Raw genomic sequence first — 43,011 nt, forward strand, 5'->3', positions numbered from 1 at the left:
CCCTGGCCGAGGCCGGCCGGCCGCTGGGGCGCGCGGCGGTGATCGGCGAGCCGACCGGCCTCAAGCCCATCCGCCTGCACAAAGGCGTGATGATGGAGCGGCTGGACATCACCGGCCAGAGCGGCCACAGCTCCGATCCCAGCCTTGGCCACAGCGCACTGGAGGCCATGCACGCGGCCATCGGCGAGCTGCTGGCACTGCGTGCCGAGTGGCAGCGCGACTTCCACAACCCGCTGTTCCGGGTCGCAGTGCCGACGCTCAACCTGGGTTGCATCCACGGCGGCGACAACCCCAATCGCATCTGCGGTCGCTGCGCACTGGAATTCGACCTGCGGCCCCTGCCGGGCATGCACGCCGACAGTCTGCGCGCAGCGATCCGCGAGCGGCTGCGGCCAGTGGCCGAGCGGCACCAGGTGCGCATGGACTTCGCGCCGCTGTTTCCGGAGGTGCCGCCCTTCGAGGAGTCCGCGGACAGCGAGCTGGTGCGCCTGGCCGAGCGACTCACCGGGCATGCGGCCGAGGCGGTGGCGTTCGGCACCGAGGCGCCGTATCTTCAGCAGCTCGGTTGTCAGACCCTGGTGCTCGGCCCCGGCGATATCGCCTGCGCCCACCAGCCGGACGAATACCTGGCCCTGGAGCGCATCGAGCCGACCGTGCACCTGCTGCGCCGGCTGATCGAGCACTATTGCCTGCAACCGTCCACCTGATCACGCCCCATTCGACAGGTCCCATCCTTCATGCACGACTACGTCAGCTGGCTCCGCAATTCCTCGCCCTACATCAACGCGCACCGTGAACGCACCTTCGTGGTCATGCTGCCGGGCGATGCCGTCGAGCACGCCAACTTCGGCAACATCGTCCACGACCTGGTGCTGCTGCACAGCCTTGGTGTGCGCCTGGTGCTGGTGCACGGCTCGCGGCCGCAGATCGAGGCGCGCCTGGCGCAGCGCGGGCTGACGCCGCGTTTCCACAAGGATCTGCGCATCACTGACCAGCCCACCCTGGAGTGCGTGATCGACGCGGTCGGCCAACTGCGCATCGCCATCGAGGCGCGGCTGTCCATGGACATGGCCGCTTCGCCCATGCAGGGCGCCCGCCTGCGGGTGACCGGCGGCAACTTCGTCACCGCGCGACCGATCGGCGTGCTGGACGGCGTCGACTACCAGCACACCGGTGAGGTACGCCGCATCGACCGCAAGGGCGTCGGTCGCCAACTGGACGAGCGCAGCATCGTGCTGCTGTCCTCGCTCGGTTACTCGCCTACCGGTGAAATCTTCAACCTGGCCTGCGAGGACGTGGCCACCCGGGCCGCCGTGGAGCTGGGCGCCGACAAGCTGCTGCTGTTCGGCGCCGAACAGGGACTGCTGGATGACAGTGGCCGCCTGATTCGCGAGCTGCGTCCCCAGCAGGTGCCGCAGCATCTGCTGCGCCTCGGCGCCAGCGACCAGGCCAGCCTGCTCAAGGCCGCCGCGAGCGCCTGTCGGGGCGGGGTGAAGCGCTGCCACATGGTCAGCTACGCCCAGGACGGCGCGTTGCTTAACGAGCTGTTCACCCGCGACGGCAGCGGCACGCTGATCGACCAGGAACAGTTCGAGTCGCTGCGCGAGGCGACCATCGCGGATGTTGGCGGCCTGCTGGAGCTGATCCGCCCGCTGGAGGAGCAGGGCATTCTGGTGCGGCGTTCGCGGGAAGTGCTGGAGCGCGAGATCGGCCAGTTCAGCGTGGTGGAGCGCGACGGATTGATCATCGCCTGCGCCGCGCTGTATCCGGTGCCGGACTCCGACTGGGGCGAGCTGGCCTGCCTGGCCGTGCATCCCGACTACCGCCATGGTCATCGCGGCGATGCGCTGCTCGAGCGCATCGAGGACCGCGCCCGTGCCCTGGGGCTCAAAACCCTGTTCGTGCTCACCACCCGCACCGCGCACTGGTTCCAGGAACGCGGCTTCAAGGCCAGCGGCGTGGAACGCCTACCGGCCGCGCGCGCCTCGCTGTACAACTACCAGCGCCAGTCGAAGGTGTTCGAAAAGCCGTTGAATCCGTAGCCGGAACCTAGGGTGGTCAACGCTATGCGTTGGCCACCGTGGCGGCCAGAACAGCGCTGACCGCCCACACGCCCGGCACGGCCACGCACGTCAGTGGGCGATATTCAGCAGGCTCGCCTGATAGGCCGCGACGAAGCTGTCGAAATCGCCTTCGTCCGCTGCCTCGATGCGTTGCTGGGCCAGCAGCGACTCGCGCGCCAGGCTTTCGAAGCGTGCCTGCTCGTCCGTCGCCAGGGGCGCGGCGAGCAGCGTTTGCGCATGCGCATGGCTCTGCCGGCGGGCGAACGCGGTGTGGCTTTCGCCACGCTCGCGCAAGGTCGCCAGAACCCGCGCCGATGGCGTGCGCTCGGCATCCTCCACCTTGGCCTGTTGGGCCTGCAGGGCGTTGACGTGGCCCTGGCCGCCGCGTGCGTGGTCGAGCAGCTCGGCGACCGGACGCATGTCCTGCAGCAGCTCAGTCGCCCACTGGCGCAGCTCCACGGACTGCTTGCCGTTCTGCAGCTGCAGACCGGGACGGCGTCCTTCGGTGGCGGTCTTCAGGAAGTTGGCGGTGCAGCGGCCGCACTCGCCATCCATCAGCAGCGGGCTGTCCTGCAGCGCGCAATAGAGCAGGAAGGTGTCGAGGAACAGGGCCTCGGTCAGATCGATGCCCAGCGGCAGGAACGGGTCGATGTCCAGGCAGCGCACCTCCACGTACTGCACGCCGCGCGCCAGCAGGGCCTGCAGCGGGCGTTCGCCGGGAGCGGTGACGCGCTTGGGGCGGATGCTGGAGTAGTACTCGTTTTCGATCTGCAGCAGGTTGGTGTTCAGTTGCAGCCATTCGCCGTCACGCCGGGTGCCGATCGCCGCATACGCCGGGTAGGGCGTGGACACGGCGTTCAGCAGGCTCTCGGTGTAGCTGGCCAGGTCGTTGTAGCAGGGCGTCATGCCGGCCTGGGCGCTGTTCTGGTAGCCCAGGTCGCTCATGCGCAGGCTGGTGGCCCAGGGCAGGTACAGGGTGTCGGCGTCCAGCTGCTGCAACTGGTGGTTGCGCCCGCGCAGGAAGTTGGCATCCAGCGCCGGCGAGGCGCCGAACAGGTACATCAGCAGCCAGCTGTAGCGGCGGAAATTGCGGATCAGGCCGATGTAACGTGCCGACTGGTAGTCGCGGGCGTCGCGGCTGTCGTTCTCGGCGGTCCGCAGCAGGGTCCACAGCGCCTCGGGCAGCGAGTAGTTGTAGTGGATACCGGCGATGCACTGCATGGTCTTGCCGTAGCGCAGCGCCAGGCCCTTGCGGTAGACGTACTTCAGGCGACCCGTGTGCGAGCTCCCGTAGCGGGCGATCGGGATGTCTTCCTCGGCCGGCAGCGGGCCGGGCATGGAGGCGCTCCACAGGTACTCACCGTCCAGCTTGCCGCAGGTGAAGCGATGGATGCGTTCCAGCTCGTCGAGGGTCTGCGCCGGATCGGTGCTGGTGCCGGTGATGAATTCCAGCAGCGCTTCGGAATAGTCGGTGGTGATCCGGTCGTGGGTCAGGGCCGAGCCCAGTGCCGCCGGGTGCGGCGTGAGCGCCAGCTGGCCCTGTTCATCGACCCGCAGGGTCTCGCGTTCGATGCCGTGCAGCGCCTGGCCGAGCAGGGGCAGATGCGCCGGCTCGCCCAGCAGGGCCAGGCGACGGGTGAGTAGATCGCTCAATGTTCTGAATTCCTACGCGCGAAGATCGACCCAATATGAGGTTGGACCTTCGCGACTACAAGAGCGCGGCGGCCCGCGCAAACAGGCCGCCGAACGGGAAAAGGTTACAGGCAGGCGAAGGTGGCCTGCGCCTTGGCCACCAGCTTGTCGTTCTGGTGCACGTCCGCTTCGATGACCTGGGTGCGCCGACCGGCATGCACCACCCAGGCGCGGCAGACCAGCTCGCCGTCGCTCACGCTGCGGATGTAATTCACCTTGCACTCCAGGGTGACCGTGTTCGGTACCCCGTCGTTCAGGCTGTGGCTGGCCTGGCCCATGGTGGTGTCGATCAGCGAGAACAGCGCGCCGCCGTGCAGCTTGCCGTGCAGGTTGCGCAGCCCGTCGTGCATGTTCAGGCGCAGCAGCGCCTCGCCCTTCTCCACCGTGATGATTTCCAGGCCCAGCAGGCGCCCGAAGGCGCTGCTCTTGCCGATGGCTTCGTCTTGCAGGCTCACGTTACTTCCTCAGCTGCTTGGCGTTGGCGAACAGCGCGGCCATGGCGGCATTGGCCGGGGCCGGCTTGTCCTGTGTGGCGTGGCGCTCGCTGCGCGGCTGGCCGCCGCGGCTGCCACTGCGGGATTGTCCGCCCCGCGGCCCGTCGACCTTTTCGCCGGGGGTGTCGGACATGCGCATGGACAGGCCGACGCGCTGGCGCGGGATGTCCACCTCCATGACCTTGACCTTGACGATGTCGCCGGCCTTGACCACTTCGTAGGGGTCCTTGACGAACTTCTCGGACAACGCCGAGACGTGCACCAGGCCGTCCTGGTGCACGCCGATGTCAACGAAGGCGCCGAAGTTGGTCACGTTGGTGACCACGCCTTCCAGCACCATGCCGGGCACCAGGTCCTTGAGGGTTTCCACGCCTTCCTGGAACTCGGCGGTCTTGAATTCCGGGCGCGGGTCGCGGCCGGGCTTGTCGAGTTCCTTGAGGATGTCGGTGACGGTGGGCAGGCCAAAACGTTCGTCAGTGAACGTGGCCGGATCAAGGCGCTTGAGGAACGCGGAGTCACCGATCAGCGAGCGGATGTCGCGGCCGGTGTCGGCGGCGATGCGCTGCACCAGCGGGTAGGTTTCCGGGTGCACGGCCGAGGCGTCCAGCGGGTTGTCGCCGCTCATCACGCGCAGGAAGCCGGCGGCCTGTTCGAAGGTCTTGTCACCCAGGCGGGGCACCTTCTTCAGGTCGGCGCGGGATTTGAACGCGCCATTGGCATCGCGGAACTGCACGATGTTCTGCGCCAGGGTGGCGTTGAGGCCGGAAATGCGCGCCAGCAGCGCGGCGGAAGCGGTGTTCACGTCCACGCCGACGGCGTTCACGCAGTCCTCGACCACCGCGTCCAGCGAGCGCGCCAGCTTGAGCTGCGACACGTCGTGCTGGTACTGGCCGACGCCGATGGCCTTGGGCTCGATCTTCACCAGCTCGGCCAGCGGGTCCTGCAGGCGGCGGGCGATGGACACCGCGCCGCGCAGCGACACGTCCAGCTCGGGGAACTCGCGGGCGGCCAGTTCGGAGGCCGAATACACCGAGGCGCCGGCCTCGCTGACCATGATCTTGGTGAGCTTCAGGCCCGGCACCTTCTTGATCAGCTCGCCGGCCAGCTTGTCGGTCTCGCGGCTGGCAGTGCCGTTGCCAATGGCGATCAGGTCCACGCCGTGCTTGGCGCACAGCTTGGCCAGCACCGCGAGGGTGCCGTCCCAGTCGTTGCGCGGCGCGTGCGGGTAGACGGTGGCGGTGTCCAGCAGCTTGCCGGTGGCATCCACCACGGCCACCTTGCAGCCGGTGCGCAGGCCCGGGTCCAGGCCCAGGGTGGCGCGCGGGCCGGCCGGCGCGGCCAGCAGCAGGTCGTGCAGGTTGCGGGCGAACACGGAAATGGCTTCGTCCTCGGCCTGCTCGCGCAGCTCGCCGAGCAGGTCGGTTTCCAGGTGGGTGTAGAGCTTGACCTTCCAGGTCCAGCGCACCACCTCGGACAGCCACTTGTCGGCGGCGCGGCCCTGGTTGCTGATGCCGAAATGCTCGCCGATCATCAGTTCGCCCGGATGCATGGTGCCGGGCGCTTCGTCGCCCACCTTCAGGGCGATGCTCAGCACGCCCTCGTTGCGGCCGCGGAAGATCGCCAGGGCTCGGTGCGACGGTACGCCCTTGAGGCGTTCATCATGCTCGAAGTAGTCGCTGAACTTGGCGCCTTCGGTTTCCTTGCCGGGGACCAGGCGGGCGCTGAGGGTGGCTTCGTTCTTCAGGAAGGTACGCAGCCGGTCGAGCAGCGTGGCGTCCTCGGCGAAGCGCTCCATGAGGATGTACTTGGCGCCTTCCAGCACCGCCTTCACATCGGCGAAGCCCTTCTCGGCGTCGATGAAGCGCTCGGCTTCCTGTTCCGGATTCAGTTCCGGATCGCCGAACAGCGCGTCGGCCAGCTCGCCCAGGCCGGCTTCGAGGGCGATCTGGCCCTTGGTGCGGCGCTTCTGCTTGTAGGGCAGGTAGAGATCTTCCAGGCGGGTCTTGGTGTCGGCCTGCAGGATCTCGCGTTTCAGTTCGGCGGTCAGCTTGCCCTGTTCCTCGATGCTCGCCAGGATCGCGCCGCGGCGCTCCTCCAGTTCACGCAGGTAGCGCAGGCGCTCTTCCAGATGGCGCAGTTGGGTATCGTCGAGACTGCCGGTGACTTCCTTGCGGTAGCGGGCAATGAAGGGCACGGTCGAGCCCTCGTCGAGCAGGGCCACGGCGGCGGCCACCTGCTGCGGGCGTACAGCCAGTTCTTCGGCGATGCGGGAATTGATGTCCATGTAGGTACCTTGCGTCGAACAAAGCCTGCAGGTCGGGCCTGCGCGAAAGGGCGGGAGTATAAAGCAGCCGCGTGTCCCGCGCGGCAAACGCAGCGGCAAGGCCAACAGAGGAAAAATCTGTTAACAATGGCCAGACTTGGCGCCGATGGGGCTGCGCCATAATGCGCCGCACATTATTTCGGGAGTTCCGATGAGCAGCACGGCAACCGCCAGCGATGGCGAAAAGATCCTGGTAGTCGATGACGACGCGCGCCTGCGCCGTCTGCTGGAACGTTTCCTCGACGAACAGGGCTACCGGGTCCGCACCGTGGAAAACGTCGAGCAGATGGACCGTCTGCTGGCCCGCGAACTGTTCCATCTGGTGGTCCTGGACCTCATGCTGCCCGGCGAGGATGGCCTGTCGGCCTGTCGCCGGCTGCGCGAGAAGAACAACCAGATCCCGATCATCATGCTCACCGCCAAGGGCGACGAGGCCAGCCGCATCCAGGGCCTGGAAGGCGGCGCCGACGATTACCTGGCCAAGCCGTTCAACCCGCGCGAGCTGCTGGCGCGCATCAAGGCCGTGCTGCGCCGCCAGGCGCCGCTGGTGCCCGGTGCGCCGGCCAGCGAGGACGAGGTGGTCAGCTTCGGCGACTACCAGCTGTCCTTGGCGACCCGCGAGCTGAAGAAGGGCGACCAGGTGCAGATGCTCACCACCGGCGAGTTCGCCGTGCTCAAGACCCTGGTGCAGCACGCACGCGAACCGCTGACCCGCGACAAGCTGATGAACCTGGCGCGCGGCCGCGAATGGGACGCCCTGGAGCGCTCCATCGATGTGCAGATCTCGCGCCTGCGCCGACTGATCGAGCCGGACCCGTCCAAGCCGCGCTACATCCAGACGGTGTGGGGCGTGGGCTACGTGTTCGTGCCGGACGGCAACAAGTGAGCCGAGCCTCTCCGGCATGAACGCGCCGTTCTGGTTTCCGCAGAGCTTCTTCTCGCGCACCCTGTGGATGGTGCTGATCGTCGTGCTGTTCTCCAAGGTACTCACGCTGGTGTACCTGATGATGAACGAGGACGTGCTGTTCGATCGCCAGTACAGCCACGGCGCGGCGCTGACCGTGCGCGCCTACTGGGCGGCGCCGGAGGCGGATCGGCCGAAGATCGCCGAGGCGGCCGGCCTGCGCATCGCGCCGCGCGCCCAGGTGCCGGACGGCGAGCATCACTGGCCGTACAGCGATATCTTCGCCCGGCAGATGCAGGATGAACTGGGCCCCGAGACCCAGGTGCGCCTGCGCGCCCTCGGCTCGCCGGCGCTCTGGGTGCATGCACCGAGCCTGGGGCCGGACTGGCTGCGGGTGCCCATGTACCCCTCCCCGCTGCGTGGCCAGCGCATCTGGAACGTGCTCGGCTGGTTCCTGGCCATCGGCCTGCTGTCCACCGCGGCGGCCTGGATCTTCGTGCGCATGCTCAACGCGCCGCTCAAGCGCCTGGTGTTCGCCGCCCGCCAGGTGGGCCGCGGGCGCAGCGTGCGCCTGCCGATCAGCGACACGCCCAGCGAGCTCACCGAGGTGTACCGGGCGTTCAACCAGATGGCGGCGGACGTGGAGAAGGCCGCCAGCGAGCGCGAACTGATGCTGGCCGGCGTGTCCCACGATCTGCGCACGCCGCTGACCCGTCTGCGCCTGTCGCTGGAGCTGTTGGGCACCGACTCGGAACTGACCGAGGACATGGTGCGCGACATCGAGGACATGGACGCCATCCTCGATCAGTTCCTGGCCTTCATCCGCGACGGGCGCGACGAGCCGGTGGAGGATCTGGACCTGGCTGAGCTGGTGCGCGAGACCGTGGCCCCCTACAACCAGCAGCGCGAGCAGGTGCAGCTGGCGGTGCAGGCCGGCATCCCTCCCGTGCCGCTGCGCCGTATCTCCATCAAGCGCCTGCTCACCAACCTGATCGAGAACGCTCTGCGCTACGGCGGCCAGGAGGTGCGCGTCGAGGCGCGGCTGGCCGGCGATCCGGGCGCGCCCTTCGTGCTGCTGAGCGTGCAGGACCGTGGCCCCGGCCTGGCGGAGCACGAGCTGAGCGACATCTTCAATCCCTTCATCCGTGGCGACCGCGCCCGGGGCGGCACCGGCACCGGGCTGGGCCTGGCGATCGTCAAGCGCATCGCCGCATTGCACGGCGGCCACGTGGAACTGCGCAACCGCGAAGGCGGCGGACTCGAAGCGCGGGTGTGCCTGCCGCTGGGGCTGCTGCTGCCGCGCGAGGCGGGCTGAGCCGAGAGAGCCGGGGGGCGGACTGGCCCGCGAGCTTTTCTTGTCGACCCCACCCAAAAGCTCGCGACTGACGTCGCTCCAACAGGTTGCTCCCGCAGGTTCCGCAGCGTCCTTCAATCAGCCCTTGCCGCGCGTGCGGGTAGCCCCGGGGCAGGCGTTCTTTTCCAGGTACTCGATGACCAGGCCGGCGATGTCCTTGCCGGTGGTGGATTCGATGCCTTCCAGGCCGGGCGAGGAATTCACCTCCATCACCAGCGGGCCATGATTGGAGCGCAGGATGTCCACTCCGGCGACGTTCAGGCCCATCACCCGCGCCGCGCGAATGGCGGTGGAACGCTCCTCCGGGGTGATCTTGATCAGGCTGGCGCTGCCGCCGCGGTGCAGATTGGAGCGGAATTCGCCGGGCTTGGCCTGGCGCTTCATGGCGGCGATCACCTTGTCACCGACCACGAAGCAGCGGATGTCGGCGCCGCCGGCCTCCTGGATGTACTCCTGCACCATGATGTCCTGCTTGAGGCCCATGAAGGCCTCGATCACCGATTCGGCGGCCTTCTCGGTTTCGCACAGCACTACGCCGATGCCCTGGGTGCCTTCCAGCACCTTGATCACCAGCGGCGCGCCACCGACCATGCGGATCAGGTCCGGTACGTCGTCCGGCGAGTGGGCGAAACCGGTCACCGGCAGGCCGATACCTTTGCGCGACAACAGCTGCAGCGAGCGCAGCTTGTCCCGCGATCGGCTGATGGCCACCGACTCGTTGAGCGGAAACACGCCCATCATTTCGAACTGGCGCAGCACCGCGCAGCCGTAAAAGGTCACCGAGGCGCCGATGCGCGGAATCACCGCGTCGAAACCTTCCAGCGCCCGGCCGCGGTAGTGGATCTGCGGCTTGTGGCTGGCGATGTTCATGTAGGCGCGCAGGGTGTCGATCACCTGCACCTCGTGGCCGCGTTGCACTCCGGCTTCCACCAGACGGCGCGTCGAATACAGGTTGGGGTTGCGTGACAGGATGGCGATCTTCATTGCGCACCGGAGAGATTGGGGAGCTGGGGCTTGTCCTGGACATAGGCAAGGGCGGGGTTGACCACCAGTTGGCCGTCGATCAGCGCCTTGGCGCCGAGCAGTACACGAAAGCGCATGTTGCGGCGGCAGGTCAGGGTGAAGTGCACCGGCCAGGTGCGGTCGCCCAGGGTCAGGCGGGTGCGGATCATATAGCGCAACTGGGTCTGGCCGTTGGAGCTTTTGATCTTCTTGACGGCCACCAGCGGCGCTTCGCAGCGATGCCGGCGCTGCACCAGGGTGCCGATATGCGCGGTGAAGCGTACCCAGTCCTCGCCGCCATGGGTGAAGGGCTGGATATCGGTGGCATGCAGCGCCGAGGTGCCGGCACCGGTGTCGATCTTGGCGCGCAGGCCCAGCAGACCCAGGTCCGGCAGGCCGATCCATTCGTGCAATCCGATGACGCTGAGGTGGTCGAACGTCTTCATGGCGGCCTCCCCGGTAAATTTCCGGCATTCTAGTGGCCCGCTGCGGGCCGCACACCTGTTGTACAGGGACGGCGTTCATCCGCGAACGAGCCTGGAGAGAGCATGAACGATCGTGATGACAAGGTCCGCCTGGACAAATGGCTGTGGGCGGCCCGCTTCTTCAAGACCCGCGCTCTGGCCAAGGCGGCCATCGAGGGCGGCAAGGTGCAGCACCGGGGCGAGCGCTGCAAGCCGGGCAAGGAGCCGAAGATCGGTGACGAGTACCTGATCCGCACCGGGTTCGACGAGCGCACGGTGCGCGTGCTGGCGCTCTCTGAAGTACGCCGGGGCGCGCCGGAGGCGCAGCTGCTGTATCAGGAGACCGAGGAAAGCATCGCGCGCCGCGAGGAGGCTGCGCGCCAGCGCAAGGCCGGTGCCCTGGGTATCGAGACCGAAGGGCGCCCGACCAAGAAACAGCGCCGGCAGATTCACCGTTTCCTCGACGACTACTGAGCCAGTGCGCTGTAGGCGATGCGCGGCACGCCCTCCAGGCGCCGGGCCAGCACCTCGCCCAGCGACTGGCCCTCCGCCAGGTAGGCATCGCCGAAGCCCTGTTGCAGGGGATAGGGATGGGCAATGACCTCCAGCACACCGTTGCCGGGGAGCAGGCCATGGTGCAGGTCCAACGGTGTGCAGACGTGGTCCGCGCTGGCATGGCCCAGGCGGCGCAGTCGCTGGTTGAGCAGCGCCTTGAACAGGCGCTTGGGCAGCGTGAGGTTGCGTCCCAGGTTGCGGGCCAGACGCACCGGCACGCCCTGGTGGGCGGCGAAGCGGGCCACCACCTCGCCGACCGGCAGGATGTTGTGCACATGCTGGTGCGAGTCGATATGACTGGGGCGGACGCCGTGCTCGAGGCAGCGCTGCCATTGCGCCTGCAGTTCCGCCTCGATGGCCTGGCGAGTGCGCCGCGGCAGCCAGAGCCGATGACGCGGCAGGTTGAGGTCGAACTCCCCGGCGGCGTTGCACAGGCGCGGCTGGGCGCGGATGGCCGTGCTCAGCGGACGCCCATAGGTGAGGTTGAAGTGCAGACCGACGCGCCCCTGCAGGCCGTGCTCGCGGGTCAGCGCGCACGCCTCGACGAAGGCCGGCATGTTGGCCATGAGGGTGGCCGAGCTGATCAGTCCCTGCTGGAAGGCAGCGATGATGGTGCGGTTTTCGTCGTGGCTGAGACCGAAGTCATCGGCATTGATGATGACGCGCTGGATCATTGGCCGGCTCCCTGCAGCAGGTCGCCGCCCAGGGGCTCCCCGCTGCGCCGCTGCTTGCGCCATTCCCAGGCGCGGTGTGCCAGGCCCATGAGAATCCCGGAAGGCCGCCAGGAGTAAAAGCTCCAGCGCAGGTGTTCGACCTGGCCGTTCATGCGTTCGTGCAACTGGTGGGTGGAGCCGCTGCGGCTGATCCGTGAGGCGTCGACCCAGCGCCAGCCCTCTTCCAGGCCCCACTGGATCCATTCGTCCAGCAGCAGGCGGCCGCCGCTCAGCTCGGCGTACTCCGGCAGAAACGCCAGGTTGTAATCGTACAGCCGGCCGTTGTGCAGCAGGCCCAGGCGATAGCTGATGCAGCGTCCCTCATGCTCGAGCATGACCACCCGCACCAGATCGACGGCGGCAAGGGCGGTGAAGGCTTCGCGCATCCAGCCGCGTCGGGGTTCGCAGAAGATGCCCACTTCCTCCTGGCCTTTCCAGCTGCGTTCTTCCACTGCGGCCAGGCTATCCAGCAGAGCGCCAATGCTGGCGGCATCCGGCGCTACCCGGCGCACCGTGGCGCCGATCTCATCACTGCGCTTGCGTGCCTTGCGCAGTTTGTAGCGCACGTTGCGGTGCGGTTCCTGGCGGTCCTGCGGGGAAATGAGGTGGTAGGGAGCACGACAGCTCAGGTGGCAGTGGTGGCTTGAACTCAGGTGAGCCCAGTGCTGCATGCAGCGCTGGGTGTTGGCGTCGGTGGTGAGTTCGTTCAGCTGCAACAGGGTATGCGGCAGCCGGCGGCGTATTTCTTCCAGCGCCTGGGTCAGGCCGCTGTCGTCGAGCTGGCAAAGCAGGGCGAGTCGATCACTCATCGGATAACCGAGGTGGCGCAGGGTGCGCCAGCGCAGTCCGAAACGCGATTCGCGGAACGCCACCAGCGGCAGGCACAGGGACAACTGATCGCCCTTCCACGCCAGCAGGACATGCAGCGGCTGGTCCGGCTCCAGGTTGTGCTCAGCGGCGAGCAGCCAGGTCAGGTGATTGAACGGGGTGCTGTGGGACAGGCGCTCGCAAAGTTGCGCATAAGCCTGGACGGGGAAGTCGGGTGCGGACAGCGAATCACACCATTGGAAGCGGTAATCCATGACCGATCGCTCTGGCTGTTTGGAAAGTGAGCTATGCAAACGAGCCCGTGCGACGTCCTGCTGCATGGGCAGCACCTGTTATAGCAGTGTTTCGACCGGCAGGCGCCTCGAAAGGATGGGTTACACATTGCGCTTTACGAAAAACTGACATTTGTCGGCGGCTCGCACGGGCCTGCCAGAGCTTGGCTAGAGTTCGCGCAATCCCTGGCGTGGGCTGTCTTTCACGGGGATGAGAACGCCTCTATTTCTGCAAGGACGCATGAAATGACAGACCTTTCCGCACTGGCTGCCGATCTTCCCGTGTCGACGGAACCTGTGCACCGGATCGTCGTGGTCGCCGAGCCCAACGAGCTGGCCCACCATCTGCAAGCCTGGGAACAGTTGGTCGAACAGGCCGCCGAGCCCAATGCCTTCTATGAGCCCTGGGCGCTGTTGCCGGCGTTGCGCCATCTACGCGGAGGGCAGGCGGTCCGCGTGCTGCTGTTCTTTCGGGACAGTGAGCGGACAGTGCTCGATGGCATCCTGCCCCTGTTCGGCAGGAGCTACGGCAGGCTGCTCGCCTGCCTGCACACGTACCGGCATCGCTACTGCTTCTCCGCCGAACCCCTGCTGCGCCGCGGCCGGGAAAGCGAGGTGGCGCACAGCTTTGTCGCCTGGTTGCGGCAGTTTCGCTACCCACTGCTGAGCCTGCGGGGACTGGATGCCGAGGGTGCCTGGCTGCGCGAGCTCCGCCCCGCCCTGCAGCGCTGCGGGTTGCGCTTTCTGCCAGCCGCCCCGGTGCAGCGCGCGCTGCTACCCCTTGAGGGTGGTCTCGAGGCGTTCCTGGAGCGTACGCCGGCCAAGAAGCGCAAGGAGTATCGACGCCTGCGGGAGCGTCTGGCTGGGCTGGGCGATCTGCAGGTCGATGTTTTGCGGCCGGGCGCGCGGGATCTGCAGTCCTGGCTGGACGCCTTTGTCGCGCTGGAGCTCAAGGGCTGGAAAGGGCGCGAAGGCACTGCCCTGGGCAGCCGGCCCGAGTGCCGGCGCTTCTTCGAGGAAACCGCGCGCAGCGCCCACGAAAGAGGCCTGCTGGTGATGATGCGTATGAGCCTGGACGGCAAGCCGCTGGCCATGCTCTGCGACCTGCTGGCGCCGCCGGGGCGTTATGCCTTCAAGACCGCCTACGATGAGGACTACTCGCGTTTTGCGCCGGGCGTCCTGCTGGAAATCGAAAACGCCACCCTCAGCTTCCAGGACCCGCGTGGCGTGGAATGGCTGGATTCCTGCGCGGCACCGGATAACGCGCTCCTCAACCGACTCTACCCGGGCCGCCGCAGCCTGAGCGACCTGACCATCTGCCCCCAGGGTCTGGCGTGGGCAGGCCTGATGGCGTCGAGTGGCCTGAAGCGTCTGCGTCAACGCTGGCGCCTGGAAGAAGCGGGTCGTACGGCCTGAGCGGTTGCCCCGGGTCCGAGACCCGGGTGCGCGCCTTGAGTCTCACCACCAGCCGCTGGATTTGCCGCTGGGCAGCAGGCCCGGTCGTTCGACCGGGATGGGTGACTGGGGACGGGCGGGCTGTACGGTGAAGCGCAGGCCGCCGAAGAAGGTGTGGGCATGCACCTTGCGGCCGTCCTCACGGAAGCCCAGGCGCTCCATGAGCCGCAGCATGATGCGGTTGCGACAGTCCACCACGGCGACCGCGCGCTTGTAGCCGCGACTGCCCAGCAGTTGCCAGAGATAGTCCTGTCCGCCCAGGAACAGGGCGCTGCCCCGATGGGTCGGTGCAATCTCCAGGGCAAACAGATAAGCATCACCGGGTGTCACCGGGAACCAGCTGCGGAAGTAATGGCCATCGTAGTAGTCGCGCGGGCTGATCCACATGAAGGCGCAGACGTCTCCGAAGGAATCCAGTGCGGCGTAGCCATGCAGGTCGGGCTGGGCAAGCAGGTCGGCCATCACCCCCAACTGCTCGGGGAAGTGGCGCCGAAAGGCCGGCAGCAGGCGCGGGCTGATATCCACATAGCGCCAGGCGTGCCGGCGCGGCAGCTTCATTGGCGTCTGGCTCAGCTCGCGGGCGAACCAGTGCAGCTCGTTGTGCGCATAGATGAAGCGTTCCCGGAACAGGCGCAGCGTACCCATCCATCCCTTGCGCCGCAGCTTGCGGTTGAGCTCCTGAAGTTTCATGGCTGCTCCCAGGTCAATGCGAACAGGGTTTCGCCCGGAACCTCGAAACGCCACGCGGTGTCCTCACAGCGGGGCGATGAGGGGGTGGCCCCATCGCCGAACAGGGTGAGGTGCGGAGGGTCGAGTCCCGAGCAGGGGGTGCCGTCCAGATCGAAGCGCACCTGCTGGTTGCGGGCTACCTTGTTCACCCCCAGCAGATTCATCCTGACGCCGCTGCGCATGGCCAGGGCATCGATCTCGAAGGCGTCGTTGTCGAGCTTGAGCACCTGATCACCCCAGTGCTCGAGCATGAACACCATGGCCTGCCCGACCGGCCGCAGGCTGTAGCGATCACCGGCCTCCAGCTTCAGCAGGCCTTTGAAGTGATGGTCGTCGTCGGCGAGCAGGAACCAGTTGAGCATGTCCAGCAAGCCATCCTGCGAGGCCTGGATGGCCACCGAGGCCCACCACAGCGCGGCGAACCGGGTTTCCTGCTCGTAGGGGCTGACGGTATTGCCGCTGGACAGATTGGTCTGGTCGATCAGCAGGGCCTTGCGGGGTCGCCCTTGAGGGGTGTAGCCGACCAGGTCGGCGGCCTGGCGCACGCTGTAGCGGTACCACTCGGTGGCGCGCAGGTCGCGTATGAACCATTCGTGCCAGGCCAGCGCGTCGATCAGCGGCTCATGCTCGGCCAGCAATCGGGCCGCCCAGTCCAGGCCGCGCCGGTCTCGTGCGCCCTGCATGGTGGGGCCGTTGACCAGTCGGGAGGACGCCGGCATGGCGATGCGGATACCCGCCGCCTGGGCGCGCGGGTCGTCGCGCACCTGTCGCGCCATCTGGGCGAAGTAGCGTGAGAACGCCGCATAGCTGGGGTAGTTGAGGTTGGGCTCGTCCGCTGGCGACAGGTAATGGATCCCCCCCTTGCCCAGGCTGATGGTGCTGTCCAGCCAGGCCTTCAGGCCGGCTCGGCTGGTGGCGTCGAAGTCCAGCAGGTGCACGCGCCCGGTCTTGGCCATCAGCGTAATGTCGTGGTCGATGCCGTAGCGGTGCCGGTACTGGGGGCGGAAGCGCTGTTCGTGTGCCGGGTTGCGGGCCATCACGTTGACGAAGCTGTAGTGGCCGGCCGTCTGCGGACGCAGCTCGCCCATCAACTGGGCATCCTCCGGCAACGTGTAGGGAAGCCCGATGCCCAGGCGCGCCGGCGGGCCAACCACGCTGTCGCGCAACGTCAGGTTGACGCGGCCCTCGGCCTGGCTGGGGCGACGTCGCAGGTCCTCGGGGCGCTGGGCGAACAGGTTGTCGGTGTTGTCCAGCCAGAAGGCGGCCTTGCCCGTGCCAACGAGGCGCAGGCGCCAGATTTCGTCGCGCTCGGATACCGGCAGGGAGAGCAGATCGTGGCGCGGGTACAGGCCGTGGCGCCTGAGCTGCAGCGTCAGAGCCTTGCCGTCGCTCAGGCGTTCGGCGTGCAACGCCCTGACCCCGTCATGGTGCTTACCGCCCAGCTGGGCGCCGACCCCGGCCGGAACGCGGAAATACAGCTCCAGCTCGCGGCCGGTTTCCAGGCTGAAGTGGTGCTTGACGGGTTCGAACAGCGAGGCGGCCGTGTCGGGATGGCGGACCCGGTAGTGGCGGAAGCTATAGCCGGGAATCTCCAGGCGATAGCCGTCGTCGTCGGGCTTTATCCGCCATTCGCGTCGTCCCTGCACTTCTTCGGCAGGGATTGCGAAGCGTTGCACCAGCTGCCCGTTGCCGCGTTGCAGATACAGCTGCTCCTGATTGGCATCGGCTTGCCAGGCCGGGCTCCATTCGATGTGCAGCAGTTCCTCCCGAGTGGGCCAGACATGTACCGCGCCGTCGCGGATGCCCGACCATTCCAGCGCCAGGGAGAGGGAGGGAAGGCTGCTGAGCAGCAGCCCGATCAGAGCCCGCCGGGTTCGCATGCCGACCTCCGTGCCAGCAGATGGGAAGAAAGGAAGCCAATGTCGCTGGGCAGAATCAGCAGGGTCTTGCCGACGGGTACCCGGCTGAGCCGGGTATACAGCACCAGCATGGACAACGTGAGGACACTGTAGGCGGTGGATGAGGCGATTGCCGCTCCAACGATGCCCATCTGCGGAATCAGCACCGCGTTCATGGCCAGGTTGAGCGCGGCGGCGAAGCCGGCCATCCACGACAGGGTCCCGGGGCGACCCTTGCCGACCAGGTCCAGGTGCAGAATGCTGGCGTAACAGAGGCTGAAGATGCCCGGCAGCAACGCGAGCAGGGCCGGGTAGGCCGGCCGATAGGCCTCGCCGAACAGCAGCACGATCAGCCATTCGCCCAGCACCGCCATGCCCAGGCAGGCGCCGAGCATGGCCGTGCCGGTCAGGCGCAGGGCCAGGGGGGTCAGTTCGTCGATGCCCTCGCCCTGCTGCAGCAGTTTTTTCATCAGGGGCGTGGTCACCGCCTCCGGCACGATGATCAGCAGTTCGGCTGCCGCGCTCGCCATGGCGTAATAGCCCAGTGCGGTGCTGTCGAGCATGAGGCCGATCAGCAGGTAATCGGCGCGCATCAGCAACTGCTGGAAGAGGATGTCCGGGTGGCTCTTGCCACCGATGCTGAGCATCTCCCGGCGGCTTTCGCGGTTCCAGCGCAGGTGCAGGTCATGGAAGCGCGCCAGCAGACACAGGCCGACCACGACCGCCAGCGACAGCCCGCCGATCCAGCTGATCACCGCCGCCTCCAGCGCCATGTCCTGCCAGATCCAGAACAACGCCAGGAACAGCGCGAGCGGGGTCAGGGATTCAATCAGGCGCAGGCTGTTGAAGGCGCCCACGCGGCCATCGGCGTTGTGCAGATTGAACAGCGCGCTTTTCAGTACGAACAGGGGCACCACCAGCAACAGCAGCCAGGCCAGCAGGCCCAGCTCCTGGGCCAGGTCCAGATCCTGACCGAGGCTGCGCAGCAGGACGACACCCACCAGGGTGGCCAGCGCCGAGAACAGGCAGCCATACACCAGCACCAGGGCCAGCAGGGCGCCCATCGGACGCTGGCGCGCCGACTGATAGCCGAGCGCCGTGTTCAGACCGCCGCTGGTGATGCCGCCGATCATCTCCGGCATGGCGCTGAGCAATGCGAACAGGCCCCGGTCGGCGGGGCCGAGAATGCGTGCCAGCAGGATGTTACGTGCCAGGCGCAGCACCAGCATGGCCAGGCTGGTGCCCACGCTCTGCAGCATCTGGCGCAGGAAGTGGCGCTTGCTCATGCCCGCTCACCCTGCATCATTCGCCAGGCCAGCAACGACGGTCGAACGGCATTCAGCTGGCTGACACCGATACGTGGCAACGCCAGGCTGTCGTCCCGGCCGCTGAACAGGCCGGGCCGGGTACCCAGGGCATAGCGGTAACGGTGGCTGCCGAGCCGGCGCCTCACGGTTTCGTCATGGTCGCCATTGGGATAGCAATACACCGGCAGCGGGTTGCGGCAGCGCTGTTGCAGCAGCGCAGTGCTGTCGTGCAGTTCCCGTTCCAACTGCTGCGCGTCAAGCTGGGTAAGGATGCTGTGGCTGGCGCCATGGGGGCCGAAACGCACCAGGCCGGAGGCCTCCAGGGTGCGCACCTGCTCCCAGTCGAGGGCATGGGGCTCGGCATCCGCCGGACAGCTGTCGGCCAGGGCCTGCAGGGCGCCGCCCGGCAGCCGCTTGAGGCTTTGCAGGAACAGGCCCAGGGCGGTGCTGCGCGTCAGTGGGTCGCTGGCGTCGAGAATGGCCGGAGGGGGTGATGCGCCCATCTCGCGCAGACGGGTGCAGAGCTGTCCGCAGGCGGCCGTGCCGTGCCGGCCCCAGAGTGTTTCCCCAAGGCTTTCCCACCAGAAGTGGCGTCGCGTGCCGATGAAGTCGGTGGACAGGAAGATGCTGGCCGGCACTTCGTAGCGCTGCAACAGCGGAAAGGCCTGGCTGGCGTTGTCTCGCCAGCCGTCATCGAAGGTCAGCGCCGCGCGCAGGCGATCCGAAGGTCCGGCATGCGGGTCGAGCAGCTCCATGAGGGGCACGCACTCGAAGTGGCTGCGCAACCAGCGCAACAGCCTTTCGAAGGCCGGGCTGCCGATGCACAGCTCCCGGCGGTGCGGCAGGGCGGCTTCCCGGTCGTCCGGAATGACCCGGTGCAGCATGAGAATGACGCCCTCGGCCTGCTGGCGTCGGGACAGGGGGTTGTGCAGATAGCACCAGCCGGCACCGGCCTTGAGAGCCTGTTTCAAATTCATGGAGGTTACTCAGCGATTCTGTTGCGGATTCCACTGGCTGAAGCGTTGGCCACTGGCGAAGTGCCAGACGCCGGCGCCGATGGCGGTGAGGGTGACCAGCACGTAGGCGGCCAGGCGGAAGGGCTTCGGCAGGCGGTGATGACGGCCCAGCAGGCCGACCAGGGCGACGGCGTAGCCGCTCAGCTGGGCGAGCAGCGTGAAGCGATAGAACGCGCCGCTGTCCCAGAGCCAGAGATTGCTGAGCAGCAGCGGAATCAGCAGGATCGGCACCAGGCGGCGGAGCAGCTTGTGGGTCAGCAGGCCGATGGCGAAGAAGCCGTGGCGACGCGGATCGAGCAATTCGCGGCGGCGCACCAGGCTCTGCAGGCCCTGGGTGGTGATGCGGTGCCGGCGTCGGAACTGGTTGCCGGCGGTTTCCACGCCGGTATCCACGACCCGGGCGTTTTCGGCGAAGACGATCTGCCGGCCGGCCACCGAGGCGCAGGTGGTCAGGAAGAAGTCGTCGGTCACATCGCCCGGCACGGGCTGGAACAGTTCGCGGCGCAGCGCCTGCAATCCGCCATCGGCGGAGGCCATGCAGCCGGTACGGCTTTCCAGGCGGCGCAGCCAGGACTCGTAGGCGCGGTAGAGGCGGTCGCCGATGGCCAGGGCCCGGCCGGACGAGGGAATGGCCACGTTGCCGGCCACGGCGCCGACGCGGGGATCGGCAAATGGCTGCACCAGCTGCGCCAGGGTGTCCGGCTCCCAGAGCGTGTCGGCATCGCTGAACACCAGGATATCGCCGTCGGCGACCGACACCGCCCCGTTCAGGGCCTCGGCCTTGCCGCCGCGGGGCAGGTCCAGGACGCGGATGTCGTGGTCGGGATGCTCGTCGGCGAAGCGTTGAGCCAGCGACACGGTGGCGTCGCTGGAGCCATCGCTGGCGATGATGATCTGGCACAACTCGTGCGGGTAATCGGCGTCGAGCAGCGATTGCAGTTTGGCCTGCATGTGCCGCTCCTCGTTGTAGGCGGCGACTATCAGGCTTACCCGCGGGCGCTCGGCGGGGAGCGCCATGCGGGGCGGCGGCTGCAGCAAGCCGTAGAGCGCCACTAGGGCGGGATAGCCCAGGTAGGCAAAGAAGGGCAGGAAAAGGCAGAGCCAGAACAGTGCTTCAGCCACGTGAGGGCCTCCGTGCGGTCAAGTCCAGGAATCCGAGCAGCAGGGCCAGTCCGGCCACGTGCATGCGCAGCCAGTGCAGCAGCAGCAGACGCAGCGCCAGCAGCGGGCGTCGGCGGTTGTAGCGATGGCGCAGTGTCAGCAGGGCGGCTGGCAACCAGCCGAGGGCGAAGACGCCCAGAGCCGTCAGCGGCTGACCAAGCAGCAGGAGGAGCAGTGCGAATGCGGTAACCGCCCAGTGGCCAGCCGCCAGCAGTGGAAAGCGCAGCAGGCGTGGATTGAGCTGGTTGCCACGCAGCAGCTGAACCAGGCTGTTCTGTCGCCAGAGCTCCTTGCCCAGCCATTCGCGCCAGCTGGTTTCAAAGCCCCAGTTGAGCACCGTGGGAGTGGGCAGGCTGAGCAGGCGGGCCCCGGCGCGGCCCAGGCGCAGGCTGAAGTCCTTGTCCTCGCCGGTGCGCAGACGCTCATCGAAGCCGCCGACCCGCTCGAACCAGTGCCGCTCCAGGCACAGGTTGGCAGTGGGGAGCCAGTCCAGCAGGGTGGCGCGATCACGCTCGGCGGCCACCTTGTGCAGCCAGGCGCGGGCGTACCAGGGCGCTTGCGGTGGCGGCTGATGGACCAGTCCGAGCACGTCGGCGCAGTCCTTCTGGCGAACGTTGTTCCATTCCAGCAGCCAGCTTTCCGGCACCTGCATGTCGGCATCGAGAAACGCCAGCCACGCGTGTCGGGAGGCCGCCGCGCCCCGGTTGCGCAGGGCGGCGATGCTGAGGCGAGGACAGTCCAGTACCCTGGCGCCGAGCTCCCGGGCGATCCGCGGACCGTCGTCGCTGGAACCGTTGTCGACGACGATCACTTCCCACTCGCACCCGGCGCGCTCGGCGGCCGCTCGCACGGCCTGTAGGGTGCGGGTGATGTGCCGAGCCTCGTTGAACATCGGGATGACGACGCTGATGGCCTGGCTCATGCGGGACGTGCCTCCGGCAGGGTGGCCGCCGCGGTCGCCTCGGTGGTTTCCAGGCGCATGCCGCTGGAGATGGCCAGCAGGATCCACAGCAGCTTGCTATTGGGGATGCTCAGGAATAGCAGGAACACGCTCAGGGCCAGAAACGTCAGCCCCATGAAGGCCGCCAGCTGCGCGCGATGGTTGTCGCCAGCCTGGAGCCAGTGCGCGCGGGCGTGCTGAAAGTTCTTCAGGCCAAGCAGCACCAGGGCGATGAACAGCAGGCCACCGGGCAGGCCGACCTCGCTGAGCATGCCCATATAGGTGTTGTGGGCGACCCGGTGCAGGTTGGGGTCATTGGGGCTGAGGGAGAAAGCCACGGCGAAGCCCGACTCGGCGTATTCCAGCGGGAAGGTGCCCGGCCCCGAACCGAGCAACGGATGCTCGGCAATCACCTGGCTGCCGACGACCAGATAGGAGGTGCGGCGGCCCAGCGAGGGGTCGTCGTAGGAGCGCACTCCCTGCTTGATGAAGGCCAGGGTCTTGACCCGCTCGACGTACTCATCGGGCAATGCCTGGAAGGCCAGCGGGGCGCCGATCATCAGCGCCAGTAGAATGAAGCCGAAGTGGCGCGGCTGGATGTAGCGGCGGTAGGCGCGAAAGTGCCAGAGCGCCCCCAACAGGCAGAGCAGGAAGATCAGGAAGCCCGAACGCGAGCCGGTCTTGGTCAGGCCGAAGATCAGGAACACCATCAGGCCCAGCCAGAACAGGCGCATCAGCAGATGGCGGGCGCGCAGGGCCAGCAGCAGTGCGGGCGGAATGGCGGTGGTCAGCAGCAGGGCAAAATAGTTGGGATCGGTGAGCAATCCCAGGGAGCGGCCGGTGCGCTCGTCGATGTTGTCCAGCGCGATGACGCCGCTGACGCTGACACCTAGCACCATCAGACGGGCCAGCCAGAGCAGGTCGAGCTCCTTGTAGAGCAGCAGGGTCAGGCCGAACAGTGACAGGCCGACCGACAGCTGGCGCAGGGTTTCCAGCGACAGGGGAATGTGCCGGCTGTAGAGAATGCTCAGCACATAGCAGAACAGAAATGGCAGCAGCAGCTTCCACAGGTTGCTGCGCAGGCGCTGCTCGGGCAGCTGGCGCAGCAGCAGCTGCAAGGCCACCACCAGGATCAGGGTGTAGCCCACCAGCTTGCCGCCGGTGATGGCGCTGCCCTCCGGGAACAGGCCCTCGACCGGAATCATCGCCACCAGACCGAGAATGCCCCAGGCGGGATGCTTGTACAGCACGCCGAGCGCGATCAGTGCGGGCGCCAGCAGCGGCGCCACGAACGGCAGGGGACCGGCCAACAGGACGGCGATGGTCAGGCCGAGCAGCAGGGACAGCGGAAGTATCAATGCCATGAAGGGTTTCCCGCGCGACGATAGAGCTGGTCCCAGCGTGCGGTCTGGCCAGGTAGGTGAAAGCGTTCCTGCTGAACCTGACGGGCCCGTTCGGCCAGGCGCTGGCGCAGCAACGGGTCGTTGAGCAGGCGTTCGGTCTGGGTGATCAGGTCGGGCAGATCCTCGGCCGGACTGAGCAGCGCGGACTGCTCATGGATGAGCACGTCGGGAATCCCGCCTACCGCGAAGGTGGCGATGGGAGTACCGAGCTGCATGGCCTCCAGCAGCACCATGGGTGTTCCCTCGGTCCGCGAGCTGAGGACCAGCACGGTCAGCGCGCTCAGCCAGTCGGTTATCCGCTCCTGGTAGCCGGGGAGCAGGATGCGTCCGCAAAGGCCAGACGCCGCGATGCGTGCTTCGAGTTCTGCGCGCTGCGGACCTTCACCCAGCAGTACCACTGACAGCGCCGGATGGCGTCGACACAGCGCGATGGCCAGCTCGACGAACAGGTCCGGTCCCTTTTCCAGGCTGAGCCGACCGACGAAGCCCAGCAGCGGCGCCGGTGGGGCCGCAGCCGGACGTCCGACCGGTTGTCCAGCACTTGCCGGCAGGCCATTGGGCAGCACATGCAGCTTGTGTCCGCGCACGCCGGCCTTGCGCAACAGGCGGGCAATGCTGTCGGCTACACAGACCACCGCCTTCACCTGCGGTGTGCGGCATAGCTGCAGCGTCAGCCAGGTGTACACGCGCTGCTTGCGGTTGCTGGGCGTGAAGCCGTGCTGGGTGGCGATCAGCGGCAGGCCGAAACGGCAAGCGGCCAGCCAGCCGAGCACCAGGCCCTTGAAACCGTGGGCGTTGATCAGCAGCCGGGGGCCGGCCGGGTCAAATTGCGTCTGGCGTATGGCCTGCAGCAATTCGCGCAGCCCGCCGCCGCAGCGGCGGATCTCCACGCCGGCTGCGGCGAAACGCTGAAACAGGCTGTCGGGACCGCTGAGCAGCCACACCTGATGTTTCCCCGGCACATGCAGGCAGTGGTCGAGCAGCATGCGCTCCAGTCCGTAGAAGCCGCCGCTGCCGAGCAGGTGCACGATGCGCTGTGGCGCGTCCCGTGTTGCGGTCAGCTGGCAGCCCAGTGCCGAATCCATGGCAGACGTCCTGTCTTGTGCGGGTCGGTTTGGTCGGGATCATCGGCGTCGATGGTCATGAGTACCGGCAGGCCCAGCTGCTCACCGACCTGACCCGGGTGCTTGAAGCGGTGATCGAAGAACTCGCGGATGTAGCCCAGGGCGATGGCCAGTAGCAGTCCGGTCAGCAAGCCCAGCGGAATGACCTTGGAGGGCACCGGGAAGGTGGCTTCGGTGGGTTCGAACGGCCGCGTCAGGATGCGCGCATTGGACAGGGCACCCAGCACGTCACTGGTTCGGCTTTCTTCGTAGCGCTGGGTATAGGCGAAGAACGCCTGATGCAGCGCCTCGATCTCCGTGTTCAGCTGGCGCAGTTGCGACTGGATGCCCTGCAGATCGCGGATGCGGCTCTTGTATTCGGCGACGCGCTCGCTTTTCTGGGCGATCACCCCGGTGACGATTTCCTGATTCTTCTCCCGCTCCTGGATCCGGTTCCTCACCACCTGCAGGAACTGCTGGCGGGCGCGCTGGATCTGCGCGCGCAGGGTCTGCATCGGTACGCTGTCGGCCTGGAAGATGTCGCTTTCGGTGCCGTACTGGCTGACCAGCTCGATCAGGCGGTCACCGAGCTGGCGGATCTCGCGGTCGTCGTAGGTGGCGTTCTCCAGAGTCTGGGCGAAGGTGTAGGGGAAGCTGTAGTCGTTCAGGCGTGCCTGGCTGGCCACGTTGAGGCTCTTCTGCAGGTAGTCGAGCCAGCGGTTGCCTTCCAGTGCCCGGTCCCGGTACTGGCTGAGGTTCAGTTCTTCCTGGTTGATGGCGCTGAGCAGGAAGGTGATCTCCTCGTCCGGGTTGGCGGCCTTGGCGCCTTCCAGCAGGGTCAGGCGTTGCTCTTCCAGGCCCTTCAGGCGTTCCTGGTACTGCAGTTTCTTCTGCTCGTAGAAGTCCAGGGGCAGGTCGTTCGAGTACAGCTCCTGGCGATGGATCAGGTAGGTGTCCAGCAGGCGATTGATCAGCAGCGTGCCGAACACCGGCTCGCCGGCGCTGTAGGCAACGCTGATCACGTTCGAGCCGGGCAGGGTCTGAATCTCCAGGTCTTCCAGCACCATCATGGCCAGCGCATCGAGCAGGTTGTCGCGGATCGGCTCGACCTCCATGCCGAACAGCTCGCGCAGCGGATTAAGCACATGGGCCTGGAAGGGCTCGCTGACATGGCGGCGCCAGGGATCGCTCACCCAGCGTTGTAGCAGCCCCGGCTCCTCCTGGAAGTGCCCTTCGGCATACAGCTGCTCGACGGTGCGGCGAACCAGCGCCGGCGAGCGCAGGATGCTGCTTTCGGTTTCCATGTCGATCAGGGTCGGCGGCACGAACACGTCGCTGAGCTTGTTCAGCGCGCCGCCGCTGGGATCCATCTGGGGAAGCTTCTTCGACTGCACCAGCACTTCCGCAGTGATGTCGAAGGTCGGCTTGGCCAGCACCGGGATCAGCAGGGTGATCGCGGCGAAGAACAGGAACACCCGCTTGATCAGCCGCTGGTTGGCAAAAAATATCCGCAGGAATTCATGCAGGTAGTTTTCGGTCTGGTTCATGACGTCTAGTCGTTCCCGTTGTTGACTTCATAGCTGAAGCCGAAGTTGAAGCCACTGAAGAGGATCAGGTCGGAGAGCTGGCGGATGGTGTCGCCGGCCTCGGCCAACCCGGTCTTGGGGATGAACAGAAGGTCGTCGGGCTGCAGGTAGGCCATCGCTGCGGCCTTGTCCTTGAGTACCGACTTGATGTCGTAGGTGCGGGTGATGACCTGTTCGCCCTGGCGATTGACCACCATCACCTCGCTGAGGTTGGAGCGCGGGGTATAGCCGCGGGCCAGGGTAAGCGCCTCGAGCACCGAGATCGGGCGGCGGACCGCATAGGCCCCCGGCTGGCCCACCTCGCCGAGGACGAAGACCTCGTTGGCCGCGCTGCTCTTGAGCAGCACGTCCACCTTTAGCGGACCGACCTCCGAGGCATAGCGGCGGCTGAGGGTCTTCTGCAGCTCGTCGAGGGTGACACCCGACAGTGCCATGCTGCCCAGCATGGGGAAGGTCGCCCGGCCGTCCGGGCCGATGGTGATGTCACGGCTCATGCCGCTGCCGGGACTGAACAGGGTGTCGCGCAGGTTCTGCAGGTTGCTCTGGGCCCGGGGTACCGAGGCGGAGATGATCGGGTTGCGCAGGGTCTGGGCATACAGCTCGGTCAGCTTGGCCTCGACTTCCTTGACGGTCAGGCCGGTGACCTTCACCGAGCCCACGTACTCGAGGCTGACCGTGCCGTCCGGCATGACCGTCTTCGAGCCGCTCATGCCTCGGGCGGAGATGAAGTTCAGGTCCAACTGGTCGCCGCTCTGGATGCGGTAGGCGGCGTTGGAGTCCAGTGCGATGTGGTAGATCACCTCCAGCACGTCATGCGGGCGCAGTACCTGCCGGATCGGCAGGATCTCGGTGCGCCCGGCCATCTCCTCGGGGGCGGAGAGGATCTGGGCCTGCATGATGCGCTCCTGGCTGCTGCAGCCCAGCAGGGTGCCCAGCAGCAGAGCTGATGCGAGTCCTTTCGTGACGTTCATCCTTGTCTCCCTCACAGATAGCGATACAGCCATTTCGGCGTGTAGTAACGACGTGCGTTGAAAATGCTGCCCAGCAGATTGGCATTGGCCTGGCGCAGGCGCTGGACGGCGGCCTGGGCGACTTCCCAGCGGGTTTCCTCGCCACGCACCACCAGAATCACGCCGTCGACCCGCGCGGCCAGGCCGAGGCTGTAGCTGCTGGAATAGATGGCTTCGCCATCGATCACCACGAAGCGGTAGCCCGCGGAGAGCACGCTGAACAGCTGGGGAATCTGCTCGTGCAGCAGATGCCTGCCATGCCCATGGGGAACGCCCAGTGGCAACAGATCGAAAGGCAGGTCGGGGTGCGGGTACACGCACTGGTTCAGCAGCCCCGGCATATCGTCGCTGGCCAGCAGGTCAAGCAGTCCGGGCGATCCGTTGAGCTGGTACAGGGAGGTCAGTCCGCGTGGTGACGGGCTGGCATCCACCAGCAGCACTCTGCCGGCGCTGGACATGGCCAGCTGTTGCGCGAGCGTCAGCGCGCTGGTGGTGCCGCCGCAGCCGGCGTTGGGCGCCGTGATCAGCAGCGTCCGGCAGGCCGGGTTCAGGACCGTGGCGATGAGGTTGCTCTCGCTGGCTTCGAGAATGGGTTTGTCACGCTCCACGGGGAGCCCGACTTCGTTGGCGCTGAGCATTTTCATGGACGGCTGCTCCAGATAAAAAACGAGGCGATTGAGGGGCTAGCCGGCGCCATGGCCGGAAAGCACCTTGGCGGGGGTCTTGAGTAGGATCTGCAGATCCTGCAGCGGCCCCTGCTGGTGGATGTATTGCATGTCCAGGTTCACGCGGTCGTCGAAATCGACGTCGCTGCGCCCGGAGATCTGCCAGAGCCCGGTCATGCCCGGATAGGTGCTGAGCCGCCCGAGGTGGTGGCGGTGGTAGCGCGAGGCGTTGAAGGAGGTGGGGCGCGGTCCGACCAAGCGCATGTCGCCGAGCACCACGTTCACCAGGTTGGGCAGTTCGTCGAGGCTGGTCTTGCGCAGCCAGCGACCGATCGGGGTGACCCGCGGGTCGTTGTCGATCTTGAAGTCGACCGAATCGGCACCGTGCTTGTTGAGATGGCGCAGGGACTCCTTGAGCGCCTCGGCGTTGGCCACCATGGTGCGGAACTTGATCATGCCGAAGCGCCTACCGCGGTAGCCGGTGCGTTGTTGCACGAAGAACACCGGGCCGGGGCTGTGGTGCTTGATCAGCAAGGCGATGCCGAGCAGTAAGGGGGAGAGCACCAGCAGCAGCAGGAGGGCGCCGCCGGCGTCCAGCCAGCGCTTGGTATGCGACAGGTTCCAGGGCCGGCCACCGGCGCGCCCCGTGATCCAGCCCCGATCCTGGATATAGAGACTTTCGCCGATCGTCTTGCGCAGTGCAGGATCAAGGCGCTTTTCGCGGGTTCCCAGCAGCGGTTTGCTATGCGAAGCAGTCATGCCGAACGGTCTCCTCAACGAGTCAGGGCGATCTGCCCGGGCGAAACGGCGCCGGATCGGGCAGATGCGTCCGGGTGGTAGTAGGCGCGAAACCACTCCACGAACCGGGCGATTCCCTCGTCGAGGCCGATCCGTGGCGAAAAACCAGTCAGTTGCTGTAGCTCGCCGGCATCCGCGCAGGTACTCAGCACGTCACCGGGTTGCAGGGGCCTGAGTTGTACCTGTGCCTTCTGCCCAAGGTGTTTTTCCAGGGTTGCGACGTACTCCAGCAGCTCCACAGGCGATTGGCCGCCGATGTTGAGCAGGCGCCAGGGCGCCATGCTGCTGGCCGGGTCGGGCCGGTCTCGGTCCCATGCGGAGTCCGGGCTCGGCGGATGGTCGAGCAGGCGCACCAGGCCCTCGACGATGTCGTCGATGTAGGTGAAGTCGCGCTGATGCTGGCCGTGGTTGAACAGCTGCAGGGGCTGCCCCGTGCTGATGGCGCGGGCGAACTGGACGGGGGACATATCCGGTCGGCCCCAGGGACCGTACACGGTGAAGAAGCGCAGCCCGGTGCAGGGAATGCCGAACAGGTGACTGTAGGCGTGAGCCATCGCCTCGTTGGCCTTCTTGGTCGCCGCATACAGCGAGAGCGGATGGTCGACCGGATGGTGCACCGAATAGGGCGTGTGCTGGTTGGCGCCGTATACCGAGCTGGACGAGGCGTACAGCAGGTGTTCCACGGGGTTGGCGCGGCAACCTTCGAGAATGTTCAGGAACGCTTCGATGTTGCTGCGGGTGTAGGCGCGCGGGTGGCTGAGCGAATGCCTGACGCCGGCCTGGGCGGCCAGGTGGATGACGGCATCGGGCTGGACCTCCGCGAATACCTCGGCGGTGGCGGAGGCATCCGCCAGGTCGAGGCGCAGCAGCGGAAAGTCGCCCGCTTGTTCGCGCACCCACTCGACCCGAGCCTCCTTGAGGGCGGGGTCGTAGTAGTCGTTGAAATTGTCCACGCCGACCACCCGGTGACCATCGCGCAGCAGGCGCAATGCGCAATGCGCACCGATGAAGCCGGCGGCTCCTGTCAGCAGGATCTTCATTGCGGGCTCGCTTGGCTGGCGGGGGCGATGTGTGGTAGGCCGATGCCCAGATAGTGCAGGCCGGCACCTGCCACCTGGGCCGGGTTGTAGAGGTTGCGTCCGTCGACGATCAGGCGAGCGCGCAACTGGCTGGCCAGCCAGTCGAAATCCACCACACGGAACGTCTTCCATTCGGTGCAGATGACCAGGGCGTCGGCATCCAGCAGGGTGTCGTCGCGGGTCGGGCAGAGCACCAGGTCGTTGCGATGACCGTACAGGCGTCGGCATTCGGCCATGGCTTCCGGGTCATAGGCGCGCACCGTGGCGCCTTCGCGCCACAGCGCTTCCATCAGGTAGCGGCTGGGCGCTTCGCGCATGTCGTCGGTGTTGGGCTTGAAGGCCAGACCCCAGAGGGCGATTGCCTTGCCGGCCAGGCCTTCGGGGAAGTGCTGGCGCAGCTTGGCCAGCAGGATGTGGCGCTGGCTGTCGTTGATGTCGCTGACGGTCTGCAGCAGGCGCAGCGGCATACCGCTGCGTTCGGCAGTGTGCAGCAGGGCACGGATGTCCTTGGGGAAGCAGGAGCCACCGAAGCCGCAGCCGGGGTAGATGAAGTGGTAGCCGATGCGCGGGTCGGAGCCGATGCCCTTGCGCACCGCTTCGATGTCGGCGCCCAGGCGTTCGGCGAGGTTGGCCAGCTCGTTCATGAAGCTGATACGGGTGGCCAGCATGGCATTGGCGGCGTACTTGGTGAGTTCCGCGCTGCGGTTGTCCATCCACATGAGCTTGTCGTGGTTGCGACAGAACGGCGCGTAGAGCTCGGCCAACTGCGCACGGGCCTGCTCGTCCTCGGTGCCGATGATGATGCGGTCGGGGCGCATGCAGTCGGCGACCGCGCTGCCCTCCTTGAGAAACTCCGGATTGGAGACCACGCGCACCCGCAGGTGCTGCTTGCCCAGGCGGACCAGTTCGTCCCGAGCGGTCTGTTCCACCTGATGGGCGGTACCCACCGGCACGGTGGACTTGATGATCAGGGTGCGGTCGTCGGTCATCTGCGCGACGATCTCGCGGGTGACGGTCAGCACATGGCTGAGATCGGCAGAACCATCCTCGTCGGGCGGCGTGCCCACGGCAATGAAGATCAGCTCGCCATGGGTGACGGCATCGCTGGCCTGGGTGCTGAACGACAGGCGGCCGGCCTTGAGGTTGTCCTCAAGCAGGCCTGACAGGCCTGGCTCGTGGATCGTGGGGACCCCACGCTGCAGTTGCTTGATCTTGTTGGCGTCGATGTCGACGCAAACCACGCGGTGGCCGACATCGGCCATGGTAGCGGCTTGGACTAATCCTACGTAGCCGGTACCGAAAACGCTTACATCCATGTCTAGCGCCCCTTCGGCAAGGTGTGTGTTGCGCCTACAGGTATAGGTGATGGGTCCGGGAAACTGTCAAGGCAACGGACCCCCTGCAAGCGGAGCTGGGCAGCGTAGACGAGCGCAGAAAATTTGCAGGCGACGAATGGTGAAAAAAGTCGCCGGCCCCGGGCAGCTTGGAAGGCGGAGGCGAAAGCACCTAGAATTCGCGTTTTCCTTGCAGCGTGACACCGCCTGTGCGGCGGTCTCACAAGGGCTTGCCGATGTCCGATTTCGACTTTTCCCAGCGGTTTCTCTTCGATGACAACGACGTGCGTGGCGAGCTGGTCGCGCTTGAAGACAGCTACCAGCAGGTGCTGGCCAAGCACGCCTATCCCGAGCCGGTAGCCCGCCTGCTGGGCGAGATGATGGCGGCGGCCGCCCTGCTGGCCGGCAATCTGAAGTTCGAAGGTTTGCTGGTGCTGCAGGCTCGCTCGTCCGGTCCGGTGCCGCTGCTGATGGTGGAATGCTCCAGCGAGCGCGAGGTACGTGGCATTGCCCGCTACCATGCCGAGCAGGTCGACGCGCAGGCCGGCTTGCGCGAGCTGATGCCCGAGGGGGTGCTGGCGCTGACCGTGGACCCCAAGGATGGCCAGCGTTACCAGGGGATCGTCGCCCTGGACGGTGCCGACCTGGCCGAATGCCTGAGCCAGTATTTCGTCAATTCCGAGCAGCTGCCCACAAAGTTCTGGCTGCAATCCGACGGCCGGCGCGCACGCGGGCTGCTGCTCCAGGCGCTGCCTGCCGACCGGCTGCGCGACCCGGAGGAGCGTCAGGCCGCCTGGGAGCACGTCACTACGCTGGCCGATACCCTGCGCGCCGAAGAGCTGCTGAAGCTGGACAACGAAACCCTGCTGCATCGCCTGTATCACCAGGAGCAGGTGCGTCTGTTCGACGCGCTACCCTTGCAGTTCCGTTGCAGCTGTTCGCGCGAGCGCTCGTCGCGGGCGCTGGTCAGCCTGGGCGAGGAGGATGCGCGCCGCTTGCTGGAAGAGGAAGGCGGCACGCTGAGCATCGACTGCCAGTTCTGCAATCACCGTTATCTCTTCGATGCCGCCGATATCGCCCAGCTGTTCGCTGGCGGAGGCAGTGACGAGCCGTCGTCCACGCGGCATTGAAGGGCATTCACGAGAGATTTGCTCAATCGCAGCGATAGCCAGGCTTCATTTGAAGCGCTCCCTAAGGCGCTGCGTTTCTGGCATAATCCCCGGCACTTTTTTCTGTAGTGGAACCCTGGGGGCACTACACAGCAACAGAGAGGGCTCGGCAGCCGCCGACGAGGACGCACATGACGCAAGGTAACACTACTGTTTACACCGATATCAGCCCCGCCCAGCTGGTCGAGGAAGCGCTGCGCCGCGGCGAAGGCCAACTGGCCGCCAACGGTGCACTGGTTGTCCGTACCGGTCACCGCACCGGTCGTTCCCCGGCCGACCGCTTCATCGTCGAAGAGCCGAGCACCCGCGAACAGATCGGCTGGGGCGCCATCAACCGTCCCTTCCCCGCCGACAAGTTCGACGCCCTGTGGGACCGCGTCGTGGCGTTCAACAACGCCCAGGATCATTTCGTCTCCCATGTGCACGTCGGTTCCGCCGGTGAGCACTACCTGCCGGTGAAGATGACCACCCAGACCGCCTGGCAGAACCTGTTCGGCCGTCAGCTGTTCATCAACCCGCACACCTACAACCCGGCCGGCAAGGACGAGTGGCAGGTGCTCAATGTCGCCAACTTCGAGTGCGTGCCCGAGCGTGACGGCACCAACTCCGATGGCTGCGTGATCATCAATTTCGCCCAGAAGAAGGTGCTGATCGCCGGCATGCGCTACGCCGGCGAAATGAAGAAGGCGATGTTCTCGGTGCAGAACTTCCTGCTGCCGGAGAAGGACGTGCTGCCGATGCACTGCGCCGCCAACATCGGCGAAGACGGCGACGTCACCCTGTTCTTCGGCCTGTCCGGCACCGGCAAGACCACCCTGTCCGCCGACCCGAGCCGCTACCTGATCGGCGACGACGAGCACGGCTGGGGCGAAGGCGTGGTGTTCAACATCGAAGGCGGTTGCTATGCCAAGTGCATCGACCTGTCCGAGAAGAACGAGCCGGTGATCTGGAAGGCCATCCAGTTCGGTACCGTGCTGGAAAACGTCGTGCTGGATGACAAGCGCATCCCGGACTATGCCGACGACAGCCTGACCCAGAACAGCCGTGCCGCCTATCCGCTGGAATACGTGGAGAAGCGCAGCGAGAAGAACCTGGGTGGCGAGCCGAAGGCGGTGATCTTCCTGACGTGCGACCTGACCGGCGTGCTGCCGCCCGTGTCGATCCTCAACAACGAGCAGGCTGCCTACCACTTCCTGTCCGGTTACACCGCCCTGGTCGGCTCCACCGAAATGGGTTCGGGTGCCGGCATCAAGTCCACCTTCTCCACCTGCTTCGGCGCGCCCTTCTTCCCGCGACCGGCCGGTGTCTACGCCGAGCTGCTGATCAAGCGCATCCAGGCATTCGGCTCCAAGGTCTACCTGGTCAACACCGGCTGGACCGGTGGCGGCTACGGCGTCGGCAAGCGCTTCAGCATCCCGACCACCCGCGCGGTGATCGCTGCGATCCAGAACGGCTCGCTGGTGGGCGCGGAAACCGAGCACCTGCCGATCATCAACCTGGACGTGCCGAAGGCCGTCGCCGGCGTTGAGACCGAGCTGCTCAATCCGCGCAACACTTGGGCCGACAAGGCTGCCTACGATGCCGCCGCCCGCGAGCTGGCCGGCAAGTTCGTCACGAACTTCCAGAAGTTCGAGGTGAGCGACGCCATCCGTAACGCCGGTCCGCAGCTGTAAGCGCCACCTGGTGATGAAAGAGCCGCCTTCGGGCGGCTTTTTCGTGGGTGGCGTGTTTCCGGCCGGCGATGCGGTGTGCATCGACGCCGCGTTCGGCGGCCAAGGCGTTGCCTCGACCGCCCTGCGGTGATGCGGCCGTGGCCGCCGGGGCGCTAAGCCTGCAGCGCGAACCAGTCCAGCGCCTCGTCCCAGAGTGGCTGGGCGGCGGGACGGAAATAGCCCATGTGGCCGATATGGCCGAACGGGGTCGGGTCGATGTCGCGGCGCTGCAGCGGTGCGTTGCGGTAGGCCTGCACAAAGGCATCGCGCGAACGTGGCAGCGCCCACAGGTCGTCGAGCGTGTTGGCCGCGACGATCGGCGTGCGCACCGTGGCGAAGGGTTCCTCAATGCCGCGCATCTGCGGGTCGTCGAAGAAGTAGCGCGGGAACTTGCACCAGCGGCGCCACTGGCGATACACGCCCATCGGCAGGTCCTCGCCCAATCCCAGCATCTTCCAGGGCGAATAGCCCTTCCAGGCGCTGAGTACCGGGAAGATCAGATTCCACATCAGCATCACCTTGAGGCGCTCGCCGAGCGGCATCCAGCCATGCCAGCCGGCGCCGGTACCGAACAGGTAGGCGCCGGCGAATCTTGTGTGGCTGGGCAGCAGGCCGAAGGCATGTCCGCCGAAGGAGTGGCCGACCAGGAACAGCGGCCCCTGCGTTGCGTCGACCTGTTCGACGGCGGCGGCCAGGTCCAGGCGCGCCCAGTCCAGGTATTCCATCTCGAAGCCCTTCAGGCTGGCGGGCCGGGAGCGGCCGATGCCGCGGTAGTCGAAGGTCAGCACCGCATAGCCGTGGCCGCTGGCGTATTCGGCAAAGCGGCGATAAAAGCCCTGCGGCACACCGGTGGCGCCGGCTACCAGCAGCGTGCCGCACAGCGGACCGCTGGCGGCGAAGCGGGTACCGGTCAGCGGGTAGCCGTCCAGGGCGTTGAAGGTGACGGTCTCGGTGCGCGGGGCGCTATCGACGCAGCTGTTCATGGGGACTCCGGGTTCTTGTTGTTTCGTTCGTGCTGCAGCAGGTCCAGCAGCAGACCGGTGGTGATCGTCATGGTCGCGCCATCGCCGGCGACACGCGCCTGCAGCAGGGCGCCTTCGTAGGCGGAGAGCACCAGCGTGGCCAGCGCCTGGGCGCGGGGCGGCGCAATGCCGAGGCGCTCCAGCAAGCCGCTCACGGCCTGGCGCAGGCGCGCGAAGCCTTGGGCCAGTGCGCCGCGCAGCATGTCGTCGTCCGCCGTGGATTCCAGCGCGACGGTGGCCAGCGGGCAGCCCCGTTCGAAGCCGCTGTCACGCAGCAGTCGCTCGGCCTGGCCCAGCCAGTCGGCCAGCGCCTGCAGCGGTTCGGGTTGTTCGGCCAGTGCGGCCAGCGAGCCTTCGAGGCGCGTCACCACCCGGTCGATGGCCGCCACCGCCAATTCGGTCTTGCCGCCGGGGAAATGGTGATAGAGCACGCCCTTGGGGCTGGCCGCCTGGCTGAGCAGTTCGTTGAGGCCGACGCCATGCAGACCCTTGCGCTGCAGGGCGTCGGCCATGGCGGCAATCAGCCGGTCCCGGGAGGTCATGGATGCGTTCATGGACGGAACTCTATAGACCGTTTGGTCTAGTCGCAAGCCGCGCGGTAATCCGCCGGGGTGAATGCGTGTCGGGGACTGCTGTCACACAGGCATTGCTTGCCGAGGATCCGTCATGCCGAGCCGTCGCCAGTTCCTCCTGAATGCCACCCTGCTGGCCGCCCTCGCCCAACTGCCGTGCGGCCCCCTGTGGGCGCAGACGCGGCTGCAGCAGCGCGCCATTCCCTCTACTGGCGAGCCGCTGCCCGTGATTGGATTGGGCACCTCGCGTACCCATGATGTGCCGCTGGATGACGAGGCCCTGCAGCCGTTGCTGGAGGTACTGAAGACGTTGGTCAACGGCGGCGCGCGGCTGATCGATACCGCGCCCAGCTACGGCAATGCCGAGCGGGTGTGCGGGCGTCTGGTGGAGCAGTTGGCGGTGCGCGACAAGGTGTTCTTCGCCACCAAGGTCTCCGCGAGCGGCGAGCAGGCCGGTCGCCGTCAGCTGGAGTCCAGCTTCCGGGCGCTACAGACTCCGCAGATCGATCTGGTACAGGTGCACAATCTGCAGGACACGCGCACCCAGTTGAAGCTGCTGCGCGAACAGAAGGCGCTTGGGCGCATCCGCTACCTCGGCATCACCCACTACCGGGAGGCCGCCCAACAGGACGTGCTGGACGTGCTGGCCAAAGAGCCGGGCATCGACTTCGTGCAGATCAACTACTCGGTGGGCGAGCGGCTGGCCGAGCAGCGCCTGCTGCCCTGGTGCGCGGACCACGGCATCGCCGTGCTGATCAACCGGCCGTTCGCGCGCGGGCAGCTGCTGTCGCGGGTCAGGGACCGGCCGCTGCCGGACTGGGCGATGGAGGTGGATGCCACCTCCTGGGCGCAACTGCTGCTCAAGTTCATCCTCGCGCAGCCGGCGGTGACTGCGGTGATCCCGGCCACCTCCAACCCGCGCTACATGGCCGACAACCTGCTCGCCGGGCGCGGGCGCCTGCCGGATGCGAGGCTGCGTGAGCGGATCGTCGCGGCCTTCGCCTGACGGTCGGCAGCCTGTCGAGCGGCTGGCGCGGCTGATCGACGCGCGACGGGCCGAGCTGCCGGCGGCGCTGGTCGGCTTCGCGCTGTTCCTGTGCCTGTTCTCGGGCTACTTCATGCTGCGGCCGCTGCGCGAGGCCATGGGCATCCAGGGCGGGGTCGAGCACCTGCAGTGGCTGTTCACCGCCACCTTCCTGAGCATGCTGGTGGCCGTGCCACTGTTCGCCTGGCTGAGCGCCCGTGTGCCACGGGTGCGCTACCTCGATTGGGTATACGGCTTCTTCGCCACGCATCTGGCGGGCTTCGCGCTGCTGTTCGCCGTGCAGCCCGACCACGTCTGGCTGGCGCGCGCCTTCTTCGTGTGGATCTCGGTCTACAACCTGTTCGTGATCTCCGTGGCCTGGAGCCTGATGGCGGATGTCTTCGACGGGCAGCAAGCCAAGCGGCTGTTCGCCTTCATCGCCGCCGGTGCCAGTGTCGGTGGCTTGCTCGGCCCCATGCTGAGCGCGCTGCTGGTGGGGCGCCTGGGCACCGCCGGGCTGCTGGTGCTGGCCGCCCTGTTGCTGCCGCTGGCGCTGGGCTGCAAGCACTATCTGATGGGCTGGCGCGAGCGGGACGGCGCCGGGCGTTCCGGCGCGCCACCGGCCGAGAGCAGTCGGCGGCCGATTCCCGGTAATCCCTTCAGTGGCCTGACCCTGCTGCTGCGCTCCCGTTACCTGGCGGGCATCGCATTGTTCGTGGTGCTGTTGTCGACCACCACCACCTTCCTGTATTTCGAGCAGGCCCGCCTGGTGGGCGCGCTGTTTCCTGAGCGCGCCAGCCAGGTGCGGGTGTTCGCGCTGATCGACCTGATCGTGCAGGCCGGCGCGCTGATCGCCCAGTTGTTCATCACCGGGCGGGTCGCCAAGCGCCTGGGCGTGCGCGTGCTGCTCTCGGTGGTGCCCCTGCTGGTGTGTCTGGGCTTTCTCGGGCTGGCGCTGGCGCCGGTGTTTGCGCTGCTGGCGGCGCTGATGGTGGTGCGACGCATCGGCGAATATGCCTTCGTCCGACCGGGGCGCGAAATGCTCTTCGCGCCGCTGGATGCGCAGAGCAAGTACAGAGCCAAGAATGTCATCGACACGCTGGTGTACCGCGGCGGCGACGTGGCCAGCGCCTGGCTGAAGAGCGGTCTGGATGCCCTGGGTCACGGGCCGCTGCCGGTGGCCCTGGTGGGCGCCGGGTGTGCGGCGCTATGGGGCTGGCTGGGCTGGCGCCTCGGACGTCGAGCCGATGCGCTCAGCGCCGCGCCTCAGCAGTAGGCTCTCTGGGCGCAGGACTCCGGCTCGGGCTGGCCGTCCTGGGTGGAGCAGATCTGGTCGCGCCCGCCGGTCTTGGCGCGGTACATGCGGTGGTCGGCCAGTTCCAGCAATGCGGTGGGGGACGCCACGCGATCGGCGCAGCGCTCCGACAGGCCGATGCTGGCGGTGAGCCGCGTGCCGTCCGGGCGCACGCCCAGGCCGGATTCGGTCAGGCGCTGCAGGGCGCGGCGCGCCTGGTTCATGTCGGTGTTGGGCATCACCAGCAGGAACTCCTCGCCGCCCCAGCGCAGCAGGGTGTCGGAGCCGCGCATGCGCGTCTGCAGGTTGTTGGTGAACGCCTGCAGCACCCGGTCGCCGGCTTCGTGGCCGTAGGTGTCGTTGATCGCCTTGAAGTGATCGATGTCGAAGAAGGCCAGCGCGAGGCAGCCATTGTTCTGCTCGGCATTGCTCCACAGCAGGTGGAGGATTTCCGTGCCGCTGCCGCGCGACAGGATGCCGGTCAGCGGATCGCGGATTGCCTGGCGCACCAGGGCGATCATGAAGGCCAGCTGGCTCATGCAGGCCAGCGCGGTGACACCGGCGATCAGCACCAGCAGCCAGTAGCCGCCGGCGTAGGACGGCCAGTTGAGCACCGGCCAATTCAGGAAGCCGGCCAGGCCCTGGGCGAGCAGCAGCGTGCTGGCCAGAACCAGATTCTCCGCCAGGGTCAGCGGGAAGATGGCCAGGCCGGCCATCAGCACGAAGGGCAGGAAGGCGTAGCCGGTGGCCACCGCCGCCGAGAAGGGTTCAAGCTGGTGCCCGGTGATCAGGGTGTGTGACACCACGTAGAACACCGTGGGGATAAAGAACAGGATGGCGATGGCCCGGTAGGCATCCAGCAGGTTGCCATTGGGACGATAGAACACCAGCAGGCTGGCGAAGGCCATCGAGGCTAGCAGGCGGGACACCGCCAGGCTGGACCACAGCGGGTAATCGAAGACGATGAGGTCGATCACGCTCCACAACGGTGTGAGCAGCGCGAACAGGAAGGCAAACAGGCGCACGCGATTGACGATCATGGTTGCTCGGCGCTGGCTGAGCAGTAACGAATGGCGGTTCGGCAGCAGCAGTTGCGGAAACTCGACGGCCTTGAGCTCGTTGGGCAGCAGCGAGGCAAGACGCCGGATGAGCAGATCGAAGGGCTTGGGCATTTTATTGTTGGACCTTCACGTGATTGGGCGCTGCATCCGAGCAAAACCCTGCCGCAGCGGGCTGGGGACTGGTTCCTTCAGGTCCTTAACCCACCCGCAGTGCCGGCTGGCGGCACCGCAGCGTTTCGCTCGCACGCAAGGAGTAAGGCCAGGCATGACCGTACCCTTCGGATCGGATGCCGTATCTGCCTAACTTGTCACAGACTTCCGTCGAAAATCATGAGCTGGATCAACGAAGATGGCAGAGTGACATCTGGTCGCAGCAGGGATGGCCAAAAAAAAGCCAGATGGCTACGGCGCACAGGCCATCGCATGCGCAGCGGCGCGCCAACAGCTTATGCACAGGGCTATCCCCCGCCTGTGGGGAAAACCGCAGAAGGACGGCGCCGTTCGGAATGCGCTCCCGAGGGGCTCCGGTGGGCCGATAACCGCAGGCGGACTGGTCGAAATTTCAACGACTTACGCTAAGCCCCGGTGCAGAGCGGCGCATTGACCGGCTCAACAGCTTATCCACAGATTGTTCCCCGGAAACGGTGGGAAACCGACCATGGGCGGGTGAAAAAACGTCCGCCGCCGGCCAGCACCCGGCGGCTGTGCTTCAAGGGAGCCGGTCAACAGCTTGTCCACAGGATGATCCAACGAAGCTGGGCATAACTCACAGCGTCAGAGAAACCTCGCCGAGCCGGGCGCCATTGGGGCCGAAGCGACGTTCGTGGAACTCGCGCCGGCCGTTGGCTTGCACGATCAGCACGCTGCTGGCCCGGGTGCCGTAATGGGCGCTGGCGATGAACACGCTGGACAGCAGGCGCTCGGTGTCCAGGCCGACGCCGGTGTTCGGCAGGTGGGCGTCGTCGGCCGGTGTGGGATCAGCCAGCAGGTCCATCAGGTTCCCGGGGTGCGGCGTGTCCAGGCGCTGCGCCAGGGCCTGGCGGGCGCGTACCAGCTTTGGCCACGGCGTATCCAGGGCGGCATTGCACAGGCCGTAGACACCGGCGCCCAGCTCGCGAGGCTGAGCTTCGCGTGCGTGCAGGTAACAGAGCCGCTCGGTATCGCCCACCAGCAGATTGAAGCCGCTGTATTCGCCGGCGCGCCGTGCAACCTCGGCCAGGTAGTCCTGCGGCGAGCAGTCCCCGCGCAGGAAGCCCGCCACCAACTCGCCCCGGGAGCGCAGTCCCAGCGGTTGGCCGGGATCGCGGATATTGGTCAGCGCGGCGAAACGGCCGTCGGGGCCGACACCCATCCAGGTGCCGCCTGCTTCCAGATCGCGCCCGGCATACACGCCGGGCGCCTCGTCCCAGTGCGCCAGCGGCAGGCTGGGACGGGCATGGAACTCGTCACGGTTGGCGGCGACCACCAGCGGCAGCGCGTGGCCGGGGCGCCAGGCGAACAGGATCAGACACATGTGCATTACCCAGAGCGATGACCGGCCCAGCTTGCCGCCGGGTCGGTGTCACGGCAAGGGCTGCCGGTAGCTGCCGCCGGGCGCTTTGCTCTACCATGCCGGCTTCGTTTCCGGGGGCTGGCATGGAATTTCTGATCTATCTCGTTCTGGGGGCCTGTGCCGGTGTGCTGGCCGGGTTGTTCGGCGTCGGCGGCGGGCTGATCATCGTGCCGGTGCTGGTGTTCAGCTTCACCGCCCAGGGCTTCGCCCCCGAGGTGCTCACCCACCTGGCGGTGGGCACCTCGCTGGCCACCATCGTGTTCACCTCCATCAATTCCATTCGCGCGCACCACAAGCGCGGCGCGGTGCTCTGGCCGCTGGTCGTCTGGATGACCGCAGGCATCGTGGTCGGCGCCGCGCTGGGCAGCCTCACCGCCGACTGGCTGCAGGGCGAGGTGCTGCAGAAGATCATCGGCGTGTTCGCCATCAGCATGGCCATCCAGATGGGCTTCAACCTGCAACCCAAGGCCGGCGGCGCGGTGCCTGGCAAGGTCGGCCTGAGTGTGGCCGGCACCGTGATCGGCTGGGCCTCGGCGATCTTCGGTATCGGTGGCGGCTCGCTGACCGTGCCGTTCCTCAACTGGCGCAGCGTGCCCATGCAGCAGGCGGTGGCCACCTCCGCCGCCTGCGGCTTGCCGATCGCCATCGCCGGCGCCATCAGTTTCATGGTGGTCGGGATGGATGCCCCACACCTGCCGGCATGGAGTGTCGGCTACGTTTACCTGCCGGCGGTGGTCGGCATTGCGCTGACCAGCATGTTCTTCGCGCGTTTCGGGGCTACCCTGGCGCATCGTCTGTCCCCGCTGATGCTCAAGCGCCTGTTCGCGGTGCTGCTGGTGTGTGTGGGCACCAATTTCCTGATTTGAGGAGTGTCGGATGCTGCCTTATCCGCAGATCGATCCGGTGGCCATCGCCATCGGTCCCCTGAAGATCCACTGGTACGGACTGATGTACCTGATCGGCATCGGTGGTGCCTGGCTGCTCGCCTCGCGGCGGGTGCAGCGCTTCGCGCCGGAGTGGAACAAGGACAAGCTGTCCGACCTGGTGTTCTGGGTGGCTCTGGGGGTGATCCTCGGCGGTCGCCTGGGCTATGTGTTGTTCTACGACCTGGCGGCCTACCTGGCCGATCCGGCGAAGATCCTGCGTGTGTGGGAAGGCGGCATGTCATTCCACGGCGGACTGATCGGCGTGCTGCTGGCGGTGTGGCTGTTCGGCCGGCGCAACGACAAGTCCTTCTTCGCCCTGATGGATTTCATCGCCCCCCTGGTGCCGATCGGCCTGGGCGCCGGGCGCATCGGCAACTTCATCAACGCCGAACTGTGGGGCAAGGCCACCGACCTGCCCTGGGCGATGATCTTCCCCACCGACCCGGCGCAGCTGCCGCGCCATCCGTCGCAGCTGTACCAGTTTGCCCTGGAAGGCGTGGCGCTGTTCGTCATCCTCTGGCTGTACACCCGCAAGCCGCGTCCGGTGATGTCGGTGTCCGGCCTGTTCGCGGTGTGCTACGGCATCTTCCGCTTCGTCGTCGAATTCGTGCGCGTGCCGGACGCCCAGCTCGGCTACCTGGCCTTCGGCTGGCTGACCATGGGCCAGCTGCTGTGCATCCCGATGGTGCTGATCGGTGCCGGGATGATGGTCTGGGCGTACCAGCGCGAGGGCCGCGGCGCCTGACCGATTGGCGACCGCTTCAAGCGATGAATGGGGCACATGGGATACCATGCGCCCCATTCGCGTTTTTACCGGGCCCAGCATGAAACAGTACCTCGACCTGATGCGCCACGTGCGCGAGCACGGCACCTTCAAGAGCGACCGCACCGGCACCGGCACCTACAGCGTGTTCGGCTACCAGATGCGCTTCGACCTGGCCGACGGCTTTCCGTTGGTCACCACCAAGAAGTGCCACCTCAAGTCCATCATCCACGAGCTGCTGTGGTTCCTGAAGGGCGAGACCAACATCCGCTACCTGAAGGAAAACGGCGTCTCCATCTGGGACGAGTGGGCCGACGAGAACGGCGAGCTGGGGCCGGTGTACGGCTACCAGTGGCGCAGCTGGCCGGGACCCAACGGCGAGTCCATCGACCAGATCGCCAAGCTGGTGGAGATGATCAGGAAGAACCCGGACTCGCGCCGGCTGATCGTCTCGGCCTGGAACCCGGCGCTGGTCGACCAGATGGCCCTGCCGCCCTGCCACGCGCTGTTCCAGTTCTACGTCGCCGACGGCAAGCTCAGCTGCCAGCTGTATCAGCGCTCGGCGGACATCTTCCTCGGCGTGCCCTTCAACATCGCCAGCTATGCGCTGCTCACCCTGATGGTCGCCCAGGTCTGCGACCTTGAGCCGGGCGAGTTCATCTGGAGCGGCGGCGACTGCCACCTGTACGCCAACCACCTGGAACAGACCGACCTGCAACTGAGCCGCGAGCCGCTGCCGCTGCCGACCATGAAGCTGAACCCCGAGGTGAAGGACCTGTTCGCCTTCCGCTTCGAGGACTTCGAGCTGGTCGGCTACCAGAGCCACCCGCATATCAAGGCGCCGGTGGCGGTGTAAGCCGCAGCGTCCGTAGGGTGGACAACGTTGTCCTTGTCCACCATCGCGCCGGCACGGCGCGCCTGGCGGTCCGCGCTTCGCCGGCCGCGCCTGGCGGCGCGTTGGTGGATCGGTGAAGCGCGATCCACCCTACGTCCTACCCAGAGTCATCCGCATATCAAGGCACCAGCGCCCGTAGGGTGGACAACGTTGTCCTTGTCCACCATTGCGCCAGCACGGCGCGCCTGGCCGTCCGCGCCTGGCGGCGCGCTTGGTGGATCGATGGAGCGCGATCCACCCAACGCCCAGCTACGTTCGCTTGGCCAGCGCATCAATCAGCTGCTGACGGTCTTCCTCGCCGCGCACCTTGCCGTTGAGCGATGACCACTCGGGATGCGCGCGCGCTGCCGACAGCGGCTTGGGCAGCTTGCCCGCCTTCCAGGCCTGTTCCTGGGGCGACTCCAGGCGGATGGCCTGCTGCGCCGCATGGCCACGGGTGGCCAGTGCATCGAGCAGTTGGCGCTGGCGCAGGGCCAGCAGGCGCAGCACGGCGTCGTCCACGGTCAGTTCCTTCTCGCCCTTGAGCTTGCCCAGCAGGCGATTGCCATAGTGCCGGGCGGTCTGCGCGCCGCCGCCGGCCAGCGCGCCAAGCAGCGCGGCGGCGCCGAGGGTGATGCCGCCGACCATCAGGTCGACCCCGGCGCCGGCCGCGGCCCCGGCGGCCATGCCGGTGCCGATCTTCACGCCCATCTGCTTGAGGGTTTCCGGGTTGAACAGATCGTCGCTCCAGCGGCCGTCCAGCAGTGGCAGCTCGCCGGCATCGGCGTCGTCCTTGCGAAAGGCGTACAACCGCAGCAGCGCCTCCACGCAGCGCTGCTCGCGCTGGCGCACGGCCTCGCGCAGCTCGCCGGTGGCGCGGCGCTCCCGCTCGGG

39 protein-coding genes are annotated in these 43,011 nt (G+C 66.8%); 13 read left to right on the top strand and 26 right to left on the bottom strand.

Annotated elements, in window-relative coordinates; translation table 11 throughout:
• Both AS93_RS0107000 and argA read left to right on the top strand, forming a co-directional pair.
• Positions 1-707: M20/M25/M40 family metallo-hydrolase (locus AS93_RS0107000; protein ID WP_027589955.1), on the top strand; the 707-nt coding region annotated here is incomplete at its 5' end.
• Between the two features lie 30 nt (positions 708-737).
• Positions 738-2,042, top strand: coding sequence for an amino-acid N-acetyltransferase (argA, locus tag AS93_RS0107005; RefSeq protein WP_027589956.1), 1,305 nt, complete (start codon positions 738-740; stop codon positions 2,040-2,042).
• Positions 2,043-2,132: 90 nt separating this feature from the next.
• Here argA and gshA read toward each other — a convergent pair whose 3' ends face one another.
• The 3 genes from gshA to AS93_RS0107020 all read right to left on the bottom strand — a co-directional run bounded on the left by gshA (position 2,133) and on the right by AS93_RS0107020 (position 6,533).
• Positions 2,133-3,716: a glutamate--cysteine ligase gene (gene gshA / locus AS93_RS0107010; protein WP_027589957.1), complete on the bottom strand. Its 1,584-nt coding sequence runs from the start codon at positions 3,714-3,716 to the stop codon at positions 2,133-2,135.
• 104 nt (positions 3,717-3,820) lie between these two features.
• A complete protein-coding gene (locus AS93_RS0107015) occupies positions 3,821-4,210 on the bottom strand; it encodes a PaaI family thioesterase (RefSeq protein WP_051587370.1) in 390 nt (129 codons plus the stop codon).
• A 1-nt stretch (position 4,211) separates the two neighbouring features.
• Complete coding sequence (locus AS93_RS0107020) at positions 4,212-6,533, bottom strand: Tex family protein (RefSeq protein WP_027589959.1); 2,322 nt, start codon at positions 6,531-6,533, stop codon at positions 4,212-4,214.
• A gap of 190 nt (positions 6,534-6,723) precedes the next feature.
• Between AS93_RS0107020 and ompR the strand changes: the two genes are divergently transcribed.
• Complete coding sequence (ompR, locus tag AS93_RS0107025) at positions 6,724-7,458, top strand: two-component system response regulator OmpR (protein WP_027589960.1); 735 nt, start codon at positions 6,724-6,726, stop codon at positions 7,456-7,458.
• 16 nt (positions 7,459-7,474) lie between these two features.
• On the top strand, positions 7,475-8,791 hold the full coding sequence (locus AS93_RS0107030) for an ATP-binding protein (RefSeq protein WP_027589961.1): 1,317 nt from the start codon (positions 7,475-7,477) through the stop codon (positions 8,789-8,791).
• Positions 8,792-8,908: 117 nt separating this feature from the next.
• Here AS93_RS0107030 and rimK read toward each other — a convergent pair whose 3' ends face one another.
• Positions 8,909-9,814 (bottom strand): 30S ribosomal protein S6--L-glutamate ligase, encoded by a 906-nt coding sequence (gene rimK / locus AS93_RS0107035; RefSeq protein ID WP_027589962.1) that lies wholly within the window; start codon positions 9,812-9,814, stop codon positions 8,909-8,911.
• Positions 9,811-10,278, bottom strand: coding sequence for an ATP-dependent zinc protease (locus AS93_RS0107040; protein ID WP_027589963.1), 468 nt, complete (start codon positions 10,276-10,278; stop codon positions 9,811-9,813). Before AS93_RS0107040 ends, rimK begins: the two co-directional genes overlap by 4 nt.
• A gap of 102 nt (positions 10,279-10,380) precedes the next feature.
• Here AS93_RS0107040 and AS93_RS0107045 point away from each other — a divergent pair, with 102 nt between their 5' ends.
• Positions 10,381-10,770: a S4 domain-containing protein gene (locus tag AS93_RS0107045; protein WP_027589964.1), complete on the top strand. Its 390-nt coding sequence runs from the start codon at positions 10,381-10,383 to the stop codon at positions 10,768-10,770.
• Here the strand turns inward: AS93_RS0107045 and AS93_RS0107050 are convergent.
• Both AS93_RS0107050 and AS93_RS18865 read right to left on the bottom strand, forming a co-directional pair.
• A complete protein-coding gene (locus tag AS93_RS0107050; RefSeq protein WP_027589965.1) occupies positions 10,764-11,525 on the bottom strand; it encodes a ChbG/HpnK family deacetylase in 762 nt (253 codons plus the stop codon). The two genes, AS93_RS0107045 and AS93_RS0107050, sit on opposite strands and share 7 nt — an antisense overlap.
• A complete protein-coding gene (locus AS93_RS18865) occupies positions 11,522-12,646 on the bottom strand; it encodes a GNAT family N-acetyltransferase (protein ID WP_051587371.1) in 1,125 nt (374 codons plus the stop codon). The genes AS93_RS0107050 and AS93_RS18865 overlap by 4 nt, the downstream gene beginning before the upstream one ends.
• Before the next feature lie 300 nt (positions 12,647-12,946).
• Between AS93_RS18865 and AS93_RS18870 the strand changes: the two genes are divergently transcribed.
• Positions 12,947-14,080, top strand: coding sequence for a GNAT family N-acetyltransferase (locus AS93_RS18870; protein WP_162172920.1), 1,134 nt, complete (start codon positions 12,947-12,949; stop codon positions 14,078-14,080).
• Positions 14,081-14,122: 42 nt separating this feature from the next.
• Here AS93_RS18870 and AS93_RS18875 read toward each other — a convergent pair whose 3' ends face one another.
• Genes AS93_RS18875 through AS93_RS0107130 form a run of 14 tightly spaced genes read right to left on the bottom strand, consistent with a single transcriptional unit; the run spans position 14,123 to position 30,130 of the window.
• Positions 14,123-14,809, bottom strand: coding sequence for an N-acetyltransferase (locus AS93_RS18875; RefSeq protein WP_051587373.1), 687 nt, complete (start codon positions 14,807-14,809; stop codon positions 14,123-14,125).
• Positions 14,806-16,728, bottom strand: a complete 1,923-nt coding sequence (locus tag AS93_RS0107070) for a hypothetical protein (protein ID WP_027589966.1) — start codon at positions 16,726-16,728, stop codon at positions 14,806-14,808. Before AS93_RS0107070 ends, AS93_RS18875 begins: the two co-directional genes overlap by 4 nt.
• On the bottom strand, positions 16,707-18,032 hold the full coding sequence (locus AS93_RS0107075) for an oligosaccharide flippase family protein (RefSeq protein ID WP_027589967.1): 1,326 nt from the start codon (positions 18,030-18,032) through the stop codon (positions 16,707-16,709). The genes AS93_RS0107070 and AS93_RS0107075 overlap by 22 nt, the downstream gene beginning before the upstream one ends.
• Positions 18,029-19,030: a polysaccharide deacetylase family protein gene (locus AS93_RS0107080; protein ID WP_027589968.1), complete on the bottom strand. Its 1,002-nt coding sequence runs from the start codon at positions 19,028-19,030 to the stop codon at positions 18,029-18,031. Before AS93_RS0107080 ends, AS93_RS0107075 begins: the two co-directional genes overlap by 4 nt.
• 9 nt (positions 19,031-19,039) lie before the next feature.
• Positions 19,040-20,191: a glycosyltransferase family 2 protein gene (locus AS93_RS0107085; RefSeq protein WP_027589969.1), complete on the bottom strand. Its 1,152-nt coding sequence runs from the start codon at positions 20,189-20,191 to the stop codon at positions 19,040-19,042.
• Positions 20,184-21,152, bottom strand: a complete 969-nt coding sequence (locus tag AS93_RS0107090) for a glycosyltransferase (RefSeq protein ID WP_027589970.1) — start codon at positions 21,150-21,152, stop codon at positions 20,184-20,186. Before AS93_RS0107090 ends, AS93_RS0107085 begins: the two co-directional genes overlap by 8 nt.
• Entirely contained in the window at positions 21,149-22,534 is a 1,386-nt protein-coding gene (locus AS93_RS0107095) for an O-antigen ligase family protein (protein WP_027589971.1), read from the bottom strand. The genes AS93_RS0107090 and AS93_RS0107095 overlap by 4 nt, the downstream gene beginning before the upstream one ends.
• On the bottom strand, positions 22,525-23,658 hold the full coding sequence (locus AS93_RS0107100) for a glycosyltransferase family 4 protein (protein WP_037008682.1): 1,134 nt from the start codon (positions 23,656-23,658) through the stop codon (positions 22,525-22,527). The genes AS93_RS0107095 and AS93_RS0107100 overlap by 10 nt, the downstream gene beginning before the upstream one ends.
• Complete coding sequence (locus AS93_RS0107105) at positions 23,631-25,223, bottom strand: Wzz/FepE/Etk N-terminal domain-containing protein (protein WP_027589973.1); 1,593 nt, start codon at positions 25,221-25,223, stop codon at positions 23,631-23,633. The genes AS93_RS0107100 and AS93_RS0107105 overlap by 28 nt, the downstream gene beginning before the upstream one ends.
• 5 nt (positions 25,224-25,228) lie before the next feature.
• Positions 25,229-26,233 carry a polysaccharide biosynthesis/export family protein gene (locus AS93_RS0107110; RefSeq protein ID WP_027589974.1) on the bottom strand — a complete coding sequence of 335 codons (1,005 nt, stop codon included), beginning with the start codon at positions 26,231-26,233 and terminating at the stop codon, positions 25,229-25,231.
• Positions 26,234-26,244: 11 nt separating this feature from the next.
• A complete protein-coding gene (locus AS93_RS0107115; protein ID WP_051587376.1) occupies positions 26,245-26,910 on the bottom strand; it encodes a CpsD/CapB family tyrosine-protein kinase in 666 nt (221 codons plus the stop codon).
• Positions 26,911-26,955: 45 nt separating this feature from the next.
• A complete protein-coding gene (locus AS93_RS0107120; RefSeq protein ID WP_051587374.1) occupies positions 26,956-27,696 on the bottom strand; it encodes a sugar transferase in 741 nt (246 codons plus the stop codon).
• A 14-nt stretch (positions 27,697-27,710) separates the two neighbouring features.
• Positions 27,711-28,775: an NAD-dependent epimerase gene (locus AS93_RS0107125; RefSeq protein ID WP_027589977.1), complete on the bottom strand. Its 1,065-nt coding sequence runs from the start codon at positions 28,773-28,775 to the stop codon at positions 27,711-27,713.
• Positions 28,772-30,130, bottom strand: coding sequence for a UDP-glucose/GDP-mannose dehydrogenase family protein (locus AS93_RS0107130; RefSeq protein WP_027589978.1), 1,359 nt, complete (start codon positions 30,128-30,130; stop codon positions 28,772-28,774). The genes AS93_RS0107125 and AS93_RS0107130 overlap by 4 nt, the downstream gene beginning before the upstream one ends.
• 254 nt (positions 30,131-30,384) lie before the next feature.
• Between AS93_RS0107130 and hslO the strand changes: the two genes are divergently transcribed.
• Both hslO and AS93_RS0107140 read left to right on the top strand, forming a co-directional pair.
• Positions 30,385-31,278 carry an Hsp33 family molecular chaperone HslO gene (gene hslO / locus AS93_RS0107135; protein WP_027589979.1) on the top strand — a complete coding sequence of 298 codons (894 nt, stop codon included), beginning with the start codon at positions 30,385-30,387 and terminating at the stop codon, positions 31,276-31,278.
• A 170-nt stretch (positions 31,279-31,448) separates the two neighbouring features.
• Positions 31,449-32,990: a phosphoenolpyruvate carboxykinase gene (locus AS93_RS0107140; protein ID WP_027589980.1), complete on the top strand. Its 1,542-nt coding sequence runs from the start codon at positions 31,449-31,451 to the stop codon at positions 32,988-32,990.
• 152 nt (positions 32,991-33,142) lie between these two features.
• Here AS93_RS0107140 and AS93_RS0107150 read toward each other — a convergent pair whose 3' ends face one another.
• On the bottom strand, positions 33,143-34,012 hold the full coding sequence (locus AS93_RS0107150; RefSeq protein ID WP_027589981.1) for an alpha/beta fold hydrolase: 870 nt from the start codon (positions 34,010-34,012) through the stop codon (positions 33,143-33,145).
• Positions 34,009-34,605 (bottom strand): TetR/AcrR family transcriptional regulator, encoded by a 597-nt coding sequence (locus tag AS93_RS0107155; protein WP_175444365.1) that lies wholly within the window; start codon positions 34,603-34,605, stop codon positions 34,009-34,011. Before AS93_RS0107155 ends, AS93_RS0107150 begins: the two co-directional genes overlap by 4 nt.
• Before the next feature lie 112 nt (positions 34,606-34,717).
• Here AS93_RS0107155 and AS93_RS0107160 point away from each other — a divergent pair, with 112 nt between their 5' ends.
• Positions 34,718-35,629, top strand: coding sequence for an aldo/keto reductase (locus AS93_RS0107160; protein ID WP_027589983.1), 912 nt, complete (start codon positions 34,718-34,720; stop codon positions 35,627-35,629).
• Positions 35,601-36,923, top strand: a complete 1,323-nt coding sequence (locus AS93_RS0107165; protein WP_234702717.1) for an MFS transporter — start codon at positions 35,601-35,603, stop codon at positions 36,921-36,923. The genes AS93_RS0107160 and AS93_RS0107165 overlap by 29 nt, the downstream gene beginning before the upstream one ends.
• Here the strand turns inward: AS93_RS0107165 and AS93_RS0107170 are convergent.
• Positions 36,914-38,113, bottom strand: a complete 1,200-nt coding sequence (locus AS93_RS0107170; RefSeq protein WP_027589985.1) for a GGDEF domain-containing protein — start codon at positions 38,111-38,113, stop codon at positions 36,914-36,916. The genes AS93_RS0107165 and AS93_RS0107170 overlap by 10 nt on opposite strands.
• Before the next feature lie 655 nt (positions 38,114-38,768).
• The gene (locus AS93_RS0107175; RefSeq protein WP_027589986.1) at positions 38,769-39,515 is read right to left on the bottom strand and encodes an NRDE family protein; all 747 of its coding nucleotides are present in this window, start codon (positions 39,513-39,515) and stop codon (positions 38,769-38,771) included.
• A 122-nt stretch (positions 39,516-39,637) separates the two neighbouring features.
• Between AS93_RS0107175 and AS93_RS0107180 the strand changes: the two genes are divergently transcribed.
• From AS93_RS0107180 to AS93_RS0107190, 3 genes are all read left to right on the top strand, one after another.
• Positions 39,638-40,420 (top strand): sulfite exporter TauE/SafE family protein, encoded by a 783-nt coding sequence (locus tag AS93_RS0107180; protein WP_027589987.1) that lies wholly within the window; start codon positions 39,638-39,640, stop codon positions 40,418-40,420.
• 10 nt (positions 40,421-40,430) lie between these two features.
• Complete coding sequence (gene lgt, locus AS93_RS0107185) at positions 40,431-41,225, top strand: prolipoprotein diacylglyceryl transferase (protein WP_027589988.1); 795 nt, start codon at positions 40,431-40,433, stop codon at positions 41,223-41,225.
• A gap of 79 nt (positions 41,226-41,304) precedes the next feature.
• The gene (locus AS93_RS0107190; protein ID WP_027589989.1) at positions 41,305-42,099 is read left to right on the top strand and encodes a thymidylate synthase; all 795 of its coding nucleotides are present in this window, start codon (positions 41,305-41,307) and stop codon (positions 42,097-42,099) included.
• A gap of 288 nt (positions 42,100-42,387) precedes the next feature.
• Here the strand turns inward: AS93_RS0107190 and AS93_RS0107195 are convergent.
• Positions 42,388-43,011, bottom strand: a 624-nt coding sequence (locus AS93_RS0107195) for a DUF3482 domain-containing protein (protein ID WP_027589990.1), incomplete at its 5' end; no start/stop codon positions are given.

The organism is Pseudomonas sp. RL (assembly GCF_000647775.1).
GTDB classification, from domain to species: domain Bacteria; phylum Pseudomonadota; class Gammaproteobacteria; order Pseudomonadales; family Pseudomonadaceae; genus Serpens; species Serpens flexibilis.

Coding starts and splice junctions, on each gene's coding strand:
- argA (WP_027589956.1), top strand. CDS start 738: ATGCACGACTACGTCAGCTGGCTCCGCAATTCCTCGCCCTACATCAAC.
- AS93_RS0107020 (WP_027589959.1), bottom strand. CDS start 6,533: ATGGACATCAATTCCCGCATCGCCGAAGAACTGGCTGTACGCCCGCAG.
- ompR (WP_027589960.1), top strand. CDS start 6,724: ATGAGCAGCACGGCAACCGCCAGCGATGGCGAAAAGATCCTGGTAGTC.
- AS93_RS0107030 (WP_027589961.1), top strand. CDS start 7,475: ATGAACGCGCCGTTCTGGTTTCCGCAGAGCTTCTTCTCGCGCACCCTG.
- rimK (WP_027589962.1), bottom strand. CDS start 9,814: ATGAAGATCGCCATCCTGTCACGCAACCCCAACCTGTATTCGACGCGC.
- AS93_RS0107040 (WP_027589963.1), bottom strand. CDS start 10,278: ATGAAGACGTTCGACCACCTCAGCGTCATCGGATTGCACGAATGGATC.
- AS93_RS0107045 (WP_027589964.1), top strand. CDS start 10,381: ATGAACGATCGTGATGACAAGGTCCGCCTGGACAAATGGCTGTGGGCG.
- AS93_RS0107050 (WP_027589965.1), bottom strand. CDS start 11,525: ATGATCCAGCGCGTCATCATCAATGCCGATGACTTCGGTCTCAGCCAC.
- AS93_RS18865 (WP_051587371.1), bottom strand. CDS start 12,646: ATGGATTACCGCTTCCAATGGTGTGATTCGCTGTCCGCACCCGACTTC.
- AS93_RS18875 (WP_051587373.1), bottom strand. CDS start 14,809: ATGAAACTTCAGGAGCTCAACCGCAAGCTGCGGCGCAAGGGATGGATG.
- AS93_RS0107070 (WP_027589966.1), bottom strand. CDS start 16,728: ATGCGAACCCGGCGGGCTCTGATCGGGCTGCTGCTCAGCAGCCTTCCC.
- AS93_RS0107075 (WP_027589967.1), bottom strand. CDS start 18,032: ATGAGCAAGCGCCACTTCCTGCGCCAGATGCTGCAGAGCGTGGGCACC.
- AS93_RS0107080 (WP_027589968.1), bottom strand. CDS start 19,030: ATGAATTTGAAACAGGCTCTCAAGGCCGGTGCCGGCTGGTGCTATCTG.
- AS93_RS0107090 (WP_027589970.1), bottom strand. CDS start 21,152: ATGAGCCAGGCCATCAGCGTCGTCATCCCGATGTTCAACGAGGCTCGG.
- AS93_RS0107095 (WP_027589971.1), bottom strand. CDS start 22,534: ATGGCATTGATACTTCCGCTGTCCCTGCTGCTCGGCCTGACCATCGCC.
- AS93_RS0107100 (WP_037008682.1), bottom strand. CDS start 23,658: ATGGATTCGGCACTGGGCTGCCAGCTGACCGCAACACGGGACGCGCCA.
- AS93_RS0107105 (WP_027589973.1), bottom strand. CDS start 25,223: ATGAACCAGACCGAAAACTACCTGCATGAATTCCTGCGGATATTTTTT.
- AS93_RS0107110 (WP_027589974.1), bottom strand. CDS start 26,233: ATGAACGTCACGAAAGGACTCGCATCAGCTCTGCTGCTGGGCACCCTG.
- AS93_RS0107115 (WP_051587376.1), bottom strand. CDS start 26,910: ATGCTCAGCGCCAACGAAGTCGGGCTCCCCGTGGAGCGTGACAAACCC.
- AS93_RS0107120 (WP_051587374.1), bottom strand. CDS start 27,696: ATGACTGCTTCGCATAGCAAACCGCTGCTGGGAACCCGCGAAAAGCGC.
- AS93_RS0107125 (WP_027589977.1), bottom strand. CDS start 28,775: ATGAAGATCCTGCTGACAGGAGCCGCCGGCTTCATCGGTGCGCATTGC.
- AS93_RS0107130 (WP_027589978.1), bottom strand. CDS start 30,130: ATGGATGTAAGCGTTTTCGGTACCGGCTACGTAGGATTAGTCCAAGCC.
- hslO (WP_027589979.1), top strand. CDS start 30,385: ATGTCCGATTTCGACTTTTCCCAGCGGTTTCTCTTCGATGACAACGAC.
- AS93_RS0107140 (WP_027589980.1), top strand. CDS start 31,449: ATGACGCAAGGTAACACTACTGTTTACACCGATATCAGCCCCGCCCAG.
- AS93_RS0107150 (WP_027589981.1), bottom strand. CDS start 34,012: ATGAACAGCTGCGTCGATAGCGCCCCGCGCACCGAGACCGTCACCTTC.
- AS93_RS0107155 (WP_175444365.1), bottom strand. CDS start 34,605: ATGAACGCATCCATGACCTCCCGGGACCGGCTGATTGCCGCCATGGCC.
- AS93_RS0107160 (WP_027589983.1), top strand. CDS start 34,718: ATGCCGAGCCGTCGCCAGTTCCTCCTGAATGCCACCCTGCTGGCCGCC.
- AS93_RS0107170 (WP_027589985.1), bottom strand. CDS start 38,113: ATGCCCAAGCCCTTCGATCTGCTCATCCGGCGTCTTGCCTCGCTGCTG.
- AS93_RS0107175 (WP_027589986.1), bottom strand. CDS start 39,515: ATGTGTCTGATCCTGTTCGCCTGGCGCCCCGGCCACGCGCTGCCGCTG.
- AS93_RS0107180 (WP_027589987.1), top strand. CDS start 39,638: ATGGAATTTCTGATCTATCTCGTTCTGGGGGCCTGTGCCGGTGTGCTG.
- lgt (WP_027589988.1), top strand. CDS start 40,431: ATGCTGCCTTATCCGCAGATCGATCCGGTGGCCATCGCCATCGGTCCC.
- AS93_RS0107190 (WP_027589989.1), top strand. CDS start 41,305: ATGAAACAGTACCTCGACCTGATGCGCCACGTGCGCGAGCACGGCACC.